52 protein-coding genes (1 of these 52 running past the window's edge) are annotated in these 57,671 nt (G+C 51.0%); 21 read left to right on the forward strand and 31 right to left on the reverse strand.

Annotation, left to right across the window (positions count from 1 at the left end; genetic code table 11):
- The 17 genes from accA to rpsB all read right to left on the reverse strand — a co-directional run.
- Nucleotides 1-704, reverse strand: partial view of an acetyl-CoA carboxylase carboxyl transferase subunit alpha gene (gene accA / locus WKJ03_RS02930; protein ID WP_337840653.1) — the 5' portion only. The gene continues 253 nt to the left of window position 1, outside the view; only the first 704 of its 957 coding nucleotides appear in the window; the start codon lies at nt 702-704; the stop codon falls past the left edge of the window.
- Between the two features lie 14 nt (nt 705-718).
- Nucleotides 719-4,189, reverse strand: coding sequence for a DNA polymerase III subunit alpha (dnaE, locus tag WKJ03_RS02935; RefSeq protein ID WP_337840654.1), 3,471 nt, complete (start codon nt 4,187-4,189; stop codon nt 719-721).
- A complete protein-coding gene (gene rnhB, locus WKJ03_RS02940) occupies nt 4,182-4,787 on the reverse strand; it encodes a ribonuclease HII (protein WP_337840655.1) in 606 nt (201 codons plus the stop codon). The genes dnaE and rnhB overlap by 8 nt, the downstream gene beginning before the upstream one ends.
- A complete protein-coding gene (gene lpxB, locus WKJ03_RS02945) occupies nt 4,784-5,956 on the reverse strand; it encodes a lipid-A-disaccharide synthase (protein ID WP_337840656.1) in 1,173 nt (390 codons plus the stop codon). Before lpxB ends, rnhB begins: the two co-directional genes overlap by 4 nt.
- A 129-nt stretch (nt 5,957-6,085) precedes the next feature.
- Nucleotides 6,086-6,856: an acyl-ACP--UDP-N-acetylglucosamine O-acyltransferase gene (gene lpxA / locus WKJ03_RS02950; RefSeq protein WP_337840657.1), complete on the reverse strand. Its 771-nt coding sequence runs from the start codon at nt 6,854-6,856 to the stop codon at nt 6,086-6,088.
- 1 nt (nt 6,857) lies between these two features.
- On the reverse strand, nt 6,858-7,310 hold the full coding sequence (fabZ, locus tag WKJ03_RS02955; protein WP_337840658.1) for a 3-hydroxyacyl-ACP dehydratase FabZ: 453 nt from the start codon (nt 7,308-7,310) through the stop codon (nt 6,858-6,860).
- Between the two features lie 18 nt (nt 7,311-7,328).
- On the reverse strand, nt 7,329-8,375 hold the full coding sequence (gene lpxD, locus WKJ03_RS02960) for a UDP-3-O-(3-hydroxymyristoyl)glucosamine N-acyltransferase (RefSeq protein WP_337840659.1): 1,047 nt from the start codon (nt 8,373-8,375) through the stop codon (nt 7,329-7,331).
- Nucleotides 8,375-8,893, reverse strand: a complete 519-nt coding sequence (locus tag WKJ03_RS02965; protein ID WP_337840660.1) for an OmpH family outer membrane protein — start codon at nt 8,891-8,893, stop codon at nt 8,375-8,377. The genes lpxD and WKJ03_RS02965 overlap by 1 nt, the downstream gene beginning before the upstream one ends.
- A 25-nt stretch (nt 8,894-8,918) precedes the next feature.
- Complete coding sequence (bamA, locus tag WKJ03_RS02970; RefSeq protein ID WP_337840661.1) at nt 8,919-11,408, reverse strand: outer membrane protein assembly factor BamA; 2,490 nt, start codon at nt 11,406-11,408, stop codon at nt 8,919-8,921.
- A 28-nt stretch (nt 11,409-11,436) separates the two neighbouring features.
- Entirely contained in the window at nt 11,437-12,789 is a 1,353-nt protein-coding gene (gene rseP, locus WKJ03_RS02975) for a sigma E protease regulator RseP (RefSeq protein WP_337840662.1), read from the reverse strand.
- The gene (gene ispC, locus WKJ03_RS02980) at nt 12,789-13,982 is read right to left on the reverse strand and encodes a 1-deoxy-D-xylulose-5-phosphate reductoisomerase (protein ID WP_337840663.1); all 1,194 of its coding nucleotides are present in this window, start codon (nt 13,980-13,982) and stop codon (nt 12,789-12,791) included. Before ispC ends, rseP begins: the two co-directional genes overlap by 1 nt.
- Entirely contained in the window at nt 13,982-14,845 is an 864-nt protein-coding gene (locus tag WKJ03_RS02985; protein ID WP_337840664.1) for a phosphatidate cytidylyltransferase, read from the reverse strand. The genes ispC and WKJ03_RS02985 overlap by 1 nt, the downstream gene beginning before the upstream one ends.
- Before the next feature lie 5 nt (nt 14,846-14,850).
- Entirely contained in the window at nt 14,851-15,618 is a 768-nt protein-coding gene (uppS, locus tag WKJ03_RS02990) for a polyprenyl diphosphate synthase (RefSeq protein ID WP_337840665.1), read from the reverse strand.
- An 85-nt stretch (nt 15,619-15,703) separates the two neighbouring features.
- A complete protein-coding gene (gene frr / locus WKJ03_RS02995; RefSeq protein WP_337840666.1) occupies nt 15,704-16,261 on the reverse strand; it encodes a ribosome recycling factor in 558 nt (185 codons plus the stop codon).
- A gap of 45 nt (nt 16,262-16,306) precedes the next feature.
- The gene (gene pyrH / locus WKJ03_RS03000; RefSeq protein ID WP_337840667.1) at nt 16,307-17,044 is read right to left on the reverse strand and encodes a UMP kinase; all 738 of its coding nucleotides are present in this window, start codon (nt 17,042-17,044) and stop codon (nt 16,307-16,309) included.
- Between the two features lie 158 nt (nt 17,045-17,202).
- Complete coding sequence (gene tsf / locus WKJ03_RS03005; protein WP_337840668.1) at nt 17,203-18,075, reverse strand: translation elongation factor Ts; 873 nt, start codon at nt 18,073-18,075, stop codon at nt 17,203-17,205.
- Nucleotides 18,076-18,180: 105 nt separating this feature from the next.
- Nucleotides 18,181-18,909 (reverse strand): 30S ribosomal protein S2, encoded by a 729-nt coding sequence (rpsB, locus tag WKJ03_RS03010; protein ID WP_337840669.1) that lies wholly within the window; start codon nt 18,907-18,909, stop codon nt 18,181-18,183.
- Nucleotides 18,910-19,148: 239 nt separating this feature from the next.
- Here rpsB and map point away from each other — a divergent pair, with 239 nt between their 5' ends.
- Genes map through dapD form a run of 3 tightly spaced genes read left to right on the forward strand, consistent with a single transcriptional unit; the run spans nt 19,149 to nt 23,423 of the window.
- Entirely contained in the window at nt 19,149-19,940 is a 792-nt protein-coding gene (map, locus tag WKJ03_RS03015) for a type I methionyl aminopeptidase (protein WP_337840670.1), read from the forward strand.
- Between the two features lie 29 nt (nt 19,941-19,969).
- Entirely contained in the window at nt 19,970-22,594 is a 2,625-nt protein-coding gene (gene glnD / locus WKJ03_RS03020) for a [protein-PII] uridylyltransferase (protein WP_337840671.1), read from the forward strand.
- Nucleotides 22,595-22,598: 4 nt separating this feature from the next.
- Nucleotides 22,599-23,423: a 2,3,4,5-tetrahydropyridine-2,6-dicarboxylate N-succinyltransferase gene (dapD, locus tag WKJ03_RS03025; RefSeq protein WP_337840672.1), complete on the forward strand. Its 825-nt coding sequence runs from the start codon at nt 22,599-22,601 to the stop codon at nt 23,421-23,423.
- Between the two features lie 66 nt (nt 23,424-23,489).
- Here the strand turns inward: dapD and WKJ03_RS03030 are convergent, their stop codons facing one another.
- Entirely contained in the window at nt 23,490-25,253 is a 1,764-nt protein-coding gene (locus WKJ03_RS03030) for a M61 family peptidase (protein ID WP_337840673.1), read from the reverse strand.
- Nucleotides 25,254-25,671: 418 nt separating this feature from the next.
- Here WKJ03_RS03030 and WKJ03_RS03035 point away from each other — a divergent pair, with 418 nt between their 5' ends.
- The 7 genes from WKJ03_RS03035 to WKJ03_RS03065 all read left to right on the forward strand — a co-directional run bounded on the left by WKJ03_RS03035 (nt 25,672) and on the right by WKJ03_RS03065 (nt 33,451).
- On the forward strand, nt 25,672-27,222 hold the full coding sequence (locus WKJ03_RS03035) for a diguanylate cyclase (protein WP_337840674.1): 1,551 nt from the start codon (nt 25,672-25,674) through the stop codon (nt 27,220-27,222).
- Nucleotides 27,223-27,294: 72 nt separating this feature from the next.
- A complete protein-coding gene (gene ppnN, locus WKJ03_RS03040; RefSeq protein ID WP_337840675.1) occupies nt 27,295-28,650 on the forward strand; it encodes a nucleotide 5'-monophosphate nucleosidase PpnN in 1,356 nt (451 codons plus the stop codon).
- Nucleotide 28,651: 1 nt separating this feature from the next.
- Nucleotides 28,652-29,464 carry a flap endonuclease Xni gene (gene xni, locus WKJ03_RS03045; protein WP_337840676.1) on the forward strand — a complete coding sequence of 271 codons (813 nt, stop codon included), beginning with the start codon at nt 28,652-28,654 and terminating at the stop codon, nt 29,462-29,464.
- Nucleotides 29,464-29,847 carry a DUF3192 domain-containing protein gene (locus tag WKJ03_RS03050; RefSeq protein ID WP_337840677.1) on the forward strand — a complete coding sequence of 128 codons (384 nt, stop codon included), beginning with the start codon at nt 29,464-29,466 and terminating at the stop codon, nt 29,845-29,847. Before xni ends, WKJ03_RS03050 begins: the two co-directional genes overlap by 1 nt.
- Entirely contained in the window at nt 29,822-31,537 is a 1,716-nt protein-coding gene (locus WKJ03_RS03055) for a hypothetical protein (RefSeq protein ID WP_337840678.1), read from the forward strand. Before WKJ03_RS03050 ends, WKJ03_RS03055 begins: the two co-directional genes overlap by 26 nt.
- A 121-nt stretch (nt 31,538-31,658) precedes the next feature.
- Complete coding sequence (locus WKJ03_RS03060; protein ID WP_337840679.1) at nt 31,659-32,666, forward strand: isocitrate dehydrogenase; 1,008 nt, start codon at nt 31,659-31,661, stop codon at nt 32,664-32,666.
- A gap of 140 nt (nt 32,667-32,806) precedes the next feature.
- The gene (locus tag WKJ03_RS03065; protein ID WP_337840680.1) at nt 32,807-33,451 is read left to right on the forward strand and encodes a glutathione S-transferase family protein; all 645 of its coding nucleotides are present in this window, start codon (nt 32,807-32,809) and stop codon (nt 33,449-33,451) included.
- Here WKJ03_RS03065 and WKJ03_RS03070 read toward each other — a convergent pair.
- The 3 genes from WKJ03_RS03070 to WKJ03_RS03080 all read right to left on the reverse strand — a co-directional run bounded on the left by WKJ03_RS03070 (nt 33,443) and on the right by WKJ03_RS03080 (nt 35,744).
- Nucleotides 33,443-34,009: a HutD family protein gene (locus tag WKJ03_RS03070; protein ID WP_337840681.1), complete on the reverse strand. Its 567-nt coding sequence runs from the start codon at nt 34,007-34,009 to the stop codon at nt 33,443-33,445. The genes WKJ03_RS03065 and WKJ03_RS03070 overlap by 9 nt on opposite strands.
- An 89-nt stretch (nt 34,010-34,098) precedes the next feature.
- Nucleotides 34,099-34,701, reverse strand: a complete 603-nt coding sequence (wrbA, locus tag WKJ03_RS03075; RefSeq protein ID WP_337840682.1) for an NAD(P)H:quinone oxidoreductase — start codon at nt 34,699-34,701, stop codon at nt 34,099-34,101.
- A gap of 32 nt (nt 34,702-34,733) precedes the next feature.
- Nucleotides 34,734-35,744, reverse strand: a complete 1,011-nt coding sequence (locus WKJ03_RS03080; RefSeq protein ID WP_337840683.1) for an alpha/beta hydrolase — start codon at nt 35,742-35,744, stop codon at nt 34,734-34,736.
- Between the two features lie 277 nt (nt 35,745-36,021).
- Between WKJ03_RS03080 and WKJ03_RS03085 the strand changes: the two genes are divergently transcribed.
- From WKJ03_RS03085 to WKJ03_RS03110, 6 genes are all read left to right on the forward strand, one after another.
- Nucleotides 36,022-36,633: a response regulator transcription factor gene (locus WKJ03_RS03085; protein WP_337840684.1), complete on the forward strand. Its 612-nt coding sequence runs from the start codon at nt 36,022-36,024 to the stop codon at nt 36,631-36,633.
- A gap of 140 nt (nt 36,634-36,773) precedes the next feature.
- Nucleotides 36,774-37,493, forward strand: a complete 720-nt coding sequence (locus WKJ03_RS03090) for a hydrolase (protein WP_337840685.1) — start codon at nt 36,774-36,776, stop codon at nt 37,491-37,493.
- A 52-nt stretch (nt 37,494-37,545) separates the two neighbouring features.
- Complete coding sequence (locus WKJ03_RS03095; RefSeq protein WP_337840686.1) at nt 37,546-37,887, forward strand: cytochrome c; 342 nt, start codon at nt 37,546-37,548, stop codon at nt 37,885-37,887.
- The gene (locus WKJ03_RS03100) at nt 37,884-39,635 is read left to right on the forward strand and encodes an amidohydrolase (protein WP_337840687.1); all 1,752 of its coding nucleotides are present in this window, start codon (nt 37,884-37,886) and stop codon (nt 39,633-39,635) included. The genes WKJ03_RS03095 and WKJ03_RS03100 overlap by 4 nt, the downstream gene beginning before the upstream one ends.
- On the forward strand, nt 39,632-40,858 hold the full coding sequence (locus WKJ03_RS03105) for an alginate export family protein (protein ID WP_337840688.1): 1,227 nt from the start codon (nt 39,632-39,634) through the stop codon (nt 40,856-40,858). The genes WKJ03_RS03100 and WKJ03_RS03105 overlap by 4 nt, the downstream gene beginning before the upstream one ends.
- Nucleotides 40,859-40,998: 140 nt before the next feature.
- The gene (locus tag WKJ03_RS03110; protein ID WP_337840689.1) at nt 40,999-41,676 is read left to right on the forward strand and encodes a type 1 glutamine amidotransferase domain-containing protein; all 678 of its coding nucleotides are present in this window, start codon (nt 40,999-41,001) and stop codon (nt 41,674-41,676) included.
- Here WKJ03_RS03110 and WKJ03_RS03115 read toward each other — a convergent pair.
- The 8 genes from WKJ03_RS03115 to mutY all read right to left on the reverse strand — a co-directional run bounded on the left by WKJ03_RS03115 (nt 41,673) and on the right by mutY (nt 50,170).
- The gene (locus tag WKJ03_RS03115) at nt 41,673-44,450 is read right to left on the reverse strand and encodes a winged helix-turn-helix domain-containing protein (protein ID WP_337840690.1); all 2,778 of its coding nucleotides are present in this window, start codon (nt 44,448-44,450) and stop codon (nt 41,673-41,675) included. The two genes, WKJ03_RS03110 and WKJ03_RS03115, sit on opposite strands and share 4 nt — an antisense overlap.
- A 159-nt stretch (nt 44,451-44,609) precedes the next feature.
- Complete coding sequence (locus WKJ03_RS03120; protein ID WP_337840691.1) at nt 44,610-45,560, reverse strand: GlxA family transcriptional regulator; 951 nt, start codon at nt 45,558-45,560, stop codon at nt 44,610-44,612.
- A 173-nt stretch (nt 45,561-45,733) separates the two neighbouring features.
- Nucleotides 45,734-46,804 carry a 23S rRNA (cytidine(2498)-2'-O)-methyltransferase RlmM gene (gene rlmM, locus WKJ03_RS03125; protein ID WP_337840692.1) on the reverse strand — a complete coding sequence of 357 codons (1,071 nt, stop codon included), beginning with the start codon at nt 46,802-46,804 and terminating at the stop codon, nt 45,734-45,736.
- Nucleotide 46,805: 1 nt separating this feature from the next.
- Nucleotides 46,806-47,192, reverse strand: coding sequence for a hypothetical protein (locus WKJ03_RS03130; protein ID WP_337840693.1), 387 nt, complete (start codon nt 47,190-47,192; stop codon nt 46,806-46,808).
- The gene (locus WKJ03_RS03135; RefSeq protein WP_337840694.1) at nt 47,170-47,805 is read right to left on the reverse strand and encodes an alpha/beta family hydrolase; all 636 of its coding nucleotides are present in this window, start codon (nt 47,803-47,805) and stop codon (nt 47,170-47,172) included. Before WKJ03_RS03135 ends, WKJ03_RS03130 begins: the two co-directional genes overlap by 23 nt.
- Before the next feature lie 6 nt (nt 47,806-47,811).
- A complete protein-coding gene (locus WKJ03_RS03140) occupies nt 47,812-48,744 on the reverse strand; it encodes a transcriptional regulator GcvA (protein WP_337840695.1) in 933 nt (310 codons plus the stop codon).
- A gap of 90 nt (nt 48,745-48,834) precedes the next feature.
- Complete coding sequence (locus WKJ03_RS03145; RefSeq protein ID WP_337840696.1) at nt 48,835-49,104, reverse strand: oxidative damage protection protein; 270 nt, start codon at nt 49,102-49,104, stop codon at nt 48,835-48,837.
- A 61-nt stretch (nt 49,105-49,165) separates the two neighbouring features.
- The gene (gene mutY, locus WKJ03_RS03150; protein ID WP_337840697.1) at nt 49,166-50,170 is read right to left on the reverse strand and encodes an A/G-specific adenine glycosylase; all 1,005 of its coding nucleotides are present in this window, start codon (nt 50,168-50,170) and stop codon (nt 49,166-49,168) included.
- 129 nt (nt 50,171-50,299) lie between these two features.
- Between mutY and trmB the strand changes: the two genes are divergently transcribed.
- Genes trmB through WKJ03_RS03165 form a run of 3 tightly spaced genes read left to right on the forward strand, consistent with a single transcriptional unit; the run spans nt 50,300 to nt 52,349 of the window.
- Entirely contained in the window at nt 50,300-51,028 is a 729-nt protein-coding gene (trmB, locus tag WKJ03_RS03155; protein ID WP_337840698.1) for a tRNA (guanosine(46)-N7)-methyltransferase TrmB, read from the forward strand.
- A 1-nt stretch (nt 51,029) separates the two neighbouring features.
- On the forward strand, nt 51,030-52,034 hold the full coding sequence (locus tag WKJ03_RS03160) for a class I SAM-dependent methyltransferase (protein WP_337840699.1): 1,005 nt from the start codon (nt 51,030-51,032) through the stop codon (nt 52,032-52,034).
- A gap of 21 nt (nt 52,035-52,055) precedes the next feature.
- Nucleotides 52,056-52,349: a hypothetical protein gene (locus tag WKJ03_RS03165; protein ID WP_337840700.1), complete on the forward strand. Its 294-nt coding sequence runs from the start codon at nt 52,056-52,058 to the stop codon at nt 52,347-52,349.
- Here WKJ03_RS03165 and WKJ03_RS03170 read toward each other — a convergent pair whose 3' ends face one another.
- Nucleotides 52,350-52,748, reverse strand: coding sequence for a DUF3293 domain-containing protein (locus WKJ03_RS03170; RefSeq protein ID WP_337840701.1), 399 nt, complete (start codon nt 52,746-52,748; stop codon nt 52,350-52,352).
- A gap of 137 nt (nt 52,749-52,885) precedes the next feature.
- Here WKJ03_RS03170 and WKJ03_RS03175 point away from each other — a divergent pair, with 137 nt between their 5' ends.
- Entirely contained in the window at nt 52,886-54,499 is a 1,614-nt protein-coding gene (locus tag WKJ03_RS03175; protein WP_337840702.1) for an ATP-binding protein, read from the forward strand.
- A gap of 171 nt (nt 54,500-54,670) precedes the next feature.
- Nucleotides 54,671-55,378, forward strand: a complete 708-nt coding sequence (arcA, locus tag WKJ03_RS03180) for a two-component system response regulator ArcA (RefSeq protein ID WP_337840703.1) — start codon at nt 54,671-54,673, stop codon at nt 55,376-55,378.
- Between the two features lies 1 nt (nt 55,379).
- Here the strand turns inward: arcA and WKJ03_RS03185 are convergent, their stop codons facing one another.
- A complete protein-coding gene (locus tag WKJ03_RS03185; RefSeq protein WP_337840704.1) occupies nt 55,380-57,668 on the reverse strand; it encodes an ATP-binding protein in 2,289 nt (762 codons plus the stop codon).
- Nucleotides 57,669-57,671: the final 3 nt, after the last annotated feature.

A 57,671-nucleotide genomic window follows, 5' to 3' on the forward strand; every position in this document is an offset into this window, starting at 1 on the left:
ATAGAGGCACAGCCTTCAGGGGAGATCACTGAATAGGTGCTGTATTGCAGCATATTCACCTGATCACCCACACCAATGGCCAACGCACCACCCGAACCACCTTCACCTATCACAGTACAGATCACCGGCACTTTCAGGCCAGCCATCACTTTCAGGTTACGGGCAATAGCTTCACTCTGACCACGTTCTTCTGCACCTACCCCAGGGTAAGCACCGGGGGTGTCAATAAAAGTAACAATGGGCAATTTAAACCGTTCGGCCATTTCCATCATGCGTAGTGCTTTGCGGTAGCCTTCAGGTTTGGGCATCCCGAAGTTACGTTTGATTTTTTCTGCGGTGTCACGGCCTTTCTGGTGGCCAATCACCATCACAGTGCGGTCACCCAAACGGGCGGTGCCACAGACGATGGCCGGGTCATTGGCAAAAGTGCGGTCACCGGCAAACTCATCAAAGTCCGTAAAAATATGCTTGATATAGTCCAGTGTGTAAGGACGCAATGGATGACGGGCCAACTGCGCCACCTGCCATGGGCCCAGCTCAGAGAAGATCTTTTTGGTCAGAGTCAGACTTTTCTCTTTGAGTTTGGTGACCTCTTCTTCCAGGCCTATATCGTATTCACCGTTGCGGCTGACCTTGCGCAATTCTTCTATTTTGGCTTCAAGTTCCGCAATCGGTTGCTCAAACTCTAAATAATTCAGCATCATCGACTGTTACTACCTTAGTTAAAATCCAGTTGTATTGTTGCTAATTGCTTTAATTGATGCAACAAAGCGTCTGTGGGGGTCACCCACCATTCGGTTCCCAGTGCCAGCATCACTTCGCCTTCGTCGCGCTGGTAACGCAGTCGAACCGGCACTGTCCCTTGTTTAAATTCGGTCATCGCCTGCTGCAAGTGCGCTAAATAATCACCCTGCATTTGCTGGCTTTTCACAGTTAAGGTCAGGGATTTTAAGCACTTTTCCCTGGCAGCTATAATGTCCGTCACTTCGCGGCCGGTCATTGTAAGGCCGCCACTGAAATCATCAAAGCTGACCTGTCCCGACACCACCAATATTCTGTCTTTTTGCAGCAGATGCTCATAAGTTTCAAAAGGTTCGGGGAAAAAGCGTACATCCAGCCGTGCGGACTTGTCGTCCAGCGTCACAATGGCCCAGCGCCGGCCCTTTTTATTGATCATGGTACGCACTGACAGCACCAGACCTGCCGCATGCACTGTCTGGTCACGCCGGGTCGGTTGCATGTCCACCAGACGGCCCGACGCATAATGCGGCAGTTCAGCCAGATAACGGTTAATGGGGTGACCGGTTAAATACAGGCCCAGGGTTTCCCGCTCGCCTTCCAGCCAGACTTCATCCGGCCAGACCGGTACCTGCTTAAAGGCAGCCGCTGAATTCTCTGGCTCTGGCGCCATCAGGCCAAATAAATCGCTCTGGCCGACCGCTTCAGCTTTGGCCTGCTGCTCAGCCCCCCGCATGGCCTCTTCCAGAGTCGCCATCATCGCCGCCCTGTGTGGGCCTAACTTATCCATAGCGCCGGATAGAATCAGCTTTTCAATGACACGCCGGTTTAAGCGTTTTAAATCAACTTTGTTACAGAAATCGAACAGGTCAACAAATTTTCCATGCTGCTGCCGCGCTTCCAAAATGGCTTCCACCGGGCCTTCACCGACGCCTTTAATTGCGCCGATACCGTACACAATGTGGCCCAGCTCATTGACAGTAAATTTATACAGACCAGAGTTCACGTCGGGCGGGATCAGTTTGAGCTGCATGCGCTCACATTCATCGACCAGAGTGACGATTTTATCGGTGTTGTCCATATCGGCCGACATCACCGCCGCCATAAATTCCGCCGGGTAATGCGCCTTCATCCACAGCGTCTGGTACGACACCAGCGCATAAGCGGCGGAGTGTGATTTGTTAAAACCGTAACCGGCAAATTTCTCTACCAGATCGAAGATTTTCATCGCCAGCTCGGCGTCCACACCATTTTTGACCGCGCCATCGCGGAAGGTGTCACGCTGCTTGGCCATCTCTTCTGGTTTCTTTTTCCCCATAGCCCGGCGCAGCAAATCAGCGCCGCCCAGGGAGTAGCCCGACAACACCTGGGCAATCTGCATCACCTGCTCCTGATACAGAATAATGCCGTAGGTGGGTTCCAGAGTGGCTTTTAAGGATTCATGCTGCCAGGTGGCGTCCGGGTAGGAGATTTCTTCACGGCCACGTTTACGGTCGATAAAGTTATCCACCATGCCTGACTGCAGCGGGCCAGGCCGGAACAAGGCCACCAATGCAATCATATCCTCGAAGCAGTCAGGCTGCAGACGACGGATCAGGTCTTTCATGCCACGGGATTCCAGCTGGAACACCGCCGTGGTATCGGCCTTCATCAGCACGCTGTAACTTTTTTTGTCGTCCAGTGGAATGGTGTTGATATCCACCAGCGGCTTGCCTTCACGGCTCAGCCGCTCATTGGCCATATTGACGGCCCATTGCAAAATAGTCAGGGTGCGCAGGCCCAGGAAGTCGAACTTAACCAGACCGGCGTATTCGACGTCGTTTTTATCAAACTGGGTAACGGGGTTTTTGCCTTCGTCGTCACAATACAGAGGTGCGAAGTCGGTAATTTTAGTCGGCGCTATCACCACACCACCGGCATGTTTACCGGCGTTGCGGGTGACCCCTTCGAGCTGACGCGCCATATCAATCAGGTCTTTCACCTCACTGTCCGACTCATACAGCTCAGGCAGGCGCGGCTCTTCGATAAAGGCTTGCTCCAGTGTCATGCCCGGTGTTGGTGGCACCAGCTTGGAAATTCGATCAACAAAGCCGTAAGGATGGCCCAGAACCCGACCCACATCACGGATCACCGCTTTGGCCGCCATAGTACCGAAGGTAATAATTTGTGATACGGCTTCGCGGCCATACATGTCGGCCACATGTTCTATCACTTCGTCACGTCTGTCCATACAGAAGTCGACGTCAAAGTCGGGCATCGACACCCGCTCAGGGTTCAGGAAACGTTCGAACAGCAGATCAAATTCCAGCGGGTCCAGGTCGGTAATTTTCAGCGCATAAGCAACCAGGGAGCCGGCGCCCGAGCCCCGGCCAGGCCCCACCGGAATGTCGTTGTCTTTACTCCACTGGATAAACTCCATCACGACCAGGAAGTAACCGGGGAAGCCCATCTGGTTAATCACGTCCAGTTCAACCTGCAGACGCTCATCGTATTCACCACGCCGCTCAGCTCGCACCGCAGGGTCCGGAAACAGCTGAACTAACCGATTTTCCAGGCCTTCCCGTGATTTCATTACCAAAAAGTCGGCGTCGGACATACCGCCGGTCGGAAAAGCCGGCAGGAAGTATTCGCCAAGCCGGATGGTCACATTGCAGCGTTTGGCAATTTCTACCGAGTTCTGCAGTGCTTCCGGGATGTCGGCGAACAGCTGCTGCATTTCTTCAGCGGAACGTAAATACTGCTGCTCACTGTAATTTTTTGGCCGACGCGAATCTTCCAGCGTGTAGCCATCATGAATAGCCACCCGGATTTCATGGGCAGGAAAATCATCCGGGCTCAACATCACCACTTCGTTGGTGGCGACCACCGGCAGTTGCTCGCGCTCCGCCAGCGCCACCGCCATCTGAATATAAGTTTCTTCATCGGCACGGCCAGTGCGGATCAGCTCAAGGAAAAAGCGGTTCGGAAAATGCTGCCGGTAAAACTGCACCAGCGTCTCAGCCGACTGCGCATTGCCTTTAATTAAGGCCTTGCCCAGCGGGCCCTCTTTGCCACCAGACAGCAGGATCAAACCTGTGCTGTATTTTTCCAGCCAGTCGTGGTCAATTTGAGGTTTCCCCTGCACATGGCCGCGCAAATAGGCGTCAGACAACAACAGTGTCAGGTTGGCGTAGCCTTCGTTGTTGGCGGCAAGCACCAGTAAACGGCAGGCTTCATTCGGAAACAGCGGGTGTTGCACCCAAAAATCGGCCCCTACCAGAGGTTTGATGCCGGCCTCATGGGCGGTGCTGTAAAAACGCACCAGACCACACATATTCATCTGATCGGTCAGCGCCAGCGCTGGCATACCCAGCTTTTTCGCGGCGCTCACTATAGGTTTGATCTTTTTGATGCCATCGACCATCGAAAAGTCGCTGTGCACCCGTAAATGAATAAAAGCCGGTTCAGCCATGCATGGCCTCCAGCACGTCTCTGACCGGTTTGAAACTGCGTCTGTGTTCGCTGATCACACCATGCTGACGAATGGCCGCCAAATGTTCGGCCGTTGGATAACCTTTGTGACCGGCAAACCCATACTGCGGGTAGCGCTCCGCCAGTAGGGTCATTTCCGTATCCCGTGCCACTTTCGCCAAAATAGAAGCGGCGCTGATTTCAGGCACCAGCGCATCACCTTTCACCACAGCACTGGCGGGCATCACTAAGCCCTGCGGTATGCGGTTACCATCCACCAGCAGCCATTCAGGCTGAACGGATAATCCTTCAACAGCCCGGCGCATCGCCAGCATGGTGGCATGCAGAATATTCAGGCTGTCAATTTCATCGACTTCAGCGCGGCCCAGGCTCCAGCACAGCGCTTTGGCTTTAATTTCATCGACCAGCAACAGGCGTTTTTTTTCACTGAGCTTCTTTGAGTCGGTTAAACCGGCAATGGGCTGGTTCGGGTCCAGGATCACTGCAGCAGTGACCACAGCCCCCACCAAAGGGCCACGACCCACTTCATCGACCCCCGCAATCAGGCTGACGGCCGGTCTTTGGTAGAGCGCCTTCATGACTTGCGCTCCAGCAAAGTGGCGATGGCATTGGCAGCCTGGGTACTGGCGTCACAACGAATACGGTGATGCAAGGCAGTAAATGCCGATAACAGGGGCTGCCTCTGTTGTGGGTTCAGCCAGGGTTGCATTGCCTCTACCAGGTTTTGCACTGTGACCTGTTCCTGAAGTAATTCGGGTACCAGAGCTTGGTCTGAAAGCAAATTTGGCAAACTGAAAAATTTGAGTTTCACCAGGCGTTTCGCTATCTGGTGGGTCAGCCAGTTCAGTTTATAACCAACGACCATGGCTGTTTTCGCCAGCATGGCCTCCAGGGTTGCTGTTCCTGAAGCAATAAAGACCGCATCGGCAGCTGTCAGCACCCCGCGGGCTTTGCCAATTTCCAGCTGTACGTCAAGCTCTGGCGCGACCTGTGCTTTTATGGACTTAAAGAGTTCAGCTTTTTGTTCAGTCACCATATTACAGATCAGCTGTAACGCAGGCTGCTGCTGCTTCAGTTTGGCCGCCGCCTGCAGAAAATCGGCTGCCAGCAGTTTAATTTCATTGCCCCGGCTGCCCGGCATTAACGCCAGCACCGGCTGGTCTGGTAACAGGCCCAGTTCGGTTTTGGCCGCAGCTTTATCCGGATCCACCGGCATCTGGTCGGCCAGGGTGTGGCCAACAAAAGCACAAGGCACCTGATGTTGGTCATAAAAGGCTTTTTCAAAAGGCAACAGCGCCAGCACCAGGTCTGTGGCTTTGGCGATTTTAAAAATACGTTTTTGCCGCCAGGCCCAGACCGACGGGCTGACGTAATGCACAGTTTTCATGCCAGCTTCTTTGAGCTTCAGTTCAACCGGAATATTAAAGTCCGGCGCATCAATGCCAATAAACAGGTCCGGCTTTGCTGCCATCAGCCGCTGCAGTAGCTGTTTACGGACCTGCAATAAACGAGGTAAACGACCCAGCACCTCAACCAGCCCCATCACCGCCAGCTCTTCCATATCAAACCAGGCCGTAAAGCCCTGTGCTTTCATACGGGGGCCGCCGATGCCAAAAAATTCAGCATCCGGATACTGTTGTTTTAAAGCACGGATTAAATCAGCTCCGAGAATATCGCCTGAGTGTTCGCCGGCAACCAGCGCAATACGGCGCGGCGCTGTTGGTGGAAAAGAAATCTGTTCTGTCATGCGTTTGTCTGAGAAAGCAGTATTGGCTGCCTGTTCTGATCCTGATGAAAACTATCCTACCCTGATGCGCTGTGCTGGCGCCAGAGATTAAAAAGCCGGAGCAAGTCCGGCTTTTCTGCGCAGTGCAAACTAGCGGATAATACCGCGGCTGGAACTGGCAATAAAATCCGTGAATAACTTCACTTCAGCAAATTCTGCCGCTTTGTCTGCCAGGGCATCCAAGGCTTCCTGAACTGTTAAACCTTTGCGATACACCTCTTTATAAGCCCGGCGTACTTCCAGAATGGCATCGGCACTGAACCCCCGGCGTTTCAGTCCTTCAACATTGAGGCCAGCCGGCACCGCGTGGGAGCCGTGCGCCATCAGATAAGGCGGAACATCTTTCACCACGATGGAACCACCGCCAATAAAGCTGTGCGCCCCAATATGACAAAACTGATGGATACCGCTCATGCCACCTAAAATCACCCAGTCGCCAACATGCACATGGCCCGCAGCCTGGGCACCGCTGGCGAAAATGACATGATCACCAATCACACAGTCGTGCGCCACGTGAGTGTTATTCATAAACAGGTTGTTCGAACCAATACGGGTCACGCCCTGGTCCTGTACTGTGCCTCTGTGCACTGTGCAGTTTTCGCGGAACACGTTGTTATCGCCTATGACCAGCTCTGTTGGTTCGCCTTTGTACTTCTTGTCCTGGCAGTCTTCACCAATGCTGCTGAACTGGTAAAAATGGTTGGCTTTACCAATTTTGCTTGGCCCTTTGATGACCACATGGGATTCCAGCACAGTGTCATCACCAATCTCGACATTGGCCCCAATCAGACAAAAAGGCCCTATTCTTACGTTGTTTCCTATACGGGCAGAAGCATCAATCACAGCGGTTGGATGGATCATATTAAAGCTCTCTTCGGGCACACATCAGTTCTGCAGTACAAACAACCTGACCGTCCACTTTGGCCTCACCATAAAACTTCCATAAATTGCGGCGTTCTTTTAAAAACTTCACTTCCAGAATCATCTGGTCACCCGGCGTCACCGGCTTTTTAAAGCGGGCTTCGTCAATAGCAGCAAATAAATACAGTTCGTTTTCTGCTCTTTCACTGACGGTTTTAAAACCAAGAATACCTGTGGCTTGTGCCAGTGCTTCCAGGATTAATACGCCGGGGAAAATAGGCATGCCAGGGAAGTGCCCGGTAAAAATAGGCTCATTGATGGTGACGTTTTTGACAGCCGTTAAGGATTCGCCCGGTGTGTAATCCAGTACCCGGTCAATCAGCAAAAACGGGTAACGGTGCGGCAGTAAAGCCATGATCTCCTGGATTTCCAGGCTGTTAAGTTGGTTAGCCAAAATGAACCTCTTGTGTAGTTATTCGTCCTGAGGCGGAGCTGAACTCAGACGTTGTACCTGTTGTTCCAGTTCCCGCAGCTTCTGATACATCTGATCCAGTTGGCGAAAACGTACGCTGTTTTTCCGCCACTCCAGATTGCTGCTGGCCGGTGTGCCTGAGGAATAGATACCTTTTTCAGTAATGGACTTAATAATCATCGACATACCCGTGATTTGAACTCCATCACAGATGTCCATGTGACCATTAATAGCACAGGCCCCGCCGATAATGCAGTAACGCCCTATTTTAGTGCTACCGGCCACCACAGTACAGCCTGCAATAGCGGTATGGTCCCCAATCTGCACGTTATGGGCAATCTGCACCTGATTATCCAGGATCACATTATTGCCAATAAGGGTGTTTTCCAGCGCACCACGGTCAATGGTGGTATTGGCTCCAATTTCACAGTCATCACCAATCATCACAGTGCCGGTTTGCGGTATTTTCACCCAGCGGCCACGTTCATTGGCAAAACCAAAGCCATCAGCGCCTATCACAGCACCACTATGCACCAGGCAGTTTTTACCCAGTTGAACCCGATGATAGAGCGTGACATTGGGCCAGATTTTACAGCCAGCGCCAATTACCGCACCTTCGCCGATAAAGCAACCTGCGCCTATCTGCACATCCTCACCAATCACGGCACCAGCCGCAATCACCACATTGGCACCGAGCTGCACTGAATCAGGCACTATGGCGGTTGGGTCAATTTGAATGTTGGCAGCGCGGCCATAAGCCGCAGCCGGGGTTGAATCCAGCCACTGCGCTATACGGGCAAAAGCCACATAAGGGTCTTTCACCACTAAGGCATTCACCGGGCAGAATTCGAGATCCTCTTCTTTGATCAACACAGCGCCAGCTGTCGTTGCCTGCAGAAACTTGCGGTACTTGCTGTTGGATAAAAAACTGACTTGCCCAGAAGTGGCTTCTTCTAATGTGCCAACGGCACTTATCAGTGCCGTTGCATCCCCATGCAGCTGAGCGCCCAGGCGCTCAGCCAGTTCAGCCAGGGTAAAAGCTGTCATTATTTTGCTTTGCTCACCTGGTCGATCACCGCTTTAGAGATGTCGAATTCAGGTTTCACATGAACAGCAGCCTGAGAGCTTAAAATCAGGTCGTAACCGTCTTTGGCGGCAATGCCATCAATGGCATTTTTCACCAGACCCATCAGCTTGTTGCGCTCTTCGCCCTGACGACGACGGTAATCTTCGTCCAGAGGGCGAGCCAGTTGCTCGTAGTTCTTCATTTGCTTTTCCATTTCAGCCTGCAGAGTTTTCTTCTGCTGGTCATTCATGGTGGCGCCATCACGTTTCAGCTTTTCCTGGTTAAAGGCAATGTCTTTTTCCAGTTTCTGAACGTCAGCGATACGGCCTTCAAATTCCGCTTTCAGTGTGTTCTGGATGGTGGTGGTCTGAGGTAAACCAGACAGGATAGACTGAACATCTACAACACCAATTTTCATTTCTTTCGCCGCCGCTGTGCCGGCCATCATCAAACCAGCCAGCAACACTACTGCAGTTTTGGCAACGTTTTGCTTGAACATCTTGTTTCTTTTCCCTTCAAAATTTTTAGAATGTTGTACCAATATTGAAACTAAAGTTTTCTTGATCGTCACCGTCGTACTTTTTAATGATTTTCGCCAGACTGAAGGTCAGCGGGCCCATTGGTGAAATCCACTGTAAAGATACACCAGCCGTAGCCCGAATTAAACCAGGATCTGAGTAATCCAGCAGCTGTGGTGAATAAGTTGATGTGGCATAACGAGTTAAGCCAGTGTAGCGGTTTATATCGAACTCGGTATCCCAGACGTTACCGGCATCCACAAACAGACTGGTGCGGATCTGATTGACGTATTCCTCACCAACAAAAGGAGTTGGTGTGATCAGTTCCAGCGTCGCAATCGCCATGGCGTTACCGCCCATAGAGCGGGTCGACACATAATAACTGTCTTGCGACGGATCCGTGGGTAACCCAGAACCGCTGCCGCCCAGACTTGGCAAGCCAGGTACAGAATTCACCACACGATAAATTGCATGAGGGCCGATAATACGGGCTTCAAAACCTCGCAGGTTCTGTCCGCCGGCATAGAAGTTATCGGTAAATGGCAGCGTATAGTCGTAACCGTCTTTGTCACCATAACCATTGCCATACCCCAGTTCCAGCTTACTCAGGAAAGACCAGCGGTGGTCATTGCTGAGCGGAAAGTATTTGCGGGCTTCGAAGGTGGTTTTGTAGTATTGAAGGTCCGAATTCGGTGTAGTCACGCGGCCTGTTAATACCATTTCATGACCTGCTGTCGGGAATAAACCACGGTTCAGCGTGCTTTGCACCCAGGACGCGATCAGCTCATAGTTGGTAAATTTAAAGCCACCATCCGGATCGGTTTTATCCAGCAACACAGCACGGAAATGACGGTACTGATCCACTTCTGTCAGTGAGTTAATTTCGTTCACGGCATAGTTGGTACCGAAATTCAGCCGGTTGTATTCGTTGATTGGGTAACCAATACTGGCACCAAAGCCGTAACGCTTCTGTTTATAGGCTTCCAGGTTCGACGACAGACTGGTGTAGTCGGTGTCTGAGTAGAACACCTGGCCACCCAAACTGACACCATCCAGTGTAAAGTAGGGGTCTGTCACTGACAGACTGACCTGCTTGTTGTATCTGTTGGTACTCAGGTTAATACCAGCCGAGTTACCTGTACCAAAGAAGTTCTGTTGTTCGACGCCAATCTGGAACGACAAGCCCTGGAAATCGCCGTAGGCAATACCGGCATTAAAACTACCGGCAGGCTGTTCTTTGATGGTGTATTTCACATCGACGTTATCGTCCACGCCAGCCAGTGGTGTGGTTTCAAACTCAACTTTTTCAATATAAGGCAGACGCTGGATACGCTCTTTTGACAGCTCCAGGGCGTCGTTGGACAACCAGGCACCTTCCATCTGCCGCATTTCACGGCGCAGCACTTCGTCTTTGGTGGTGACGTTACCTGCCACGTTGATACGACGGACATAGACCCGTTTACCCGGGTCAACACTGATGGTCAACGCCACTTCTTTGGTGTCGTCGTTGATCGTCGGAATAGTGCGGACTTTGGAGTTCGCATAGCCAAAACGGGCCAGCAGCTTGGCGATGCTTTCTTCGGTGTAAGTGACCAAAGCACCGTTGTACAGCTGACCAGCTTTTAACGGCACCAGGGCTTTGATGAAGTCGTCCTGGCCTATTAAATCACCGACAAAATCGACACCGGTAATGGTGTATTTTTCACCTTCAGTGACATTCAGTGTTACGTACACAGAGGTTTTGTCTGTGCTGACCGACACCTGATTGGCATCAATGTTAAAGCGCAGGTAACCGCGGTCCAGGTAATAACTGCGGATCTTCTCAAAGTCGCCTTGCAGGGTTTGTTTCTGGTACCGGTCGGACGACAGGAAACGCCACCAGGGCAAGTCGTACATCGACTCGATATTGTTCAGTAACTCTTCGTCGCTGAACACTTCATTACCGACTATGTTGATCTGACGAACTGAAGCCGCATCACCTTCTTCAAACTCAATCTTCAGATTCACCCTGTTGCGAGGCAGGTAAGTGACGTTCATTTTCACTGTGGCGTTGTATTTACCCACGCCGTGATAGAACTCAGTCAGACCGTTTTCAACTTCTTTGATAATGGTTTTGTCGAGCGGCTCACCGACCACAATTTTCTGCCCGGTCAGGCTTTCGGTCAGTTGCTCTTCTTTGATGTCTTTGTTGCCATCAAATTCAATGTTATTGATGGTTGGACGCTCTTTCAGCCGGTAAATCACCGTATTGCCGTTGCGGTAAACCTGAATATCATCAAAATGACCTGCGGCATACAAGGTCTTGATACTACGGGATAACGTCGCTTCGGTGACAGTGTCACCAATGTTAAACGGCAAATTATTCAGTGCCGCCCCTAAAGCGACCCGTTGCAAACCTTCCACCTGAATGTCTTGCACGGTAAATGATTGTTCAGCGAGCACCGAGTTACTTAAGCCAGCAAGTAACATCGCAGCTACTAATCGTTTAATTGTCATTGTTTAGGACTACTTTTTGATTAGTTATTTACAAACGAGAAATATCGTTGAGCAGCGCAATTCCCATTAACGTCAGCAGTAACAGGCTTCCAATCCGGAAACCCAGTTCCTGCGCTTTCTCAGAGACAGGTTTACCCCGTATAAGTTCCAGCACAAGATACATTAAATGACCGCCATCCAAAATAGGCAGGGGCAGTAAATTTATCACCCCAAGGTTCACGCTAATCAGCGCCAGAAAAGATAAAAACGCAATAAAACCAATATCGGCGCTGCTGCCCGCCCCTTGAGCTATGGAAATGGGGCCACTTAAATGCTTCACAGAAATGTCGCCAAAAATGAATTTGCCGAGCATCGAAATGGTCAGTCGGATCAGTTGCCAGGTTTTTTCCATCCCTACCCAGACCGCCTCCAACGGGCCATACTGCTGCGTGAACTGCATATGCTCTGGCCAGGGCAGCACTGTAGGGCTGACGCCTAAATACCCCTGATGAAAACCATCAGCCGTTTCCCTGCTTTGTGGGGTCACATCCAGGGTCAGATGTTCGCCATCCCGCTCCAGGGTAAATTGAAGTAATTTATCCGGGTTATTCTGTACCTGCTGCACCAGAGCCTGCCAGCTGGCAACTGCTTGACCGTTAATGGCCAGAACAGTATCGCCAACCTGCATACCTGCCAGCTGCGCAGCAGAGCCTGGCTCCAGTTGACTGATTTTCGTCAGTACTTCGGGCCTTAATGGTTCAATACCCAAGCTGCCAAATACACTTTGTTTGTCCGGGTCAAACTGCCAGTGGGTTAAATCCAGTTGCACACTTTTCTGCTCGCCTTGTTCGGTTCGCACAGTCAGTTCAGCACTGCGTTTTCCAACGGCCTCAACCAGCAACAAGCTGACAGCACGCCAGTCTTCCGCTGTTTCGCCATTGACAGCAAGAATTTGCGATTTAGCCGGAACAGCGGCAGCGGCGGCCACTGAGTCCGGTGCCACCTGACCAATTACAGGGCGGATATTCGGCACACCGATGAGGTACATCAACCAAAGCAAAGCGATGGCAAATAAAAAGTTCGCCAGCGGGCCAGCCGCAATAATGGCCATACGCTGCCAGACCGTTTTGCTGTTATAGGTTAAATCCTGAAACTGGGGTAACACCGGGTCTGTGCGTTCATCCAGCATCCGCACATAACCGCCCAACGGAATAGCCGCAATCACATATTCGGTGCCCTGGCGGTCACGCCAGCTGTACAGGGCTTTACCAAAACCTATAGAGAAACGTTTGACCAGTACACCATTCTTACGGGCAACCCAGAAGTGGCCAAATTCATGCACTGTCACCAGGAGGCCAATAGCCACCACAAAACTCAGCAAGTTCCACAACAAATCAGACATCAGGGGTTCTCTTTAATCTTTTGGCGCACAAAAGCACGGGCTTCGTTATCCAGCTGCAAAATATGCTCAAGGCTGCTGGCTTTGACCGCAGCAAAGTGGTCCAGTGCCAGCGCATTAAAGCGGGCTATATCGGTAAAGCGGATTTGCCCGGCCAGAAAGGCTGCCACACTGATTTCATTGGCAGCATTCAGTGCTGTGGTCGCGCCCTGACCTGCCGCACAGGCCTGTTTGGCTAAATACAGACAAGGGTAACGTTGGTCACAGGGTTTAGCGAAACTAAATTCAGTCAAAGCAAAAAAATCCAACGCTTTGACCTGAGTGCTGATGCGCTGAGGAAAGGCCAGCGCATGCGCTATAGGGGTACGCATATCAGGTTGCCCCAACTGTGCCAGCACAGAGCCGTCGCTGTATTGCACCATAGAGTGAATAATGCTCTGCGGGTGGATCACCACCTGAATATCTTCAGGTTGACAGTTAAACAACCAGCGGGCCTCAATAAACTCCAGCCCTTTGTTCATCATGGTGGCGCTGTCGACTGAAATCTTCTGTCCCATGACCCAGTTCGGGTGCGCCACCGCCTGAGCCGGGGTGATGCTGTCAAACTCAGCCAAATCCTTATGCAAAAAAGGACCGCCACTTCCCGTCAGCAGCAGTTTGCTGATGCCATAATCTGCCAGTTGCTGATTGGCCGTATCTTGCTGCAAGGCGGCCGGTAAACACTGGAATATCGCATTGTGTTCGCTGTCGACAGGCAACAAGGTAGCGCCATGTTGTTTTACTTTCTGGATAAACAGCTCACCCGTCATCACCAGCGCTTCTTTGTTGGCCAGCAATACAGTTTTACCCTGCTCCACCGCCGCTAAGGTCGGCAACAAGCCGGCCGCACCGACAATAGCGGCCATCACAATGTCAACTTGTGGGTGAGCAGCCAGTTCTGACAAAGCCACAGCCCCACTCAGTACTTCAGTCGAAAGGCCTGCATCCAACACCGCCTGTTTCAGCAAAGTGGCTGCATTGACGTCCGTCATCACAGCGTAAACAGGCTGAAACTGGCGAATTTGTTCAAACAGCTTTGGCCAGTTTTGGGCAGCTGTCAGGCCAAAGACTGTGTACTGCTCAGGGTAAGCCGCCAGCACATCCAGGGTGTTGCAACCTATTGAGCCTGTTGCGCCTAAGATCAGCACCGTGCGCATCAGGCAAAACCTCCGAGCAGTGCCAGCAATAAAGCATAAAGCGGCGCAGTGGCCGTCAGACTGTCAATCCGGTCGAGAATGCCACCATGGCCCGGAAAGATACTGCCACTGTCTTTTAAGCCCGCGACCCGTTTAAACATACTTTCAGACAAGTCACCAAACACGGAAAGCAGCGTCAGTAACAGCGCCGCCAGATACCAGGTCAGGGTTTGTTCCGGCCAGCCAAGGTAGGCAGCCACGCCAGTGACCAGCAACAGCACCATGGCAAAACCACCGGCCATACCTTCCAGGGTTTTACCCGGACTGACGGCGGGTAATAATTTGTGTTTGCCAAAAGGCTTACCGACCAGGTAGCCGCCTATATCAGCCGCCCAGACGATGCCGAGCAACAGAAAAATCAGCCAGGCACCTGTGTAGCTGTCCTGATAATAATTCACTGAACGTACCAGCAACACCGCAGTCCAGGCAGGCACCAGCGTAAACCAGCCCATCAGCGCACGTCGAAGATGGCCTTTGCCCCAACTGGCGCTGCTTTTTGGAAAACTCAGCACCAATAACACTGCGACCAGCCACCAGAGCACCCCAAGGCCCAACATCAGCGAACTCAGATTGTCCATTTGCACAGGCCAATACGGGGTTGCAGGTAAGGCCAGATAAAGCCCCAGCATACTCAGCGCAATCAGGCTGCAATACAGCAACTGGCTGCTCAGCTTGCGGTAACCACAAAACAGACTCCATTCCCAGGCACCAATCAGAAAGGCGGCGGAAATAAATATGGCAAAATAAGGCAGGGGTAAAAAGAATACGGCACAAAGCGCCAAAGGCGCCAGCACCAGGGCAGTGATCACTCGTTGCTTAAACAAAGTTGTTATCCTTGTATCGAGCGCATAGCCAGCTCACGGATCTGGGCACCGGTGCAACCAAAACGCCGTTCCCGGCAGGCAAAGGCTGCTAACGCCTCAGAAAACACCTGCTCGTCAAAATCCGGCCACAAAGTGTCAGTGAACCAGAGCTCCGCATAAGCAGCCTGCCACAGCAAAAAATTGCTGATGCGGATGTCACCGCCTGTGCGGATCAACAAATCGAGCTCTGGCTGGTCAGCCATCTGAACGAATTGTCCCAACTGCTGCTCAGTGATTTGCTCCGGGCTCAATTGCCCTTCGGCAACCTGACGGGCCAGCTGCTGAGCCGCATTCACCATATCCCAGCGCCCGCCATAATTGGCAGCCACATTCAGGGTTAAGGCGGTATTGCCGGCGGTAAGCTGTTGCGCTTCTTTAATATGTTGTTTTAGTTTTTCGCTAAATGGTGACAAGTCACCAATAATGTTCAACCGGACATTGTTTTTGTGCAGGCTTTTGGCTTCCTGCTGCAAAACCAGTAAAAACAGCTGCATTAAACCCGACACTTCATCTTCCGGACGACGCCAGTTTTCGCTGCTGAAGGCAAATAAGGTCAAAGAGCGGATGCCCAGTTTACGGCAAAAGCTGACTGCCCGCCGCACCGCGTCCACCCCTTTTTTATGACCCCAGACCCGCGGTTTACCCTGCCGCTCTGCCCAGCGTCCGTTGCCGTCCATAATAATGGCAACATGTTGTGGCAAGGCATGTTCTAATGCCTGTTGCACCTCTGTCATTGAATACTGACCTTATAACCGCAATAAAAAACGCCGCGAAGTGTTGCTCCCACGGCGCTTGTTTCACCAATTGGTCTATGACCAATTAAACTTCCATCAGTTCTTTTTCTTTTGCAGCCAGAACTTCATCGACCTTTTTTACCCACAGGTCGGTAATTTTCTGGATCTCGTCTGATGCACGACGCTCATCATCTTCACTGATTTCTTTGTCTTTTAACAGCGCTTTTAAATCTGCATTGGCATCACGGCGGATATTACGTACAGCAACACGGGCGCCTTCCGCTTCACCACGTACCACTTTCACCAGATCTTTGCGACGCTCTTCAGTCAGCGGCGGCAGAGGAATACGCATGGTGGTGCCAGCACTCACCGGGTTCAGGCCTAAATCAGACATCAGAATGGCTTTTTCTACCGCCTGGATCAGGCTTTTATCAAAGACGGTAATCATCAGGGTACGGGCGTCTTCCACTGAGACGTTGGCGCACTGGCGCAGTGGGGTATCAGCACCGTAATAAGACACCTGGATGCCATCCAGCAAGCTTGGGTGAGCACGACCGGTGCGAATTTTGGAAAGTTGATTCTTCAGCGCGTCCACGCTTTTTTCCATCCGGGTTTTGCTGTCTTGGAGAATATCGTTAATCACTTTGGCTATTCCTTAATTCTGCTTCACCAAAAAATGGCGGTCAGTTTACTGTAATTTTTCGGCGTGGTCGATCACTGTGCCTTCTTCTTCACCCAGTACCACACGTTTCAGTGCGCCCGGAGTGTTCATATTGAAGACCCGAATTTGCAGGTTATGGTCACGCGCCAGCGTAAAAGCGGCTAAATCCATCACTTTCAGCTCCTTTTCCAGAACTTCTGTATAAGTCAGCTTGCTGTACATAGTGGCAGCAGGGTCTTTCACCGGATCAGCCGAATACACACCATTGACCTTGGTCGCTTTTAATACGGCGTCGGCTTCAATTTCGATACCACGTAAACAAGCCGCAGAGTCCGTGGTAAAAAACGGGTTGCCGGTACCGGCAGAGAAAATCACCACCCGGCCGGATTTCAGCAGGCTGATGGCTTCGGCCCAGTTGTAGTCATCACAGACGCCATTCAGAGGAATAGCTGACATCAGGCGGGCGTTGACAAAAGCACGGTGCAGCGCATCACGCATCGCCAGACCGTTCATCACAGTGGCCAGCATACCCATATGGTCACCGACCACCCGGTTCATGCCAGCTTTAGCCAGGCCTTCACCACGGAAAATATTACCACCACCGATCACAATGGCAACCTGAACACCCAACTCCACCAGTTCTTTAATTTCTGTGGCCATCCGGTCCAGCACTTTGGGGTCGATACCAAAGCCTTCTTCCCCCATCAGGGCTTCGCCGCTCAGCTTTAACAGTATTCTTCTATAGGCTGGTTTTGGATTGCTCATGGAGTCCTCTTCTTCTCTGTTGTTAGATATCCGGTGTCGGTTTTCAGCGCAGGCAGTGAGGGCCTGGCTTTTCTATCTTTGGATAAAAGAAAACCGCGACGGCGCTTGGCGCGGTCGCGGTTATTCTAGCTGGTTTCGAAGTATTGCTAAAGCAGCAATTACTTCTTGGCAGCAGCGATCTGAGCAGCTACTTCGGCAGCGAAGTCAGTTTCCTGCTTCTCGATACCTTCACCTACTTCCATACGGATGAAGCTGGTCGCTTTCGCGCCATTTTGCTTCAGGAATTCACCCGTAGTGATGGCTGGATCTTTCACGAACGGCTGACCGGTCAGAGAGACTTCGCCGGTGAACTTGGTCATACGACCAGCAACCATCTTCTCAGCGATTTCTTTTGGCTTGCCGCTGTTGATCGCGATTTCAATCTGAATTTCCTGCTCTTTGGCAACAACTTCAGCTGGCACGTCTTCTGGCGTCAGGTAAGATGGGTTGTTCGCAGCAACGTGCATAGCCACGTCTTTTGCGATCTCTTCGTTACCGCCTTCCAGTACAGTCAGAACACCGATACGGCCTGAGTGGATGTAAGAACCGATCACGGCGCCTTCAACCAGGTTGATACGACGGATGTTGATGTTCTCACCGATTTTAGCGACCAGAGTAGCGCGGGTTTCTTCCACAGTAGCTTCGCCTAAAGAAGCAGCGTTGATGGCGTCTACAGTCAGCAGTTTGTTGGCGTGAGCCAGATCTGACACTGCGTTAGCGAACGCCAGGAAGCTGGCATCACGGGCAACGAAGTCAGTTTCACAGTTGAATTCGATAGCAATACCGAAGCCGTTACCAACGCGGGTCAGTACCACACCTTCAGCAGCAATACGGCCAGCTTTCTTGGCAGCTTTAGCCTGACCATTTTTACGCATCAGTTCGATGGCCGCTTCGATATCACCAGCGGTTTCTTCCAATGCTTTTTTACAATCCATCATGCCAGCGGCGGTGCGCTCGCGTAATTCTTTTACTAAGGCAGCTGATACGGCCATGGGAATTCCTCGCAAAATTTGGGATAAACAAACAGGGGCTTGCGCCCCCGTGAGCATATAAATGCCAGATGCCGCCTTTATGACAAAGGCGGCAATTCACTGCAATTATTCAGCAGCGACGAAAGTTTCGGCTTCAGCCTGAACTTCGATGTTTTTGCTGCGACCTTCAGCGACGGCCTGGTTGACAACACCCAGGTATAACTGGATAGCGCGGATCGCGTCATCGTTACCAGGGATTACAAAATCAACGCCTTTTGGATCTGAGTTGGTATCAACTACAGCAACGACAGGGATACCCAGGTTGTTGGCTTCTTTGATGGCGATGTGCTCGTGGTCAGCGTCGATCACGAACAGAACGTCAGGCAAACCGCCCATATCTTTGATACCGCCTAAGCTCTTTTCCAGCTTGTCCATCTCGCGGGTACGGTCTAAAGCTTCTTTTTTAGTCAGCTTGTCGAAAGTACCGTCCTGGCTTTGCGCTTCCAGGTCTTTTAAACGCTTGATTGACTGACGAACAGTTTTCCAGTTAGTCAGCATACCGCCTAACCAGCGGTGGTTGACATAGTACTGGTCAGATTGCAAAGCAGCTTCTTTGATTGCTTCAGAGGCAGCACGCTTAGTACCAACAAACAGGATTTTGCCTTTCTTCGCAGCCACTGACTGGATGAAAGCCAGAGCGTCGTTCATCATAGGAACAGTTTGTTCCAGGTTGATGATGTGAACGCGGTTACGGGCACCGAAAATGAACGGCTTCATTTTTGGGTTCCAGTAACGGGTTTGGTGACCGAAGTGTACGCCCGCCTGGAGCATATCGCGCATAGAAACTTTTGCCATTTAGAATAGTCCTCTAATGGGGTTGGGCCTCCATACATCCCATAGAGCCGACCGTTACGCTTGGCGTATTGGCACCCCGGCTTATGTGTCGATGTATGTGTGTTATTTAATTCGCGGCAACTTTGCCGCAGTTATGCAACTGACTCACCGAATCCGATTTGCCAAATTGCGGCGCGCTTTATACCATATGCCCCCTTGAAACACAATCCATTGTGTAATTTTGCAGCAGAGAGAACCCCATGGCCGCCACCATCAAAACCCCGGATCAAATTGAAAAAATGCGTGTCGCTGGTCGTCTGGCCGCCGAAGTGCTGGAGATGATTGAGCCGCATGTGGTGGCTGGCGTCACCACAGAAGAGCTGAACCGGATTTGCCACGACTATATCGTCAATGTGCAACAGGCCATTCCTGCCCCGCTGAACTACCATGGGTTTCCAAAATCTATTTGTACCTCAGTCAACCATGTCATTTGTCACGGCATTCCGTCCGACGATAAAAAACTGAAAGACGGCGACATTATCAATATTGATATCACGGTCATTAAAGACGGTTACCACGGCGATACCTCCAAAATGTTTGTGGTTGGCAAACCAAGCATTCTGGCCGACCGATTAATTAAAGTGACGCAGGAATGCCTGTACCTGGGTCTGAAGAAAGTGAAAGATGGCGCCCGTTTGGGCGATATTGGCCATGTGATCCAGCAACACGCCGAAAAACACAGCTACTCAGTGGTGCGCGAATACTGCGGCCACGGCATTGGCGCCACCTTTCATGAAGACCCGCAGGTGTTGCACTACGGCCGTCCTGGCACAGGTGAAGTATTAAAAGCTGGCATGACCATTACCATAGAGCCGATGATTAACGCGGGTCAACGCCACAGCAAATTGATGAAAGACGGCTGGACGGTTATCACCAAAGATCGTAGTTTATCTGCGCAGTTTGAACACACCATTCTGGTCACTGAAACCGGCTGCGAAGTTCTGACCTTACGTCAGGACGACACCATTGAACGGATCCTGACCGCCAGCTGACCCTCTGGCGGCAATGATGAGGTAAAGCGATGAATATGGCATTGGCATTCAACAAGTCTTTACCTGCCAGCTGCAGCCTGGACAGCTACAAAAAGCATTTTGCCGACTTTAACGACTGGCTGAAAGTGGCCTTTGAGCACCAGACCATCGCCAGTCTGGTCAAAGCCCGTGCCCGTTTTGTCGACGACGCCTTATGCGCACTCTGGCAACATTTTGGTCTGTCCAAACACAAACACTATGCGCTGATTGCCGTCGGCGGTTATGGCCGTGGCGAGCTGCACCCCTGCTCAGACATCGACTTATTGCTACTGACTGAAAGCCGGCCCAACGCGCAGCAGCAAGAGCAAATCAGTCAGTTTATTACCCTGCTGTGGGACTTACGGCTGGAGGTCGGCCACAGCGTACGCACTGTGAAAGAAACCGTCAGTCTGGGTAAAGATGACATCACCATAGCCACCAACCTGATGGAAATGCGCCTGTTGACCGGCAGTAAAGAGCTGTTTGCTGAGTTGCAACAACAGATCAGTAAAGACAGTTTCTGGAGCTCACAAAAGTTCTTTCAGGCCAAACGCGATGAGCAGCAGCAGCGCCATGCGCAGTACCATGGCACCGCCTATAACCTGGAACCGAATTTAAAAGCCAACCCGGGAGGCCTGCGCGATATCCAGACCATTGGCTGGGTGGCGAAAAAACACTTTAATACCCGCACCATGCGGGAGCTGGTGGCTTATCAGTACCTGACTGAAGATGAATACCAGGAACTGATGGAGTGTGAGGCCTATTTATGGCAAATGCGTTTTGCGCTGCATGTTGAATCGGGCCGCAACGAAAACCGCATTTTGTTTGATTACCAGCCAGCGGTCGCGCAGCGGCTGGGCTTTGGTGATGATGGCAAAGCCTCGGTTGAGCGCATGATGAAGCGTTTCTTTCAGACAGTGCAGCGCGTTACCGAGCTGAACGACATGCTGCTGCAGCACTTTGAAGTCAGCATTCTGAACAGCCACGCCAAGTTTAAGCAATTGAAACTGGACGACTATTTCGAGCTGGTCGGCCCGCTGATCCGTGCGACCGACAACGCCGTCTTTGCCCGGCGCGAAAACATTCTGCGGCTGTTCTGGCATATTGCCAATAACTCCAACATCACCGGTATTCACTCAGACACCATTCGTTTGTTACGCCTCGTACGCCGCCGTCTGATGGGCGATTTGCAGGATTATGAAGCCTGCCGCCAGTTATTCCTCACCATTATGCGCCACCCACGTGGCATGGACAGAGCCATTACCCTGATGCACCGTCACGGTATTCTGGCGGCTTACCTGCCTGCCTGGCGTAACATTGTCGGCCAGATGCAGTTTGATTTGTTCCATGCCTATACGGTGGATGAACACACCCACAGGGTGCTGAAAAACCTGTACCGCTATAGCCAGGCGGGTTTTGAAAACGAATTTCCGCTCTGCACTGAAATTGTCAAGCGGATGGAAAAACCCGAGCTGTTGTACCTGGCCGGCATTTTCCATGACATCGCCAAAGGCCGCGGTGGTGACCACTCCGAGCTGGGTTCTCTGGACGCCCGGGAATTTGGCAAGCTGCATAAACTAAGCGACTTTGACAGCAAACTGCTGGCCTGGCTGGTGGAAAGCCACTTGCTGATGTCGGTCACTGCGCAGCGTCGCGACATTCATGACCCTGCAGTGATTGCAGAGTTTGCTGAAAAGGTGCGTGACGAGACGCGGCTGAACTACCTCTATTGTCTGACACTGGCCGATATCCGCGCCACCAACGACAATTTGTGGAACGACTGGAAAGGGTCTTTGCTGCGCGAGCTGTTCCTCGGCACCCAAAAAGCGCTGCGCCGTGGCCTGGAAAAACCTATAGATCTGCGTGATTTAATCCGAGAAAATCAGGCCGAGGCCATGAAGCTTCTGCAAAAACAAGGCTTCACCGAACATGAAGTGCTGAACCAGTGGAGCCGTGTCAAAGCCGACTACTTTGCCCGCTACAGTCCGAAACAAATTGTCTGGCATTCTGAACATATTCTGCGTCACAAAGACCCGAAAGAGCCTTTGGTGCTGGTGGATAAAACGCCCTACCGTGGCAGCACCCAGGTCTTTGTTTACACGCCGGATCAGGAAGGCTTGTTTGCCCGCTTGGTGGCGGCGCTCGACAGCAAAAAGGTCACCATTTACGACGCCCAGATCATGACCAGCAAAGATGGTTATGCCATGGACACCTTTGTGGTACTGGAGCAAAACGGCGAACCAGTCACCTCGCCTTCCCGCCTGCAAAGTTTAAAACGGGCGCTGGAAACTTTTATTCAGGGTAAAGGCACAACCAGCCATGGCAAACAACGGCTGTCGCGCCAGATGCGCTCTTTTACAGTGCCACCCAAAGTGGTGTTCTTACCGGCTCAGAACAAACACCGCACCATGCTGGAAATTACTGCTTTGGATATGCCGGGCTTGCTGGCCAATCTGAGTGCGGTATTTCAACAATGTGAGGTCAGCATTCATGCGGCCAAAATCACCACCATTGGGGAAAAAGCTGAAGACTTTTTTATGATTTCTACCCGCCAGGATCAGGCGCTGGATGCCGAGCAACAAGCCCGGCTGCGTCAGGTGCTGGTCGAGCAATTAACTCCACAGACTGAGGACTGATATTTTGACAGAGTTAAAAAGCATCATTGAAACCGCCTTTGACAACCGTATGGCCATTACGCCAGCAACAGTCACGGCAGAAGTGAAAAACGCCGTGATGCAGGCCATTGAGTTACTGGACAGCGGCAAAGCCCGGGTGGCGGAAAAAATCGCCGGTGAATGGGTTACCCATCAGTGGCTGAAAAAAGCCGTGTTGTTGTCGTTTCGTATCAATGACAACCAGGTGATGGACGGGGCCGAAAACCGTTTCTTCGACAAAGTACCAATGAAATTTGCCGATTATAGCCATGAACGTTTTGTCGCCGAAGGCATGCGTGTGGTGCCACCGGCCGCAGTGCGTAAAGGCAGCTTTATCGACAAAAACGTAGTGCTGATGCCCTCTTACGTCAATATCGGCGCTTATGTTGGCGAAGGCACTATGGTGGACACCTGGGCCACTGTCGGTTCCTGTGCTCAAATCGGTAAAAACGTCCATCTGTCTGGTGGTGTGGGTATTGGTGGCGTGTTAGAGCCGCTGCAGGCCAACCCAACTATTATTGAAGACAACTGCTTTATCGGTGCCCGCTCTGAAGTGGTGGAAGGCGTGATAGTGGAAGAAGGCGCCGTCTTGTCTATGGGAGTCTATATCAGCCAGTCCACCCGTATTTATGACCGTGAAACCGGTGAAATCAGCTATGGCCGGGTGCCTGCAGGTGCTGTGGTAGTGCCTGGTTCTATCCCGTCCAAGGATGGTTCACACAGTCTGTATGCCGCTATTATCGTGAAAAAAGTAGACGCACAGACCCGCGCTAAAGTCGGCATTAATGCCCTGTTGCGCAGTGTCGAATAACAGCCTGAGCCGCTGACAAAAAAGCCAGCTATTGACGCTGGCTTTTTCGTCCTTGCTGGTTTGAATTTACAACGCCACACCCAACCAGGCCTGGTGCATGGCTTTTTGTGCCCGGCTTGGTTTGGCGACAGGTACCACCTGGCCAGGGCCTTTGGCTTTTTGTTGCAGCACCAGTTCGGTTTGCTGCAGCCGGCCCTGGCGGAAGAAGTTCAGCAGCACTTTGTCGCCTGCCTTAAAGTCTTTCAGCCGCTCCGCCAGCCCCTTTTTCAGTTGCAGGCCATTCACCGCCACCACCAGATCCTCCGCTGTCAGACCGGCGTTCCAGGCTGCAGAGCCACGCTCGACAGTTTTCAGCAACGAAAAACCCATATGCTCAGCGCTGCTGACACCCGTATAAATCTCCTGCTCTTTGCCTGGCTGCCATTCTAGACCAAAGGCTTTCAACAGCTCCGCAGGCTGGAAGTTTAAAGGTTGCTCGACCTGAGTCGCCCAAAATGGCTGCAAGGACGAGCCTGTTAAATCCAACGCAATTTTTTGTACATCCTCTGCCGTAAAGGCGGTGGTTTTGCCAAAACGCTGATACAGCTGGTTATGCAGCGCGCGGTAGCTGGCCTCACGGTCTGAATGCTCGAGCAGCCACAAGTCCAGCAACCAGCTGGCAAGGTAACCTTCACTGTAAATATTCACACTGAAGTTCAGCGCATGGTCGCCACCCAAAGCTATCCAGTTATCAAAACTGCTTTCAGCGACTGACTGCAGTTCGCGCCCCGGCGTCTGCAGGAAACGCTGCAAACGCTTGGCAATATCAGCGTAAAACTCGGTTTTGCTCATCAGGCCGGCACGCAGCAGCAACTGGTTCTGGAAGTAACTGGTGCTGCCTTCGGAGATCCACAACAACCTGCTGTAATTCGGGTTCAGGTAGTCGTAGGGCACCAGTTCGGCAGGCCGGTACGCTTTAACGTTCCAGGTATGCACCAGTTCATGGGACGCCGTGCTTAAAAACTCCAGGTAATCCGTACGGCTGGCAAAACTAAAACGGTCACGTTGGATCACAGTGGAATTTAAGTGCTCTGTGGCGCCACGTACTCCGTCCGTTGCATGCACAATAAAGAGGTAATTCTGGTAAGGGTAACCAGACCAGATGCTGTCGGCCTGCGCCACCAGCTTACTCAAATCGGTCTGCATTTGGTCGGGGTTGTAGTTGCCTTCCCCCCACAACACCAGCTCGTACTTTCTGCCATCGACAGTGAAACTGCGGTACTGGCTTACACCAGTTTCAATCGGAGAATCGGCGACCACGTCATAGTTGGCGGCGATAAAGCTGTGTTCCTCTGCACCTCGCTGCATACCGGAATAGGATTTCCAGCCTTGCGGCACCTGCAGTTCAACCTGCAACGGCAATGCTTTGGTGTGCTCTGAGTACATCAGGTAAGCACTGGCATTGATATAGGCATGGGTTTCATCAATATGGCGTGTACGCCCCCCCAGCTGATTGGCATAAATCTGGTAGCTGACCACCAGTTCCCCTGCAACTGGCACTTGCAGCCGCCAGCTGCTTTTTTCTGTTTTCACAAACGGAACAGCAGTGCCATCTGCCATCTTGGCATTAAACAGACTGACCCCATTGGCCAGGTCCATAATTTGGTATTTTCCGCTGCGCCAGGCGGGTAAATGCAGCGTGACAGCTCCGACTGTGGGCTGTTCAAAACGCATTTGGACCTGAGCCAGATGGTGCTCTGGCTGCTCGATACGGATTTGATACTGCACCTGCGCCCAGCAACTCAGCGACAGCAAACTGATCAACACACAAAAAACTTTCAGAAACTTCAAACGACACCTCCAGAACGAATACAGCAAAGATACCATAAATCCAATAACTTACCCTTTCCAGGCGGCAGGAAGCTGGCTTGAAGCGATCAAAAAAAATGTAATTCACCATGAAAACTTTCAAATTAACTTTTACTTTTGTTCAGTCCTCTGGTTTAATACGCCAGGTCCAACCGGACAAATAAAAGCAGATTTAAAGAGAACACTATGAACTATCTGACCTCTGCCGAAGAACAAAACTGGTTACCCTACTATTTAACCAAAAAGTAACCGGTCAAACATACCCTACAATTGCTGATGAAACGGACCCTTGCGGTCCGTTTTTTTCATTTTTTTCAATTGACTACTGTCGCTTTTAAAGTCAATCCGGATATACTTAGGCCAGAATAAGCCGTATTTCTGTGCGCGGAGAGTAATACGAGTGGCCGAACAACCAAACGACCTGAAACTGCAGTTGGCGAGTGCTCTGAAGGCGCGCAAGCAATTAGAAGACACCTACGAATCCCAGTTTAAAATTCTGTCCCAGTTTGTAGCCCGCCTGTCCTTGACCTGCAAAGGTATTGATATAGAGCTGGATAACAAGCTGGCCAAACTACGCCAGGAGTTTAACCGCAGCACCGATCTGGAAAAAATTCTGCCGCTGGTCGAATCCACGTCCGAATCGTTGAAATTGCTGGAAACCAAACAGCAGCAAGACCTGAAAAAAGCGCAAAACACTCTGTCAGAAGCAGGTAAATTGCTGCAAAAACAACGGGGATTGCCGGATCAACTAAGGCGTGATTTACGGGAATTATTAAACCGGGTCGATGAGCCTTCAGCCACAGTGCATGGGTTTTTACCTCATATTACCGCACTGACTGAGCTGTACCAGACTGCTTTGGGCACCAAGCAACAGCAGGAAGCCGGCCTGACCGACGAGCACAGATACCAGCATGTTTGCCGTCAGATCTCCGTGGAGCTGACCAATCTGCTCAGTGAACTGGCCTTTGAAGCCAAATATGCCGCTGATGTCGAAAAAATCCGTCTGACCCTGCTGTCTGATATCAACATTGAGGTGCTGCTGGAATGCTGCCTGCGTACCATTGAAATTATCATTGCCTCGGTCACTGACGAGCGACAGTCTGCCCAACATTTTCTGCTGAAACTGAATGATGCGCTGAACACAGTGCAAAAGAACCTGTTGTCGTCGCTGAGCGGCAGCCAGAATTTCCGCGACAAACTGACGCAACTGAACCAGCAGATAGAACAACAAATTGATGCCCTGTCCGCTGAAAGTAAAAACGCAACGTCACTGGAACAATTGCAGCAGTTAGTCAGCCATAAGCTCGGCGCTATCAGTCTCTCACTGAAAGAGAAAGAAGCGCTGGAAAAAGATGAGCGTGAGCTGATCCTGAGCACCTTAAAAAGCATGGAACAACGGCTGGCAGAACTTGAAGACGAAGCCCGCCAGTTTAAAAAACGCCTGTCCGAACAAAAGTTCCGCAGCCTGCAGGACGCTCTGACTGAACTGCCTAACCGTGCTGCTTTTGACGAACGTTTTGAACTGGAGATCCGCCGCTGGCAGCGTTATGGTAAGCCTTTAACCATCGCCCTGGCTGACGTCGATTTCTTTAAACAGATCAATGACAACTACGGGCATAGCGCTGGAGATAAAACCTTAAAAGTCATAGCCCAGGCCTTAAAACAAAGCCTGCGCGACACTGACTTTATCGCCCGCTATGGCGGAGAAGAATTTATTATTCTGTTTCCGGAAACCAGCCTGGGGGAATTAAACCTGCCACTGAATCATCTGCGGGAACGTATTAAAAAAATTCCGTTTAAGTTTAAAGACAAAAACGTCCCTATCTCTATTTCTTTTGGTGCCACTGAACTCAAAGCCTCGGATACCAACAGAGCGGCGTTTGACCGGGCTGATGAAGCTTTATATGAAGCCAAGCGCGCCGGACGGGACAGAGTGGTGCTAAAACCTTAGTGCGAGCCAAGGTTTCAGGCTAGCTCCTGAAATCGTGCCGCCCTACTCAGCCAAAGCATAAGGATGTCATCTATGCACGTACAGTTAAACCCCCTGGGGGCCATGTCGTTATTGTCTCAACTGGAAGTTGACCGCCTTAAATCCAACACCAGTGCTGACGCTTTTCAGTTATTTCGCAACTGCTGTCTGGCCGTCTTGAATGTGGGCAGTCATACCGACAGTTCCGCCGAAATATACCAGCAGTTTAAAGATTTTGACGTCAATCTGATTGCGCGTGAACGAGGGATCAAAATTGAGTTGTTTAACCCTCCGCAGTCGGCTTTTGTGGATGGTCAGATCATTCGTGGTATTCATGAGCATTTATTTGCCGTGCTGCGCGACATCTTGTTTTACCACACCCAATTAACCCACGCGAACCGGCTGGATTTAAGCAACACTGACCATATCACCCATTCGGTTTACGATATTCTGCGTAACGCCAGGGTGATTGATGCCAGTATTGAACCCAGCATGATCGTCTGCTGGGGCGGGCACTCGATCAACGAAGTGGAATACAAATACACCAAAGAGGTGGGTTATCAGCTGGGTTTACGTGGCCTGAATATCTGTACAGGTTGTGGTCCCGGAGCCATGAAGGGCCCCATGAAAGGTGCCACTATAGGTCACGCCAAGCAGCGCAATCCCCAAGGCCGCTATCTGGGGCTGACGGAGCCAAGCATCATTGCCGCAGAACCACCCAATCCTATAGTGAATGAATTGGTGATTCTGCCGGATATTGAAAAACGGCTGGAAGCTTTTATCCGTGTGGCCCACGGTATCATTATTTTCCCTGGTGGTGCCGGCACCGCAGAAGAACTGTTGTATTTGCTTGGCATTATGCTGCATGAAAAAAACAAAGAGCAGCGCTTACCTGTGATCCTGACGGGCCCGCAGCGCAGTGCCGCTTATTTTGCTGAACTGGCCAGTTTTATTGAACAAACTCTGGGTAAAGAGGCGCTCAACCTGATTGAGATTGTGATTGACGACCCGGTCGCCGTTGCACAGAAATTAAAACAGGGTTGTGCAGAAGTTCGACAGTACCGTAAAACAACCAGCGACGCTTACCACTTTAACTGGACCTTGCATATAGATCCGGACTTCCAGCATCCCTTTGCACCAACCCACCAGAATATGGCTGCACTGGACCTGCATCTGGAACAAGATAAGGCCCGTCTGGCAGCCAATCTGCGCCGGGCTTTTTCCGGCATAGTGGCAGGCAATGTCAAAGATGAAGGCATTAAAGCGATCAGCCAGCATGGCCCCTTTACATTATCGGGCGAACCCAAACTGATGGCCCTGATGGACAAACTGCTGCAGGCTTTTGTTGAACAGGGCCGGATGAAACTCCCAGGCAGTAAGTACGAGCCCTGTTATCAAATACTGAAATGACATGGCGCATTTGTTACTGATTGACGGCCTGAACCTGGTGCGGCGGCTTTATGCCGCACAGGAAAGGCCTTTTCTGAACTCTGCTACACCTTACTCAGCCGCCACAGGTGAACAGTTGCTGTTTAATACCAGCGAGCAGGTGCTGCTGGTGTTAAAGAAACTGGTGCGTCAGTTTGAACCCAGCCATCTGGCGCTGGTATTTGAACAACCACACCTGAACTGGCGTGCGTTGTTGTACCCACCTTACAAAGCAGACCGGCACCCTATGCCGGAGCATTTGCAGCTGGCGCTGCCAGCGCTGCAGCAACGCCTGCAGGACCACGGCTTCAGCTCCGTGCAATTGCCTGAGCAGGAAGCCGATGATCTGATAGCCAGCCTGGCCATGCAAATGCGCCAGCATCAGCAACAGGCCACCATAGTCTCCACTGACAAAGGTTATCTGCAATTGCTGCCCTCAGGCGTACAGTTGTATGACCACTTCAACAGGGTTCAGCACAATGCCACGACAGTGCTGCAGAAATTTGGCGTGTTGCCGGAGCAGTTAGTCCGATATTGGAGCCTGGTGGGGGATAAAACGAATAATATTAGTGGTATTGCGGGTATAGGCCCTAAAACAGCCGCAGAATTGTTGCAGTTGGGAGCTGATATCAAAACGGCGCTCAGTCATCCGGACTGCCCGGAAAAGCTGAAGCAGAAAATTCTTGCCGCCAAAGCAGAATTGATGATTTTTATGCAGATCCTTAGCCTGAAAACGGATCTGCGCCTGGGGCTGAACCTGCAACAATTCCGTTATTCGCCACAAAGGGCAGATTGATGAGTAAAAAAGTCTGGTTACTGCTTGGAAGCGGCATATTGTTGTATCTGGCCCTGACAATTTTGGTGCTGCTGTTTTATAAAGATGAGCCGGATCAAATGGACTGGCAGGACAGAGAAGCCTTTAACACCAAGCTGATTTACAAGATGGATATGAAGCAGCCCATAAGCCGGACTGACGTGATTGCATCTCTTGGCGGGCCCGACATTACCGAAGCCATTCTGGTGTCAGAACAAATTTACCAGATGATGTATTACCGGACGCACAGAACCAAAAGCGACGGTATTACCACCAAAGATGAATGCACAGCACTGTTGTTTAAAAACAATCAACTGGTCGCTATAGGCGAAAATGCAATTGAACAGTACAACCAGCTCAGATAAAAGGCTGAACCTGCTGGCCGGGCTCTATCAGCAGGCTGAGGCATTGTATGCTTCGACCCCTGTCAGCGCCGGTCAGGTGCAACAGCTGGCAGCGGCTTTACTGGCCCTGAGCCAGACCCATCCGGCATTGCTGCTCAGTCAGTTATCTCTGACACCACAACAACAGTCCATTTTGGCCGTACTGGCCGTCAAACAAACAGCCTTGCTCTGTTTATTGCAACGCAACCTGAAACTGCCGGACAGCTGGTGTCTGTTGATACTGCACGCCTTGTTGGTGCAACCACTGGCCTTGGCTGGTGACAGTGCAGAACTCAGTGCCTCCCAGCAGCGTTACCCGGCGCTGTTGAGCCTGAAACAACAACCAGAGCTTTGTCAGCAACTGAACCTGAACGCAATCTTTAAACTCACAGATTACAAAGCCAAAAACCGTCCCTTCTGGCAAAGCAGCAGCACAGCTCAGATCGTGAGTTTTTGCTGGCAAGTAGCCCGGCTGATGGTGCCGGGCTCTGGCCGTTACCCAGGCCTTGAGCAGATCAGTGCTGCGTTGTTGCCTCAGGCGGATCAGACAGAACTGTTGTTATGGCAAGCCATCAGCCAGGACTCACTCTGGCTGACTGGCCGGTTTTTACAGGATGAAGAACAGCAATTGCTGATGCTGTTAAACCCGGTGCCTCATCAGGGGCTGCTGCGATTGGTCTGCTTTAACAAACAGCAAAAAGAGTTCGGTCAGGTGGTTGAATTAGCTGACGATGGCCTGAGCCTGCTACAACCAAGAACTTTTACCGACTGGTTTTATTGCAGTTTCTGGCAGGAAAGCGAAGTGCAGCTGGCCGCACCGGACAAGTTGCCAAACCTGAATTGGCTGCAACAGCTCAGCACCGCCCAAACTGTCAGTCAACAAAGCAGGATGTTACAGCAACAGCCTCAGCTTGCCGCACTGGTGAAACAGCAGGCGTCCGCGTTAAGCCGCCATCAGCTGGAGCTGGAGTCAGAAAAACATGCGATCGCCCTGATAGGCCAGCAGAACCTGCCGGCCGTATTGCAGCAAAGCTGGCTGACTCAACATTGCCTGCTGCAGGCTCACCCCTGGCATCATCAGTTGCTGCAGTTTCGCCTGGTGCTGCAACAGGCACTGCTGCAACTCGACCAGGAACTGAACTTTTTTGGTCTGAACAGCTTCAGTGCCAATACGCTGGCCTGGTGTTGTGTCTGGCCTTTGTGGCAACAAAATGATGCCAGGTTTTACCCTCTCGTCAGCCCTCAGGGGCGCAGCTATCTGGAACTGTATTTAAAGCAGCAGTTGTGGAAGCAGGCGCAGTACCAGCAGCTGCTGAACAAAGTACTGGTCCATCTGCACTGCCCGGTCGATTGGCTGATCGCGGCAAAACACTACAGGGCCTTGCCTCAGCACGCCCAGACATCACCTCAGGCACTGCTGCTTGCCGCCGCCATGGAACTGGCAATCAGCCTGTTTGCGGTGTCTGACGATGAGCCTGCCCGACTCGAACAAAGCCTGCGTTTTTTGCAGCAAAGCAGTCAGCGCCAGTTGAAACCGGCCAGCCACTACCAGCAGCTTCTGGTAGCGGCAACTCAGCCTTCAACAGAGCTGTCACCTCTTTGTAATTTAATTTCAGCATTAGGCAACGAAACCCGGCAAAATCACCCTGTTTCCCAGCAAATAAGCGCATAAAGTGGAAACTAACCACCAAAAATGGTATATTCGCGCCGTTTTTTCTGGCCGGCACTCTGGGTAAACCCAAGACTTCAAGCAATAACGGTGCTGGCATCAACCTGTCTACGTAAGGATTATTATGAGTTCTCAAACTATTACCGTGATCAAAGGTGACGGCATTGGTCCAAGCATTGTTGAAGCTGCTATTCAGGTTCTGGATAAAGTAGGTTGTAACTTCAGTTACGAGTATGTGGATGCAGGGTTAACCGCGCTGGAAAAAACCGGCGAATTGTTACCTCAAGCCACTCTGGATGCGATTGCCCGGAATAAAATCACCTTAAAAGGCCCGCTGACTACTCCTGTTGGTGAAGGGTTCACCTCAATCAACGTGACCTTGCGCAAGAAATTTAACCTGTACTCCAACGTACGGCCGGTCATTTCATTTAAAGGCACCAAAGCCCGTTACGAGAATATCGACATCATCACCATCCGTGAAAACACTGAAGGTATGTATTCAGGCGCTGGCCAAATCGTCAAGGAAGAAGGCACAGTGGCGGAAGCCATGAGCATTGTGACGAAAAAAGGCTCGGAGCAGATTGTTGAGTTTGCCTTTGAAACTGCCCGTCGTGAAAAGCGCAAAAAAGTGACTGCAGTGCACAAAGCCAACATCCTGAAATCGACCTCAGGTTTGTTCCTGAAGACAGCGCGTGAAGTTGCCGCCCGTTACCCGGATATCGAGTTCAGTGAAATGATCGTCGACAACGCCTGTATGCAGCTGGTGATGAACCCGCAACAGTTTGATGTGATTGTCACCACTAACCTGTTTGGCGATATTCTGTCTGATCTTTGTGCCGGTTTAGTCGGTGGTTTGGGTATGGCGCCTGGTGCCAATATTGGTAAAGACTGCGCTGTGTTTGAAGCCGTACACGGCAGTGCGCCGGATATAGCCGGTAAAAACCTGGCCAACCCAAGTTCAGTGATCCTGGCCTCGATTCAGATGCTGGAATACCTCGGTATGAAAGACAAAGCCGAAAAAATTCTGGCTGCATTAAAAGACGTGATTGCCAGCGGCGACCGCACAACAAGGGATTTAGGCGGTACCCACGGAACCACAGACTTTACCGCCGCAGTGCTGGAACGCCTGTAACCGAACAAGCCGCTGTTAAGCGGCTTTTTTATTGCTGAAACTCAGTGTTTCCTTATCTCCGTCAACCTTGCTTTGAATAGGCCCGGCAAGTTTTGTAAATTGCCAAGGCGCCTTTCCACTTAAAACAGAAGGAATTTGCGATGTATCAGTTGTACTACTCCCCCTCTACCGCCAGCATGGCACCGCATATTCTGCTGGAAGAGCTGCAACAGCCTTTTGAACTGGTGCTGACCGACACGGCCACCGCCAGCCATAAAACAGCAGAGTACCTGAAGCTCAACCCCAATGGTTTAATCCCTACTCTGGTGGATGGGGATCTGGTGCTCTTTGAAACGGCGGCTATTTGCCTGCATCTCTGTGATCAACATGCGGAAAAAGGCTTAATGCCTGCTGTTGGCACAGCACAACGCGGCGAGGCTTATAAATGGCTGTTCTGGCTGTCAGCGACCTTACAAAGCAGCTTGATTCTGTATTTTTACCCGCAGCGTTGGGTGACTGCAGAACAAAGTGCTGCAGAGGTGAAAGCCAACGCCCAGGCCAAAGTACTGAGCTTACTCGAACAGCTGGAACAGCAAATGGCAAGCCATTGCGGCCATTGGTTTTTGGGTGAGGAATTCTCGCTTTTGGATATTTACGCCATGATGTTATGCCGCTGGACCCGCAATTTCTCTGGCAAAAAAGCTCGCGATTTCCCCTTTATTGCCCTTTGGCTGCAACGTATGCTGGCCCGTCCTGCGGTGCAAAAAGTCTATGCCAAAGAGAATATTCAGCCGCCTTTAGTTTGAGCAGATGCGGATAATAAACACCACGGCATCTTCGCTGCCGGTCAGGTTCAACTCCTGTACCGGCTGTTGCTGCCAACAGAAGTCAAGTGCTGTCAGCTCAAGGCTTTGCAGATTACTTTTCAGCACTGCCCTGCCTCGCGCCAGAAACACCCCAAGGCAAGAAAGTCCTGCACCGGGAGCAACATCCAGTGGCAAAGACCGAACCTCAAGGCTGGCCTGCACCGCATCGCGGCGGCTCATCAGATTAAAATCACGAATAGCACCATCTGTCAGTTTGCAGTGCACCGGCGTTTCACCGGCAAAAGCAAAAGGCTGAAAGGCGCAGTTCAGTTCAACCTGTTCAGTGGGAAGCTGCAGGCGAACCCCCTTGCCCTGCAGCAGCAAAATAATGCGGTCAATTCCAGGAAAAGCAGAGAAAGGGCCATCGCTGGCCACCTCAGCAATGGAAATACGCCATAACAGGCCGTGCGCATCATCCTGGCGTAACAACTGATGGGTAATACCCCCGCCATTTTGCCAGGGCTGAGTCTGCCATTGTTCGGGTGTGATCACGCGCATAGGTTGCAACTACGAGGATAAAAACAGACGCTATTACAGCAAAGATCCCCTCTGCTGAATAGCGTCCAATGCAACAACTCATTATTGGCTCAGCCTTGCATTCGTAAGCAAAGCTCTGCCACATGTTTACCCTGGAACTTTGCCATTGCCAGCTCTTTCGCTGAAGGTGCTCTGGAGCCATCGGCACCGGCAATACAGGCAGCACCTAACGGAGAGCCACCTTTGACCTCAGAGATATCAGCCAGCTCGGGACAACTGTACGGCAATCCCACCACCAACATACCGTGGTGAAACAAGGTGGTGTGAAGCGACTGCAAGGTGGTTTCATTGCCGCCCCCAGTGCCTGTGGAGGTAAAGGCACTGCCAATTTTGCCAATCAGCTTGCCCTGGGCCCATAAGCCACCGGTCTGATCAAGGAAATTACGCATTTGCGACGCCATATTGCCAAAGCGGGTCGGTACGCCAAAAAGAATGGCGTCATAGTCGGCCAGTTCGGCTGGTCTTGCCAGTTCGGCGGACTGGTTCAGCACAAAACCAGATTTTTCTGCCAGCTCCTGCGGCACCAGTTCAGGCACCCGCTTCAGACTCAGCTCAACACCGGCCACCGATGTCACTCCTTCACAGACCGCCTTCGCCATCGTTTCTACATGACCATAACTTGAGTAGTACAACACCAGAATCTTTTTCATCATTGGCTCCAAATGGATGTCGTTGTTCAATCGCGTTATTCAGGGAACAAATGCTGATGCAGCGCTGTACCTGCCTGCTGCAACGCGAGCTGCACTGTGCTGTTCTGACTCAACGCATTCAGCAGGCCGTAGTCATGGATCATACCGTTGTAGCGCACCACAGAGGTGGTGACTCCAGCCAGGTTCAGGCGTCGGCCATAGGCTTCGCCCTCATCCCGTAACACATCCATTTCAGCGGTCTGGATCAAGGCCGGTGGTAAGCCCTTTAATTGCTGCACACTGGCCCTAAGTGGAGACGCGTAAATGCTGTTACGCTGCTCTGCACTGGTGGTGTAGTTGTCCCAGAACCATTCCATCATGCCACGGGTCAGGAAATGCCCCTCGGCATAAGTCAGATAGGACTGGTTATTAAAGTTGGCATCTGTCACTGGCCACAGCAGCAGCTGGAAAGCCAGCTTAGGTTTAGCCGCCTCTTTGGCTTTTAATGCCACCACAGCTGCCATATTGCCGCCCACGCTGTTACCAGCCACCGCCAGCCTGCTGCCATCCAGTCCCAGGCTGCCTGCATTTTCAGCCACCCACAGTGTGGCTTTGTACGCTTGATTAATAGCGGTCGGAAACTTCGCTTCCGGTGAAGGCGTGTAATTCACGTACACATCAGCAGCACCGGAGAAATTCACTAAATCGCGGATCAAACGTTCATGAGTCGGAAAATCCCCCAGCACCCAGCCACCACCGTGAAAGAACATAAACACGGGCAATTTGCCTTTGGACCCTTTTGGTTTAACCACAGTAATACTCAGGCTTTCCCCATCTACCTGAATGTTTTTCTGCTCCACCAGAGCCTCTGGTAATACGGCACCTTGCTGGGCTCCTGTCAGAATGGCCCGCGCCTGCTGCGGGGTTAAGGTTTCCATCGGTGCTCCGCCACCTTTTTCCAGCGCTTCAAGAAAGGCCTGGGTCTGCGACTCTACCCCAGCTGAGCCTGCGGCCTGCACCACGCCTGACAGACAGGCAAGCAGTGTCAAATGTATCCAGTGTTTCATCCTTTATTCTCCTGTTCACTCCAATGCCAGTTACAGCCCTGTCCGGCGAGCCTGGAGTTTTGATTGCCGGCGGTGCAGAAATTGAAATACAAGGCCGTTGCTGACACATCCCACTTAGGAGCGATTTTTTAGCTGTATTTCAGGCAGCTGCGGTATTTCACCTGCTTTCACAGCAATTCACAGCGCTAAATTCCAAAACTGCTGTTTCGCAAGGCTTAACTTGGTGCCGTCTGCGTTGACTCTTACTCTCAGCTAAACAAAAGTCAGGAGAGTAAGCATGAGCAAAGCGCTGGAAGTAATGCAGATAGATCCCTGCCCCTTGGTGCTGTGGGCGGTGCACCAGTTAGTGGAGCAGCAACCGGACATTCAGCTGGTTGCACAAAGCAGAGATCCAGCCAGCCTCTGGCCCTTGTGGCAGCAGAGGCGGCCTGAGATAACCATTTTACATACATGCCAGACCGCACCGTCGGACTGCCATACGCTCAGACGCATTGCCACTGCTGGTGGCAAATTACTGGTCCTGACCAGCAGGCCGGACAAAGCCGAACAACAGCTTTTACTGGAGGCAGGCGTATGCGGTTACCTCAGCCGAAACAGCGAACCCAACCAAGTACTCACGGCCATTCGGGCTATTCAGGCAGGCAAAAACGTCAGGGCACTTTGCACAGCACAAAGCAGCAAAGATGCAGACGACCTGACACTCAGGGAAGTGGAGGTGCTGCTGAGGGTGTCGCGTGGCGAAGCCAATAAATCCATCGCCAGCAATCTGTGTATTTCCGAATGGACTGTGAAGTCCCATATGAAAAATATCCTGAGCAAACTAAATGCCATCAGCAGAACTGAAGCGGTATCCATCGGTGTGCAGCGCGGTTTAATTCATTTTTCATAAATCCAGCAAAACCCCACTTAGGAGTGATGTCAGGACAATAGGATAACCCCAACATAAATTCAGGCTGAGGTGCGATCAGATGTTGCTTGGGAAGCACACCAGCCTGATTTTTCAGGAACCCTAAACATTGGAGCACAGTTATGATTCAATTCACAAAACATATTAAACAAAGTCTGGCGATAGCGGCCCTGACTCTGGCATTTGTTGGCAGTGCAGTGGCAGGTGAACCAGCCAAAAGCCTGCTGACCCCGGACAATCATCTGCTGTTATTAATTGACCACCAGCCACAGATGGCCTTTGCCACTCATTCTCACGAAGTGGTGGATATTCGCAACAACGTGACCGCACTGGCAAAATCGGCCAAGGTGTTTAAAGTTCCCACTATTCTGACCACTGTGGCAGAAAAATCTTTCAGCGGTCCGTTATTTCCTGAGCTGCAGGCAGTGTTTCCGGACCAGAAACCTATTGACCGCACCACGATGAACACCTGGGAAGACAGCAGGGTGACCGATAAAATCAAAACCTTTAAGAAAAAACGTATCGTCATTGCGGCGCTATGGACCGAGGTCTGTGGCGTTGGCCCTGCTCTGTCCGCCATCGAAGAAGGTTATGAGGTTTACTTTGTGACGGACGCCTCAGGCGGCGTGACCAAAGAAGCTCATGATATGGCCGTGCTCCGTATGATCCAGGCCGGAGCCAAACCCATTACCTGGCTGCAATACATGCTGGAACTGCAACGTGACTGGGCCCGCACTGGCACTTATGTGCCTGTCACCTCAATCGCCAAAGAACACGCAGGTGGTTATGGCCTGGGCATTATCTACGCAGCAGAAATGTTTGGTGCTAAAGAAGGCCATTAATCAATAACCAGAACCTTTGCTGGGCAGGGGTTCTGTTATTTGGGAGTCAGCGATGAAATTGTTTTGTTTATTACTCAGCCTGCTGTGTGCAGCAACACAGGCCGCAGGCAATGCCGCCAGAGGCAAAGAGTTATCAGGCAGCTGCTGGGGCTGCCATGGCGAAACCGGCATTTCTCCTATTCCTGGTAACCCTAACCTGGCTGGTCAGAAAGCGGTTTATCTGGAATATGCCTTAAAAGCCTATCGCAGTCGCGAACGCAAAGGCGGCCTGGCCGAAATTATGTATGTGAACGCCGCCCCATTATCCGATCAGGATATTCTTGATTTGGTTGCTTATTTTTCCAGTCAGCCTGGTGACAATACCAACCAGCTGAGAGTGAAGGAGACCCCATGAGAACAGGCATTCTGCTCTTGGTGCTGTTGCGTACTTTGCCGCTGGCAGCAGCACCGGACCTTATTGTGTACAACGCCAAAGTGACGTCGTTTAACCAGCAAGGCATCACTGCCTTTGCGGTCAAAGATGGCCGTTTTACCGAACTCAGTTCATCAGCCCAGGAGCTGTTGCGTCAAAAAGACAGTGCCACTCAACTGATTGACGCCGGTGGCAGGCTGGTGATCCCGGGACTGAACGATTCACACCTTCACGTGGTCAGAGGCGGCCGCTTTTATAACCTGGAAACCCGCTGGGAAGGCATCAGCAGCCTGAAACAAGCGCTGTCGCTAGTTGCTCAACAGGCCAAACGTACGCCCAAAGATCAATGGGTGCGAGTGATTGGCGGCTGGACCCCGGAACAATTCCAGGAAAAGCGCCTGCCGACACTGGCTGAGCTGGATAAAGCCGCCCCTAACACTCCAGTGTTTATTCTGCATCTGTATTCAGGCGCTATTCTGAACAGCGCTGGCTTACAAGCCCTTGGTATCACCAGCCAAAGTCAGGCTCCCATAGGCAGTTATTATGAAAAAGACGCAGAAGGCAAGCTGACAGGCGTGCTGGTCGCCGATCCAAATCCACAGCTGCTGTACCAGAGCATTGCTGCCTTACCAGGCCTTAGCACAGAGCAACAGCTCAATTCCTCACTGCAGTTCTTTCAGGCCTTACTCGGCTATGGGGTGACCAGTGTGGTAGACGCTGGTGGAGGTGGTCATCTGTTCCCACAGAATTATCAGGCCAGCACTCGCCTGGCGGTTGAAGGGAAATTACCTATCCGCATTGCCAGTTATCTGTTTCCGCAACAACCTGGTGACGAACTGAACCAGTTTGCCCGCTGGATGGCCAATTATCAGCAAGACCAGAACCTGGATGCCCGTCACCCCAGAGGTTACACCATAGCAGGTGGCGGTGAACTGCTGGCCTGGTCAGCGTCCGATTACGAGAATTTCCGCTCGCCACGGCCAGAATTGAAACCCGGTTTTGAACTGGAACTGCAGAATATTGTCCGCATGCATTTATTGATGCGTTGGCCGTTCCGCATCCATGCCACCTATGATGAAACCATCGACAAAATGCTGGACGTGCTGGAAAAAATTAACAAAGACCAGCCGCTGAACAAAGTCCGCTGGGCATTCGACCATGCCGAAACAGTGTCCGACCGAAATCTGGAACGTATTCATAAGCTTGGTGGTGGTATTGCCGTTCAGGCCCGAATGGCTTTCGCCGGTGAAGATTTTCTGGCTCGTTATGGCAAAAGCAAAACCCAAAACACAGCGCCGGTGAAAAAAATGCTGGAGCTGGGGATTCCTGTGGGTTTAGGTACAGACGGCACCAGAGTAGCGAGTTTTAATCCCTGGGTCACTTACTACTGGCTGGTCAGCGGAAAAACTCTGGGGGGCACTGTGCTTTATGCTGCAGAGCAACGCCTGGACAGGTTGACCGCCTTACGGCTGTTTACCCTGGGTTCAGCCTGGTTTTCTGGTGATGAACAGCAAAAAGGTGCCATAGCCCCCGGTATGCTGGCTGATTTCAGTATTCTGAATCAGGACATTTTACAAGTGGAAGAACCACTGCTCCTGCAAACCCGCAGTGAGCTGACAGTAGTCGACGGCCAGGTTGAATACGCCAGCAAAGCCTTTCCGGCATTCATCAGACCCAGGTTAAAAGCTGAACCGCTTTGGTCCCCTGTTAACCTAGTGCCATCCGAATGATGCAGTCCCCGCACTACCCGGCATTCGTTGTTGCCGGTTTGATTCTGCTGCCTGGCGTTGCTCTGGCGGCAGAATCCTTTTCATCTTTTGGGCTGGAGATCAGACAAAAACTGCAAAGTGTGCACCATACCGACTTCAGCGCTGAGCACAACACGCTTTGGCTGCAGCGTTGGTTACCCTCGTTTGAGTTAGGTCTGATGCCATCAACTTCTTTGCTGCTGGAGCCTGTTGTGGCCTTTGACAGCCCTCACAGTACTGGCACCTCCCCCCAGGAACAGACTGCACCTGAACTTCACCGGCTGATACTGCAAACAAGTTACGGGTCATGGCAACTGCAGTTGGGACGACAGGTTTGGGCTTTTGGCAATCAGCGTCAACTGGGTAAACGTGAAGGGACCAATATCCGCCGCCGTTTTGATGGCCTGTTGCTTACCCGTCAGCAAGAAGCTTCAAATTACAGCCTGTATCATGGTCAGCATGTCATCGAAAAGCCGGGCAGCTGGGATGATCAAAGCTCAGAAAACTGGCGTGTAAGCGGCATGGTGCTGCAGACAGAATGGACATCGGAACGGCAGTTGAGTCTGCATTATCTGCGCTATCTGGACCACAGAGATAACAAAGACGAAGTCCGGCATTCCATGGAATTCAACATCAAAGCACAGAACCATTATCATGGTTTTGAGCTGGAACATATCTATCAATGGGGCCATCAACAGCAATACTCTATTGACGCATATTGGGCTTTTGCCCGCTACCAGCAAAGCCTGAACCAGAGTTTCAGCTGGTCAGCCGCTCTCAGTCTGGCCAGTGGGGACCGCACACCTCACAACCAACAACTGTCTACTTTTCAGCCGCTTTTTGCCAAAGCCCCTTTTTACTCAGAGGCCGGTATTATAGCCACCAGCAACATCAAAAATCTGCAGCTAGGGCTGCATGCTCAGACATCTTCTGGCCTGCGCTTTGAACTGGAATATCAGTGGCTGGCGCGGCTTACATCACATGACGCCATCTATAGCCAGGGGCGTTCGGTGCTGCTGAGTTCCGCAACCAAAGGCAACAGTAAACTGGCCGACGTGGTCACTGTCAGACTCAGTCAGGAATTCAGTCCGGCGCTTGAGTTTGAAATTTTGCTGAGCCACCTTAACGCTACCACCACTATGGCACAGAGCAGCACCAAACAGCACAGTCTGTTTTTTGAAGCGGGTTTTACCCTGCATTACTGACTGCAGTCACTCGCGATAAATTCACAACAATTCACAGCATTTGATTCGCCTGGCCAACACATTGTATCGACAATAGAAAAAACAGACTGGAAACTCAGAACACTGGTTTCTGCAGCTTCGGCACAAAAATGGATAGCGCAATGGCAGATGTTTTAATTGTGGTGACCTCAGACGGCAGCTGCGGACATGAAAAATCCGGCTTGTGGCTGGCTCAACTGGCTATTCCTTATTATCTATTACTGCAGGCAGGCCACCACCTTACTCTCGCATCCCCCAAAGGAGGTTCAGCTCCTGTTGACCCGGACAGCTTGCAACCCGAATTACAGACCGCTGAGTCTGAGCGCTTTTTAGCTGATCGAAACGCCCGCAGTGCGCTGGCAGATACGTTAAAGCTGCAGCAACTTTACCCCGCCGACTTCCAGGGAGTGTTTTATGCTGGCGGACTTGGTCTGTTAAAGGACCTGATCCAAGCCCCCTGTTCCATCCGGTTGCTAAAAGAAACTTTTGCCTTAAACCGCCCTGTAGCATTGATAGGACATGCACCAGCCGTCTTGTTATGGCTGGCAGACGACACACATAAGCCACTGGTTGAAGGAAGAAGAATGACCATGCTGAGTCAACAGGAGCGGCAATTACTGCACCCCGATTGCATTTTACCTCTGGATCCGGCTAAAGAACTCATGCAACGTGGAGCTCTGCTGAGTACAGGCCCGGCGCATCAGCCTTACGTCGTAAAGGATGGCACCTTACTGACTGGTCAGAATACGGCCTCTGCAGTCCCATTGACTCAACAGTTTTTAGCCGCTTTGCCCTCTTAACAGCAAGGATTGAGCAACAGGCAGGCTTCCTTCCAGTCCTTTGTTTGTTGATGTTGAGGAAACAGAGCCATAGTCTGCAGCAACAATTCCTCTGAGCCTGGCCACCCCAAAGCTTTTAGACTCATCGCAGCCCTCAATTGCCAGGATAATGCCCCCTGACGCCTGGCCAGCTGATAAGCCTCACAGCAAGACTTCTGAATTTCAGCTGTTGACCCACCATGGTGTTTCACAGCCATTGCCCGCGCTCTGATTATTTCAGCTTCACACCAGGCTGAAGCCGGCCAGGCCGGGCTGGTCCCGGCAAATTCTGGCAAAAAGCGGTAATCTATAGTACCAAGCAAGTTGCCGTAAAACCGGTTCATTTCCCCCAAACAGGTATCCGGTGACGCATGGTCACTTAAAATTTTCAGCGCCTCGCTGAATACCTGACCACCGGCTTTCCAGATTTGCGCTGGCATACCGCTATTGAGCCGTAGCAACATGTCAATGCCATAGCAGGCCAGTTGGGTGTCCCCTTGCCACAGCGCCACAGGGCATAAACCACATACCAAAAAATAGCCCAACGCATAAGGCTGGCGTATGCTCTGTGCTCTGTCCAGCATCCGGATAATCAAACGTATAGCTTCATTGGTCTGGCCTGCAATCCACAAAGAGCGGGCATGAAAAGCACTGGCCGCCACTAAATGATCGTAACAATAAACATGCGCAGGAATAGTCAGAGGTTGCCTGACTTCAAGCTGCATGGCCTCTTCACCCAATGCCAGCGCCACAGTAAAGTGACCCCTTGTATACTGATTGATCATTTGGGTGCGTGAGCGGGTTGCAGCAATTTGTGGCAAGCTGCTGTTTGAGGTAAGACTCAGATAAGCGCGGCTCCAATACTCCAATGATGCGTCATCGGCCCCTAAAACTGAGTGAGCGTATAAAGACCAGGTCAGTTGAATTTGCAATACCTGCTCCTGAGCTGCAGCTGCATACTGCAAACCCAGCTGAAACAACTCAGCCACCTGGGCCGAAGCACCATAGTGATGAAAACGCACATGCCCGAGTGCCAGCCCCAGTTTGGCAATTAAATCCGCCGGAAGCAACGCTAACCGGCTGCGGGCTATATGCCAGGCCTGTTCCAGATAAAGTTGAATTTCGGACAGTTGTAATGAGCGATACCATAAAGGAGCAGATTCAGTTGCCAGCCGGATTGCCAGCTCATGTTTATCAGGTTCAGCAAAGGCCCAATGCAACGCCAGCTTGATATCCGCCACATCCTGTTTTCGAACCTGCAGCCAGTTAGCCGGAGTGTCAGCATTCCATTCATCCAACGGCTGCTGCGTCTGTTTCAGACAATACAGGGCATGTCGGTGGCGGATTGGTTCCAGTTCGCCATGCTGCTGCAGTAAATCCAACGCGAAGTAACGCATCGACTCAAGCAATGCAAAACTCACCCGACCATCCAGATCCATCACCCGCACTAAGGACTTTGCAACCAAGCCATCCATCAAATCAAGAATGTTTGCCTCACTGAAATCGGGATTAACGGCCAGCACCGCCTCTAAATCGAAGCGTCCAGCGAATACCGCCAGACTGCGCCACACACCAGCCTCATTGGCCGTCAGGCTGTCGTAGCTCCAGTCGATCACCGCTTTAAGCGTCTGATGCCGTGCCAGGGCGGTACGCCGTCCCTTGGTGAGAAAACTGAATCTGTTATCCAACCGCCGCTCCAGTTCAGCAAAGCCAAATACCGGCACCCTGGCTGCAGCCAGTTCCAACGCAAGCGGTAAGCCGTCAAGGCGCCTGCAAATACGACCAACCGCATCCACCTGTTCAGCCGACAGCTGCAAGTCGGGCAATAACGCCTGCACTCTGCTCATAAAAAGCTGTACCCCCGGGTAGTCCATCAGCTGTTCGGCCGTGAATAACCGCTCAGATTCAGGGCATGCCAAAGGCTCCAGAGGAAACACCTGCTCACCTTCACTGCGCAAAGGTTCGCGACTGGTGATTAAAAGGTGTGCCTGAGGTAGCTGCCGCAACAACTGTTCGGCCAGTTCACCGATGCGCTGCACCAAATGTTCACAGTTATCCAACACCAATAAAACCGGGGTTTTTGCCAATGAATGAATAATTTCCTGCAGCGGATTGCAGTCAACACAGACCAGATCCAGCGCCATAGCCAAAAAATTTTCAACCAACCTGCTGTCGGTATGAAGCGAAAAATCGATGAAGTAGCTCTTACCCGGAAATTCAGCCTGCCATTGTTCAGCCACCGTCAGCGCAAGAATAGTTTTACCCATACCACCGGGGCCGGTAATGGTTACACAACGTCGGTCAAGCAGAAGCCGGCGAATTTCAGTCAATTCTCTGCCCCGTCCCAACATGGGCACTAAAGAACGTACAGAAGATGTTTGCAAAGCTCCGGCCACAGAGGACGATAACGCCGAAGCAGCGCTGATGGGAGTTATTTCTGCAACAAAACAATAACCACGACCCGGAATATTCTCGATATAACGTATACCTTGTGACTCTTCCTGCAACGCCTTACGTAAGGCTGAGATATGAACCCGCAGATTACTTTCTTCCACGACGGTATGAGGCCATGCGGCGGCAACCAAGGTATCATTATCGATCACGCGCCCGGCGTGACGCAGCAGCACCGACAAAATATCAAAAGCCCGGCTGCCAATGGCTACAGGCTGTTGGTCCCGCACTAACTCCCGTCTGTGCTCGTGGTATAAAAATGGCCCGAACCGCAACGAAGAGGTCAGCATTTCTGTATCAGGCATCACGCACTCCCTGGTGTGATGGCGTTATCAAGCTGTACAGCTGGAGCTTAACTGAGCCAGCGTTGTGAATGATGCATTAATAGTTATTCAGAGCGAATCAGGGTTCAATGCTGGTAAAAGGAAGGATTCTGCCAAAATGATGTCAGGAAAGGCCAATACTTAACCAAACTGCTGTCGGTATTGACCCGGGCTTAAGCCCAGTTTGGTCTGAAACAAATTACTCATTTGCCGCACACAACCAAAACCACAATCAAATGCCACAGTTTTCATTGGCAGGCTGCTGTTTTCCAGCAACTTCCTTGCCTGATCTACTCGGGCATGCTGCACAAAAGTCATTGGGGTCAGCTGAGTTTCCTGCTGAAAAAGTCTGGAGAAGTTGCGCACACTCATATTCGCCAGCGCTGCCATACGTTCGACGGTGAACTTTTCATTCAGGTGCGCCAACACAAACTGCTGCACTTGTGACACCGCAGAACTGTCACGTGCCACTTCTGCTAACAGTGGGCTGAACTGTACCTGCCCCCCCTGACGCCGCATCACCACCAACAGCACTTTAGCGACATTCACCGCCAGAGCTCTGCCGTGATGGCGTTCGAGGATACTCAAAGCTAAATCTATACCTGTGGTTATACCACCTGAGGTGACAAGCGCAGAATCCTGCACCACCACCTGGTCAGTTTCTACCAACACCTGCGGAAACTCCGTCGCGAGACGCTTGGTATAATTCCAGTGCGTAGTGACCTTACGATCGTTGAGTAAGCCGGCTTTTGCCAGAATAAAAGCACCAGTGCAAACCGAGCCATACAAGCCAGCTTTACAAACAGAAGCAGTTAACCATTGGTATAACTCAGGGTGGTGCTGGTTATAGGCTCCTGGACCACCAGGTACCAGCAGCACATCATAATTGCCTTGAAACTGATCAAAGCTAGAATCTGGAACTACACGGACCCCATTGGACGAGCTTACTGCATTTGAGCTGGCAGCCAGCGTGACCACTTTGTAACGCTCAGTGTCGGGCAAAAACCTGTTAGCCAACGCAAAAACCTCAGCTGGACCTGCAAAATCCAGCAACATAAAGTTTTCAAACAAAGGCATTATCACGTTTTTCATACTGGTAACTGATCGGTCTCTTTCCTACCAAGCTGCTATGTGCATATCAGCCAAAAACAAATGTTAAGTTTTGTCTGTTTACGTAAATAAAGTTTAGTTACTCACTGAAAGACTAAACAAGTGATTTATTTTTAACCTCATACTATCAGGGCAGAAATTCCCCACTATGTTGTTCAGGCTTTGCAGACATGCACTGTCACTTCTTCGCGGTCGTGATACAGGTGTTTGGCCTGGAAACGCACCCGAAGTCCGGCGTCTTTCAGTTTGTGTTGCATCATTTCCAGCACTTCAGCCACAGTCTCATAGCGTTTTTTCATTGGCAGTTTCAGGTTAAAAATACTTTCCTGGCACCAGCCATTGATCAACCAGTCACAGACCAGCTCGCCCACCCGTTGTGGTTTTTCAATCATGTCACAGACCAGCCAGTACACGTTTTTTTTATCCGGCGTGTATTTAAAACCATCCACCTGCAAGTGCCGCACCTGACCTGTTTCCATCAGGCTGTCAGCCATCATGCCGTTATCAATGGCCACCACCATCATGCTGCGTTTCACCAGCTGATAAGTCCAGCCGCCCGGGCAGGCGCCTAAATCGACCGCATTCATGCCGGACGCCAGCCGGGTTTCCCATTCATCCTTGGGGATAAACTGAATAAAGGCTTCTTCCAGCTTCAGCGTGCTGCGACTAGGCGCTTCAGACGGGAACTTCAGCCGCATAATGCCGTTTTCCAGCGGGCTGTTGTTCTCGGGGTAGGACATGCCCAAATAGGCCTCTTTGCCGGATAACATAAAGAGGTGCAACACAGGAGCGCGCTGGTTTTCTTTTTGCAGCAAAACACCACACTGGCGCAGCGCCTGACGCAGTGGCACTGTGAATTTGCGCGCCAGAGTGGATAAAGTTTTGCCGTCATTGGTTTCAGGGTATTCCACCCTCAGCTCGCCCAAATTACGCAGTTCAGCACCCAGTGCAGCCTGTACTATGGCAGAAACCCGGTCAGCCGGGTCCAGCTCCAGTTTTTCGTCCACCAATAAACACCACTGGCGGGCAAAAATCAGCTTGTTAAAGTCGTAGTCCCGGTAAAACGTGGCCAGACTGTCGCCGTCATAAGCTTCAAAAATCACAAAGGCACTGTTGTTGCTCAGTTTGCAATAACCAGCCACACCTTGCTCGCCTGCTTTGTCCTGGATTTCCGCCGCACATTCTTTTTCAAAACCAGCACGGCAATAAAGTAATAGTTGTCTCATGTTATTTCCTGATCCAGGGGCTGAAAGCCAGCAATAGCCAGCTGAGAATTAATAATTGTCCGGACAGAGGGGCCAGCTGGCCAAAATGCAGGCTCCAGCCAAAAACCCCGCCCACTAAAGTAAAGACGAAACCGCAGCTACCCAGATGAAAAGCCACTGCAACAAGCCGGCTTAACCAAGGGCTTTGTTGCTGCAGGTTTTCGGCAGCACCCAGCGCCAATAACGCAAGGCTGTGTAAGGTCAAAATAAAACCGGCGCTGAGCAACACCGCCATTTGATTACCGGTCAGGCTGGACTGCCACAGATGCATCAGCGCCGCTGCACCACCCACACAAATAGCGCCATACAAAGCCGCCAGGCTGGTGTTAATTTTCCAGAATAACGTCATCAATAAATCTCCTGGTCCGCTGTGCCGCCTGTTGCAACAGTTGCTGCTGAGTCAGGCCACTGGACTTCAGCGGTTTAAAATCATGATCTGCGCTGCGAAGCCAGCTCACTTCTACTTCAGGCCAACTTAACGAACAAAGCTCTGCAGCAGTGCCAAAAGGGTCGCGCTCACCCTGCAGTATCAGGACTGGCCGTTGCAATGTGTCGAAATGCCCGGTTCGCCAGCTGTCTTTTTTCGGCGGATGAAAGGGGTAGCCATAACAGCACACTGCTTTGACAGCAGCCGGTACCTCACCGGCAACACCAGCGCAGAGCATAGTGACCACCCGCGCGCCCATGGATTTTCCAGCCAATATTAGCGGTAAATCTGTCGCCATCGCACTGAGCTCGTCTTGCAGCTGCGCAATTAACACCGGCATTTTCGGCGGTGGCCGCCGCTGTCCAGCCAGACACTGTTGCATATAGGCAAAGTTAAAGCCCCAGACGTCGATGCCCTGCAGCGCCAGTTGCGCTGCCAGTTGCTGACAAAAATCGGACTGCACCGGCGCTCCGGCGCCATGACAGAGCAGCATACGGGCTTTGGCAGACGCTGCAGCTTTCAGTAACTCAGCCATGACGGATTAATCTGGCGTACTGTTATTAAAATAGTGCTCAGCAAAATCCTGTTGATCCAGCTCGACCTGTCTGGCTATCCATTGGCGAAACGCGACGATTTTGCCAAGTTCAGTCTGGCTTTCCCGACACACCAGGTAATGTGAGTCTTTGCTGAGCAGCACATGGTTAAAAGGCACGATCAACCGGCCGGAATTAATATCTGGCCTGGCCATCACGTTATGTGCCAGTGCCACCCCCTGACCATGAATGGCCGCCTGCAATACCATAGCGGTATGCGAAAAAATCGGCCCCTGGTTCACATTAAAGTTTTTTATGCCTTGTCCGACAAACCAGTCTTTCCAGGCCTGGCGTGACCCATCATGCAACAAGGTATGAAACTTCAGATCCAACACCTCTTTTAATGGCTTGCCGCTGGTCAGCAACAAAGGTGAGCAGACCGGCAATAAGTATTCGGTGTGCAGCTTGTCGGCATGCAAACCACGCCAGCTGCCACGGCCATAATAAATGGCCACGTCCACGTCATCGGTCAAGGATCCTTCGTCTGAGTCCACCGCTTTGATCCGCACATCGATATCGCTGTGTGCTTCGCTGAATTTGCTTAAACGCGGAACCAGCCACTGTATGGCAAAACTCGGTTGCAGGCTGACAGTCAATGAGCCTTTGGCCCCACGGGCTAACAGCTTTTCGGTGGCTTCATGCAACTGGGAGAAAATTTCTTTGATGTCGAGGAAAAAACTCTGTCCTTCTTCAGTCAGCAGTAAAGAACGGTTTTTCCGCATAAACAGCTTCAGTCCCAAATGGTCTTCTAAAGCTTTGATCTGATGGCTGATAGCCGCCTGGGTGACAAACATTTCCTCAGCGGCTTTGGTAAAGCTCAAATGCCGTGCTGCGGTTTCAAAAGCTTTTAGCGCATTCAGAGGAGGTAAACGCCTTGCCATGGCTGGAGTCCTGAAGATTTTAATAAGTTTTTCTAATGGCAGTATAAATCAGAGCTGACAGGCATCACCAGCTCTGATTGAAGGATAAGCTTAAGCTTTTGGTACGTAGCCTTCGATATGCACGTCGGCACCTTCGAATAAAAATTGCTGCATCTGCTCTTCCAGCAATTTGCGGTGCTCCAGATTCATCATATTGAGCTTTTTCTCGTTAATCAGCATCACCTGCTTGGCTTGCCATAAAGCCCAGGCTTCCTTGCTGATGGAATCAAAAATCTTTTTGCCAAGCTCGCCCGGATAGAGTTGGAAATCCAGCCCTGGCGCTTCTTTTTTCAGATAAACACAATAAACCTGACGTGACATGCTTCACCTCGCCTTAAAAAATTTGCGCTAGTTTAAACCAGTGCGGGTGAAGCCCCAAGCGTTAATCCGTTTCGTCCTGCAGCCTGGCTTCTATCCAGCTGCGGATTGGCGCAGGCAAACCCACGTTTTCCAGTTGCTTTTTGCTGTACCAGCTTTGTTCAGGTTTGGCTTCTCTGACGTCCAGCAGCCAGACTTTCGCTTCCAGCCTGTAATGTGAAAACACATGGTTAAATTCGCCCTGCAATTCAGTATCCGGTGCGTCATCAACCTGAGGCAGAGCCCACAAATCAGCCCAAATACCGCTGGAAGGACGCTTTTCCAGCAGCAACAAACCTTGTTTTTCTACCCAAAGAAAATGCCCTTGTTTGACGGGCGTGACTTTTTTCGGTTTCGCTGTTGGCAATTCAGCCACCCGGTTTTGCTGATAAGCCAGGCATCCGGCCTGCAACGGACAGGCATGGCATGAGGGCTGACGGGGCTTACAGACAGTTGCTCCTAAGTCCAGCAAAGCCTGCGCAAAGCGGCGGTTGTGTTTAACTGGCGTTAATTGCTCCGCTAAAGCCCAAAGCTTTTTGTCAACGGCCGAACTGGTAGACACACCTTCAATAGCAAACAAGCGACAAAATAAGCGCCGCACATTGCCGTCCACTATCGGGCCCCAGCTGTCGTAAGCAAAAGAGCGGATGGCGCCTGCTGTATAACGGCCTATGCCGGGAATTTGCAATAAATCAGCCAGTTCAAATGGAAAATCACCAAGCGCAGCTATAGTTTTGGCCGCCTTATGTAAATTGCGGGCCCTGGCGTAATACCCCAGCCCTTGCCACAAGGCCATCACCTGGTCGGTTTCCGCCTTGGCTAAATCTGTGACGTCGGGAAATGCTGCCATCCAGCGTTCAAAATAAGGGATGACTGTGCTGACCTGAGTCTGCTGCAGCATCATTTCACTGACCAGCACCCGGTAAGGCGTAGGGTTTTGTTGCCATGGCAAGGTATGCCTTCCCTGGCTGGCCTGCCAACTGATCATTTTTTCAGCCAATAAAGAAGGGGATTGTAAAAACAGCGACACTCTTAGTTACCCATCAAATAAAACGCCGCCATTCTAACCGTAAAAGAGCTGCAGATGCGCGTGGTATTAGTTGAGCTGCCTGCTCAGAATAAGGATAATACGCGGCCAATTTATAGCGGAGAGCCTTTGATGAGCGAACAGCAGCACCCAACCGACCAGCCTGAACAACCACAGGAAGAAAAATTCCTGCGTAAAATCAGAAGTTTTGTGCTGCGCGAAGGCCGGCTGACCAAAGGCCAGCAACGTAGTCTGGACCTGTTCTGGCCTACTATGGGCCTGCAGTATCAGACTGAGGCCTATAATTTTGAGCAAATTTTTGGCCGTCAGGCCCCTCTGGTGCTGGAAATCGGCTTTGGTATGGGCAAATCCTTGGTGCAAATGGCCAAAGAAGCGCCAGAAAAAGACTTTATCGGTATTGAAGTCCATAAGCCAGGTGTGGGTGCTTGCCTGGGTGAAGCCGAAACTCATGGTGTAAAAAATCTGCGTTTATTTGAGCATGACGCGGTAGAAATTCTTGAGCACTGTGTTGCAGACAATAGCCTGGACACAGTGCAGCTGTTTTTCCCGGATCCCTGGCATAAAAAGCGTCACCACAAACGCCGCATAGTGCAGCCTGAATTTGTTCAGTTACTGCGCCGCAAGTTAAAACCAGGCGGAGTCTTTCATATGGCCACCGACTGGGAAAATTATGCCGAACATATGCTGGAAGTGATGAGTACCGCTGAAGGTTACCAGAACCAGTCAGCAACCAATGACTATGTGCCCCGCCCTGACCACAGACCTCTGACTAAATTTGAAAACCGCGGCGTGAACCTGGGCCACGGTGTCTGGGACCTGATGTTTAAAAAGGTAAACTGAGATGCTTGATAACAGCAGCCAGATGGTAGTGCGCAACAGTGCTGATTTGAAAGGTACTGTACTGGTCATTGAGCCCCCAGCAGACCGTCTGGCCACTGAACTGGCCGCTTTGGGTATTCAGGCCCGCTGTTTTACCACCAATGCTGCTGTGGCTCATAACTGGCAAAGCCTGAGTGCTGAGGCTGTGTATTTGGGTAAACTGCCAGATCAACACTTTGATTCGCTGCTGATTTTTCACCCCAAAAGCAAAGAACAGCTGCCTGCTCTGCTGCAGCAGCTGAAAGCTGTGGCCAAAGCTGACAGTCTGTGTTTTTTGGTTGGCGACAATAAAGGTGGTATCAAAAGCCTGCCCGCTTTAGCCGATAAAATAGGCGTAAAAGTGTACAAGCTGGATAACGCCAAACATTGCCTGTGGTTTGAGCTGGATCATCTGTCTGAATTGCAGCCTGTCCCTACGGGTTTTTTGCAGTTTCAGCTAAAAAGCGGCAGCACCGAATTTGTGGTGTGTTCCCAACCCGGCGTTTTTAACCACGGCAAACTGGATTTAGGCACCAAATTGTTGCTCGAAAACCTGGCCCATGTGCAAAAAGGTAAGGTGCTGGATTTTGGTTGTGGCGCAGGTATTGTCGGTGCTTACCTGAAGAAAAATCACAGCGCTATTGAGCTGGTGGCCAGCGACATCAGCACTCTGGCCGTGGAGTCCACAGAGGCGACGCTGGCCGCCAATCAGTTGTCTGGTACTGTGCTTTGTGCCGATGGTTTCCCCGGCAAAACAGGCCTGTTTGACCATATAGTCAGTAATCCGCCTTTTCACACAGGGCTAAAAACGGATTACCAGATCAGTGAGCAGTTTTTTCAGAATGCCAGACAGCACCTGAAAGCCGGTGGTAGCCTGACTCTGGTTGCCAATGTACATCTGCCTTATGCCGAACAACTGAAAAGCCTGTTTAATCAGGTAAAAGAACTTGGTCGGCGCGATGGTTTTGTGGTTTATTATTGTCAGTAACACCCAAAGCGGAAAGCACTGATGCGTTTCATTACCGCCTTACTGCTGTTGTTAAGCACCCAAAGCCTTGCCGCTGAATGTATTCAGGCGCCAAACCGTACTGAAGCCTGCCCCAATATGTTGTACCGCCTTGGTCAATTGCCGGGTATGGAAAAACCCGCAGTGCTTTGTATTTGTGCCACAGACTTTAAAAAATTTCTGACGGTTCCGGCCGATAAAGCCGATGCCCAGTTATTGCAGCTGAAAAAAATGCAGCTGGAGAGCGAACTGGGCCAGCCGATAGACCCGATACTCGCGGTACTGAAAAGCCACTGACTATTCTGCAAGCACTATTTGTCTTGGATGAAAGGCGCCAAGGTATTCTTCCGGATGCTGCAAAAGCGCAGGGACCAGAAAGAGTTTTCCTGCCTCCACCCAATAAATAGCATTTTGTTTAAATCGTATTGCCAGGTCCACTGCTTTGGTTTTTTCACAGAGCACAGCCCAGCTTTTCTCCTGAAAAGACAGATCTGGCGAACAACCAATAATGGCACGGTAAGGCAGGTTTAACTGATCAAGAAAATCGGCGAAGTGTTTGTCGAAAACTAAATTTTGGGAGGGGTTGTGCAGATCACCTGCGGGGTTCTGAGCGCTGATAATAGCAAAACTGATGTCCTGCCCCAGTCTCTGATGGCATAAAAACACACTACTTTTGTACTGATCCCATAAGTCCATGCGTTCACTCCTGTATCAGGCTGCAGTTACTATAAACTGCTTTTATTTTTTTGTCAGGGCTGGTAGCCAGTTAGTTGCAATTGAGTGTAACTTCAATACTATAAAGCAAGGACGTACTGAAAATCGCGGATGGATCAATGAGTTCAGCGTTAAAAGCAACATCAATGAAAGGCGCGCTGATATGGGTGGTGATGTTAATTTGCAGCATTACCTTATGTGTGTCCCTGACCATCGCCACCTTGCAGGACATCAAAGCCGAAAAGAAAAATCTGTCCGAACAGCTGCATGCCTATGCTGCCATTATTGCCTTTAACGCTGTGGGTTCGTTGGAAATAGATGACCCAGAAGTGGAGGACAAACGCCTGGCCTCCTTCAGCGCCGAACCCCGTCTGAACAATATTCATATCTACAAACTGCAGGACAATGGCGAGCTGACTTTTTTTGCCAGTTATAACAAAAGTGATATAGGCCCTTACCCTACCCAATTTGCCAAAGTAGAACAGCTGAAAAACACCTTATTAAGTGAAGGAGTGATGGAACTCAGTCAGGTGATTGAAAGTGACGGTAAACGACTGGGCTATGTTTACTTACGCGCCAGTCTGGATGAACTGAGCAATTATGTGCAAAACCGCGTACTGTTCGACATTTTGATCGCACTTTGCTCACTGATTGGCGCTTTTATTCTGGCTATCCGGTTACAAAACCGCTTTACCCAACCCCTATACAGTTTATTGTCGCTGGTGCAGAAAGTGTCCAAAGACAAGGATTATCATGTACGGGCACCCGCCATGGAGATTATCGAATTTCATAACCTGGGCCGGGCCGTGAATACCATGCTGGATCGCACCGAGCAACAAATTAATAAACTGCAGGGGGCTGAATCGGAAATACGTCAGTTGAACCAGGATCTGGAGCATAAAATCAACGAACGTACCCTGGCACTGAAAAGTTCTAATCAGGACCTGCTGAACACTTTGTCTACGCTTCACCAGTACCAGAATCAAATTGTTGAGACCGAAAAAATGGCCAGTCTGGGTCAGATGGTGGCCGGGGTTGCCCATGAAGTAAATACCCCTATTGGTCTGGGTGTCACAGCTTCCACCCTGATGCAGGACAAACTGCAGGAAATCCAGCGCGCCTTTGATGATAAAAAACTAACCTCCAGCCAACTGGCGAAATTTTTATCCGACAGTAACGAAAATCTTGGCATTATTTACCGTAATCTGGAACGCGCCGCGAACCTCATTCGTAGCTTTAAACAAGTGGCGGTAGACCAGTCCAATGACAACAGACGTACGTTCAATATGTCGCAGCTATTAAACGAAGTGCTGTTGTCACTGCGGCCCAACCTGAAAAAAACGCAACATCAGGTACAGATCGAATGTGATGAACAGCTGGAGTTTGAAAGCAAACCCGGCCCCATCAGCCAGATCTTAATTAACCTGATTATGAACAGCCTGATCCATGCCTTTGAGCAAACAGAACAAGGGCAAATTTCTGTCAGTGTCACTCTGGCCAACAGCCGCTGCTATCTGCATTACAAAGACAATGGTTGCGGCGTACCTGAGAATATCAAAAAACGTATTTTTGACCCCTTTGTCACCACCAAACGTGGCGAAGGTGGCAGCGGTTTAGGTATGCACCTGGTCTATAACCTGGTGACTCAGGCTCTCAATGGTAAAATTCAGCTCGACAGCACTTTGGGTCAAGGTATTGATATTCACATAGATTTTCCAGTTATACCCAAATAGCAAAAAAATATTTCCTTTTCCAGAATGGAAGACCGGGCGATTTGTTAACAAATTAACTTGTTAACAAATGTAGCGCTCTATATAATTGCGCAGACATTTGTTATGGGTAGACGCCCAGTAATTTATTTTAAATTCAAAAACTTAAAGACAATTTAATAAGGTTTTAGCACAATGCAGACTCCTGTGATTCTGATCGTTGAAGACGAGGAAGTAACTCGCCTGAATCTGGTAAGCCTGTTTCAGGGCGAAGGCTATCAAGTGCTGGAAGCAATCAACGGCGAAGAAATGAACCAGCAACTGTCAGAACAGAAAGTGGATCTGATCGTGATGGACATTAACCTGCCAGGCAAAAACGGTTTAATTCTGGCACGTGAATTACGTCAGAAAGAGAACCTTGGCCTGATCTTTCTGACCGGCCGGGACAGTGAAGTCGATCGCATTTTGGGTCTGGAAATTGGTGCAGACGATTACCTGACCAAACCTTTTAATCCGCGTGAACTGACCATTCGTGCCCGCAATTTATTAAACCGCACCGTGAATCAACCTGTCGCTGAAGAACATAAAAGCGTGGTACGTTTTAACGGTTGGGTCATGGATGAAAACAGCCGCAACTTGACTTCACCTACCGGTGAATCCCGTCGTTTGCCAAAGGGTGAATACCGCGCTTTGCGTCTGATGCTGGACAGCCCAGGCAAAATTTTTACCCGGGAACAACTGATCCGTCATATGACAGGCCGTGAACTGCGCCCAAATGACCGCACAGTGGATGTAACTATCCGCCGTATTCGTAAGCATTTTGAATCAGAGCAGGACTGCCCGGAGCTTATCAGCACCATTCACGGTGAAGGTTACCGCTTTGTCGGTAAGCTGGAAAAATAATTCAGCCAGCGTGCAGATACTCTTCCAGAGCGGCCAGGTGCCGCTCTATTGTTAAGTGAAAGTCCACCAGCTGCTTTTCCATCCCCTGCCACTGCACATTGTCGTCAGTTTCAAGCTGTTTAGCCTGCTGCTGCACCCACAGCAACCCGACAGAGGACGCAGCACCTTTGAGTTTATGTGCCGCATCCCGAAACTCCTGTTCCTGCTTCTGCACCGCAGCTTCAATCATCTTATTGATATAACCCGGCATCAGTTGGGCAAACAGCTGCACACTGCGTTGCATCGTTTGCACCCCTAATGACTGCAGGTAATCATCCAGCGTTGCCAGGTCAAGAATGTCTGAACTTCGTGGTGGTTTTAGCTGAGCACTGCTGTCAGTGCCGGAGCCAAATAACTCGTTCAGCAGCTGATCCAGCTTATTGGTATTAATAGGTTTAGCCAGGGAACCTTCAATGCGGATGCCACTTAGTTGCTCCTGAGCTTTGCGTACATTGGCACTGAGTATCACAACAGGCAACTCAGCCAGCTGAGGTTCTGAGCGGATATAGCGGGCTATTTCATCGCCGGTCATATCCGGCAATTGCATATCCAGCAGCACTAAATCCAAATCGTCTTCGGTGTCCAGCAACGCCATCGCATCTTCACCGGTTTCGGCCAGCACCACCTGATGACCACGTTGCTCCAACAGATTGATGGCAATTTCAGCGTTCAGCGGCACATCTTCGACCAGCAGTACTGTCAGTGCCGGATGCAAAGGCAAACTTTCAGGTTGAGGAGGCGCCAACAATTGCGTGGGCAGCCTGACAGTAAAGCAGCTGCCCGTGCCGGTTTGGCTTTGCAGGCTGATGCTGCCGTCCATCGCTTCCACCAGTGAACGGGACACCGACAATCCGATACCTGACCCCACCATACTTAAGCGACGGCCGTCGCTGGATTTATAGTACATATCAAAGATGCGTTGCTGCTCGGCTTCAGCCACACCAATACCGGTATCCCGCACATGGAACACCAGTTCAGAATTTTGCTCTGCCACAAACTCAACTTCCAGCTTCACCTGCCCCCTGGCAGTGAATTTCACGGCATTATTCAACAGGTTCCACAGCACCTGCCGCACCCGCGTAGGATCGAGCTTGACGTAACAGTCGGCAGAAAACTCGTCAGGTCCAATAAACTCCAGCTCCTTTTGCTGACAGATCAGGCTGGCAAAGTTACAGATATCACGGACAAAAGCCCCCAGCTGCACACTCTGATACAAAATATCCAAGTCCTGCCGGTCAATTTTATCCAGATCGATAATGTCATTGAATATATTGCCGAGTGTCTCGGCACTGCTGAAGATGGTATTGCTCCAGCTGCGTTGCTCATTGCTTAACTGAGTTTCCAGCAGGCGCCGGCTTAAACCGACAATGCCGTTTAACGGTGTGCGCAACTCGTGGCTTAAGGTGGCAATAAATTTGCCTTTGTCCTGATACGCTTTTTCCAGCGCCTGCTCGGCCAGCTTACGTGAAGTAATATCACGGCCAAAGCCCAGTAACCCTATATAACGGCTTTGTTTATCGAAAAAAGGAACTTTGCGCATTTCAAACCACATCAGCCGGCCATCCGGGGTTTTGTATTCCACGTCCAGTGTCATGGCCGTACGGCTCATGGTGAGCTCCTGATCGGTCAGGATGGCGCTTGGCATAGTGTCGGCGTCAAACAATTCAGCCGGATAATGGCCTATCAGCTCTTTGGCTGATTTGCCCATCAGCACTTCAAACATTTTATTGCAACTGACAATACGCCCGGTTTCGTCGCGGTAATAAAACAAATCCGGCGAGCTGTCGACAATGGAGCGCATCAGTAAACTCTGCTCTTCCAGCTCTTGTTGGGTTTTTCGGCGCCAGGCGATTTCACGGCGCAGCTCGTCAACGGCTCGGCGTTTCGCCTGAAAAGCTTTTTTCCGCTCTTCAATTTCAAAGTTCAGTTGCCGGATGGTTTCCTGCATGTTCTGATTCAACAAGCGCTCCTGTCGAATAGAGTCCTGCAGGTAAAACAAGGCTTCGTCCAGGTGATGCACCAGATAAAAACAGATCAGAATAAAGACCGGCGAGCTGGTCAGCGAAAATAACAAAGCCCCCAGCACCAGAGGCCAGAGTACGACTTCATACAGCAGCAGGCTGTAAGCACCCGCCAGAACCCCGGTAACCGCCTGTAATAAAATGAAGCAAAGGAAAAAACACTGCACCCAGCCCCACTGCTTCAGGTAACTGGCCAATTTCCGGATCACAGGATGGACACTGTGTTGCATGCG

Origin of the sequence: Rheinheimera sp. (genome assembly GCF_037442525.1) — a bacterium.
Taxonomy (GTDB): Bacteria; Pseudomonadota; Gammaproteobacteria; order Enterobacterales; family Alteromonadaceae; genus Pararheinheimera.

What these genes read in the sequence shown, in the direction of transcription:
- dnaE (WP_337840654.1), bottom strand. Translation starts at nt 4,189, where the DNA reads ATGGCTGAACCGGCTTTTATTCATTTACGGGTGCACAGCGACTTTTCG.
- rnhB (WP_337840655.1), bottom strand. Translation starts at nt 4,787, where the DNA reads ATGAAGGCGCTCTACCAAAGACCGGCCGTCAGCCTGATTGCGGGGGTC.
- lpxB (WP_337840656.1), bottom strand. Translation starts at nt 5,956, where the DNA reads ATGACAGAACAGATTTCTTTTCCACCAACAGCGCCGCGCCGTATTGCG.
- lpxA (WP_337840657.1), bottom strand. Translation starts at nt 6,856, where the DNA reads ATGATCCATCCAACCGCTGTGATTGATGCTTCTGCCCGTATAGGAAAC.
- lpxD (WP_337840659.1), bottom strand. Translation starts at nt 8,375, where the DNA reads ATGACAGCTTTTACCCTGGCTGAACTGGCTGAGCGCCTGGGCGCTCAG.
- WKJ03_RS02965 (WP_337840660.1), bottom strand. Translation starts at nt 8,893, where the DNA reads ATGTTCAAGCAAAACGTTGCCAAAACTGCAGTAGTGTTGCTGGCTGGT.
- bamA (WP_337840661.1), bottom strand. Translation starts at nt 11,408, where the DNA reads ATGACAATTAAACGATTAGTAGCTGCGATGTTACTTGCTGGCTTAAGT.
- rseP (WP_337840662.1), bottom strand. Translation starts at nt 12,789, where the DNA reads ATGTCTGATTTGTTGTGGAACTTGCTGAGTTTTGTGGTGGCTATTGGC.
- ispC (WP_337840663.1), bottom strand. Translation starts at nt 13,982, where the DNA reads ATGCGCACGGTGCTGATCTTAGGCGCAACAGGCTCAATAGGTTGCAAC.
- uppS (WP_337840665.1), bottom strand. Translation starts at nt 15,618, where the DNA reads ATGACAGAGGTGCAACAGGCATTAGAACATGCCTTGCCACAACATGTT.
- pyrH (WP_337840667.1), bottom strand. Translation starts at nt 17,044, where the DNA reads ATGAGCAATCCAAAACCAGCCTATAGAAGAATACTGTTAAAGCTGAGC.
- tsf (WP_337840668.1), bottom strand. Translation starts at nt 18,075, where the DNA reads ATGGCCGTATCAGCTGCCTTAGTAAAAGAATTACGCGAGCGCACCGCC.
- rpsB (WP_337840669.1), bottom strand. Translation starts at nt 18,909, where the DNA reads ATGGCAAAAGTTTCTATGCGCGATATGCTCCAGGCGGGCGTACACTTC.
- map (WP_337840670.1), top strand. Translation starts at nt 19,149, where the DNA reads ATGGCCGCCACCATCAAAACCCCGGATCAAATTGAAAAAATGCGTGTC.
- glnD (WP_337840671.1), top strand. Translation starts at nt 19,970, where the DNA reads ATGAATATGGCATTGGCATTCAACAAGTCTTTACCTGCCAGCTGCAGC.
- ppnN (WP_337840675.1), top strand. Translation starts at nt 27,295, where the DNA reads ATGCACGTACAGTTAAACCCCCTGGGGGCCATGTCGTTATTGTCTCAA.
- xni (WP_337840676.1), top strand. Translation starts at nt 28,652, where the DNA reads ATGGCGCATTTGTTACTGATTGACGGCCTGAACCTGGTGCGGCGGCTT.
- WKJ03_RS03050 (WP_337840677.1), top strand. Translation starts at nt 29,464, where the DNA reads ATGAGTAAAAAAGTCTGGTTACTGCTTGGAAGCGGCATATTGTTGTAT.
- WKJ03_RS03060 (WP_337840679.1), top strand. Translation starts at nt 31,659, where the DNA reads ATGAGTTCTCAAACTATTACCGTGATCAAAGGTGACGGCATTGGTCCA.
- WKJ03_RS03065 (WP_337840680.1), top strand. Translation starts at nt 32,807, where the DNA reads ATGTATCAGTTGTACTACTCCCCCTCTACCGCCAGCATGGCACCGCAT.
- WKJ03_RS03070 (WP_337840681.1), bottom strand. Translation starts at nt 34,009, where the DNA reads ATGCGCGTGATCACACCCGAACAATGGCAGACTCAGCCCTGGCAAAAT.
- wrbA (WP_337840682.1), bottom strand. Translation starts at nt 34,701, where the DNA reads ATGATGAAAAAGATTCTGGTGTTGTACTACTCAAGTTATGGTCATGTA.
- WKJ03_RS03080 (WP_337840683.1), bottom strand. Translation starts at nt 35,744, where the DNA reads ATGAAACACTGGATACATTTGACACTGCTTGCCTGTCTGTCAGGCGTG.
- WKJ03_RS03085 (WP_337840684.1), top strand. Translation starts at nt 36,022, where the DNA reads ATGAGCAAAGCGCTGGAAGTAATGCAGATAGATCCCTGCCCCTTGGTG.
- WKJ03_RS03090 (WP_337840685.1), top strand. Translation starts at nt 36,774, where the DNA reads ATGATTCAATTCACAAAACATATTAAACAAAGTCTGGCGATAGCGGCC.
- WKJ03_RS03095 (WP_337840686.1), top strand. Translation starts at nt 37,546, where the DNA reads ATGAAATTGTTTTGTTTATTACTCAGCCTGCTGTGTGCAGCAACACAG.
- WKJ03_RS03100 (WP_337840687.1), top strand. Translation starts at nt 37,884, where the DNA reads ATGAGAACAGGCATTCTGCTCTTGGTGCTGTTGCGTACTTTGCCGCTG.
- WKJ03_RS03105 (WP_337840688.1), top strand. Translation starts at nt 39,632, where the DNA reads ATGATGCAGTCCCCGCACTACCCGGCATTCGTTGTTGCCGGTTTGATT.
- WKJ03_RS03110 (WP_337840689.1), top strand. Translation starts at nt 40,999, where the DNA reads ATGGCAGATGTTTTAATTGTGGTGACCTCAGACGGCAGCTGCGGACAT.
- WKJ03_RS03115 (WP_337840690.1), bottom strand. Translation starts at nt 44,450, where the DNA reads ATGCCTGATACAGAAATGCTGACCTCTTCGTTGCGGTTCGGGCCATTT.
- WKJ03_RS03120 (WP_337840691.1), bottom strand. Translation starts at nt 45,560, where the DNA reads ATGAAAAACGTGATAATGCCTTTGTTTGAAAACTTTATGTTGCTGGAT.
- rlmM (WP_337840692.1), bottom strand. Translation starts at nt 46,804, where the DNA reads ATGAGACAACTATTACTTTATTGCCGTGCTGGTTTTGAAAAAGAATGT.
- WKJ03_RS03130 (WP_337840693.1), bottom strand. Translation starts at nt 47,192, where the DNA reads ATGACGTTATTCTGGAAAATTAACACCAGCCTGGCGGCTTTGTATGGC.
- WKJ03_RS03135 (WP_337840694.1), bottom strand. Translation starts at nt 47,805, where the DNA reads ATGGCTGAGTTACTGAAAGCTGCAGCGTCTGCCAAAGCCCGTATGCTG.
- WKJ03_RS03140 (WP_337840695.1), bottom strand. Translation starts at nt 48,744, where the DNA reads ATGGCAAGGCGTTTACCTCCTCTGAATGCGCTAAAAGCTTTTGAAACC.
- WKJ03_RS03145 (WP_337840696.1), bottom strand. Translation starts at nt 49,104, where the DNA reads ATGTCACGTCAGGTTTATTGTGTTTATCTGAAAAAAGAAGCGCCAGGG.
- trmB (WP_337840698.1), top strand. Translation starts at nt 50,300, where the DNA reads ATGAGCGAACAGCAGCACCCAACCGACCAGCCTGAACAACCACAGGAA.
- WKJ03_RS03160 (WP_337840699.1), top strand. Translation starts at nt 51,030, where the DNA reads ATGCTTGATAACAGCAGCCAGATGGTAGTGCGCAACAGTGCTGATTTG.
- WKJ03_RS03165 (WP_337840700.1), top strand. Translation starts at nt 52,056, where the DNA reads ATGCGTTTCATTACCGCCTTACTGCTGTTGTTAAGCACCCAAAGCCTT.
- WKJ03_RS03170 (WP_337840701.1), bottom strand. Translation starts at nt 52,748, where the DNA reads ATGGACTTATGGGATCAGTACAAAAGTAGTGTGTTTTTATGCCATCAG.
- WKJ03_RS03175 (WP_337840702.1), top strand. Translation starts at nt 52,886, where the DNA reads ATGAGTTCAGCGTTAAAAGCAACATCAATGAAAGGCGCGCTGATATGG.
- arcA (WP_337840703.1), top strand. Translation starts at nt 54,671, where the DNA reads ATGCAGACTCCTGTGATTCTGATCGTTGAAGACGAGGAAGTAACTCGC.
- WKJ03_RS03185 (WP_337840704.1), bottom strand. Translation starts at nt 57,668, where the DNA reads ATGCAACACAGTGTCCATCCTGTGATCCGGAAATTGGCCAGTTACCTG.